General features: G+C 42.7%; 35 protein-coding genes, 1 tRNA gene and 2 pseudogenes (1 of these 38 cut by a window edge). 12 read left to right on the top strand and 26 right to left on the bottom strand.

What is annotated here, in order from left to right:
• Window positions 1-208: 208 nt before the first annotated feature.
• Window positions 209-4108: a translocation/assembly module TamB domain-containing protein gene (locus MJ764_RS03900; protein ID WP_239324810.1), complete on the bottom strand. Its 3900-nt coding sequence runs from the start codon at window positions 4106-4108 to the stop codon at window positions 209-211.
• Window positions 4108-5991: an autotransporter assembly complex protein TamA gene (locus tag MJ764_RS03895; RefSeq protein ID WP_239324808.1), complete on the bottom strand. Its 1884-nt coding sequence runs from the start codon at window positions 5989-5991 to the stop codon at window positions 4108-4110. The genes MJ764_RS03900 and MJ764_RS03895 overlap by 1 nt, the downstream gene beginning before the upstream one ends.
• 311 nt (window positions 5992-6302) lie before the next feature.
• Here MJ764_RS03895 and kdsA point away from each other — a divergent pair, with 311 nt between their 5' ends.
• Window positions 6303-7142 (top strand): 3-deoxy-8-phosphooctulonate synthase, encoded by an 840-nt coding sequence (gene kdsA, locus MJ764_RS03890; protein WP_239324925.1) that lies wholly within the window; start codon window positions 6303-6305, stop codon window positions 7140-7142.
• Between the two features lie 80 nt (window positions 7143-7222).
• Here kdsA and MJ764_RS03885 read toward each other — a convergent pair whose 3' ends face one another.
• Entirely contained in the window at window positions 7223-7789 is a 567-nt protein-coding gene (locus MJ764_RS03885; protein ID WP_100091035.1) for an adenine phosphoribosyltransferase, read from the bottom strand.
• A 195-nt stretch (window positions 7790-7984) separates the two neighbouring features.
• Between MJ764_RS03885 and MJ764_RS03880 the strand changes: the two genes are divergently transcribed.
• Window positions 7985-10195 carry a RelA/SpoT family protein gene (locus tag MJ764_RS03880; RefSeq protein WP_420853920.1) on the top strand — a complete coding sequence of 737 codons (2211 nt, stop codon included), beginning with the start codon at window positions 7985-7987 and terminating at the stop codon, window positions 10193-10195.
• A 545-nt stretch (window positions 10196-10740) separates the two neighbouring features.
• Here MJ764_RS03880 and MJ764_RS03875 read toward each other — a convergent pair.
• The 3 genes from MJ764_RS03875 to MJ764_RS03865 all read right to left on the bottom strand — a co-directional run bounded on the left by MJ764_RS03875 (window position 10741) and on the right by MJ764_RS03865 (window position 13708).
• The gene (locus MJ764_RS03875) at window positions 10741-11235 is read right to left on the bottom strand and encodes a hypothetical protein (protein WP_239324806.1); all 495 of its coding nucleotides are present in this window, start codon (window positions 11233-11235) and stop codon (window positions 10741-10743) included.
• 63 nt (window positions 11236-11298) lie between these two features.
• Window positions 11299-13161, bottom strand: coding sequence for an excinuclease ABC subunit UvrC (gene uvrC, locus MJ764_RS03870; RefSeq protein ID WP_239324804.1), 1863 nt, complete (start codon window positions 13159-13161; stop codon window positions 11299-11301).
• Between the two features lie 100 nt (window positions 13162-13261).
• Window positions 13262-13708, bottom strand: a complete 447-nt coding sequence (locus tag MJ764_RS03865; RefSeq protein WP_239324802.1) for a DUF4124 domain-containing protein — start codon at window positions 13706-13708, stop codon at window positions 13262-13264.
• A 192-nt stretch (window positions 13709-13900) separates the two neighbouring features.
• Here MJ764_RS03865 and guaB point away from each other — a divergent pair, with 192 nt between their 5' ends.
• From guaB to carB, 4 genes are all read left to right on the top strand, one after another.
• The gene (guaB, locus tag MJ764_RS03860) at window positions 13901-15361 is read left to right on the top strand and encodes an IMP dehydrogenase (protein ID WP_239324800.1); all 1461 of its coding nucleotides are present in this window, start codon (window positions 13901-13903) and stop codon (window positions 15359-15361) included.
• 313 nt (window positions 15362-15674) lie between these two features.
• Window positions 15675-16808, top strand: a complete 1134-nt coding sequence (gene carA, locus MJ764_RS03855) for a glutamine-hydrolyzing carbamoyl-phosphate synthase small subunit (RefSeq protein WP_239324798.1) — start codon at window positions 15675-15677, stop codon at window positions 16806-16808.
• 57 nt (window positions 16809-16865) lie between these two features.
• Window positions 16866-17543 (top strand): leucine efflux protein LeuE, encoded by a 678-nt coding sequence (leuE, locus tag MJ764_RS03850; RefSeq protein ID WP_239324796.1) that lies wholly within the window; start codon window positions 16866-16868, stop codon window positions 17541-17543.
• A gap of 73 nt (window positions 17544-17616) precedes the next feature.
• A complete protein-coding gene (carB, locus tag MJ764_RS03845; protein ID WP_239324794.1) occupies window positions 17617-20841 on the top strand; it encodes a carbamoyl-phosphate synthase large subunit in 3225 nt (1074 codons plus the stop codon).
• A gap of 825 nt (window positions 20842-21666) precedes the next feature.
• Here the strand turns inward: carB and MJ764_RS03840 are convergent.
• From MJ764_RS03840 to MJ764_RS03805, 8 genes are all read right to left on the bottom strand, one after another.
• The gene (locus MJ764_RS03840) at window positions 21667-25521 is read right to left on the bottom strand and encodes a calcium-binding protein (protein WP_239324785.1); all 3855 of its coding nucleotides are present in this window, start codon (window positions 25519-25521) and stop codon (window positions 21667-21669) included.
• 12 nt (window positions 25522-25533) lie between these two features.
• Window positions 25534-26352, bottom strand: a complete 819-nt coding sequence (locus MJ764_RS03835; RefSeq protein WP_239324783.1) for a hypothetical protein — start codon at window positions 26350-26352, stop codon at window positions 25534-25536.
• 294 nt (window positions 26353-26646) lie between these two features.
• Entirely contained in the window at window positions 26647-27465 is an 819-nt protein-coding gene (locus tag MJ764_RS03830; RefSeq protein ID WP_239324781.1) for a hypothetical protein, read from the bottom strand.
• Window positions 27466-27759: 294 nt separating this feature from the next.
• Window positions 27760-28482, bottom strand: coding sequence for a hypothetical protein (locus tag MJ764_RS03825; RefSeq protein ID WP_239324779.1), 723 nt, complete (start codon window positions 28480-28482; stop codon window positions 27760-27762).
• A 391-nt stretch (window positions 28483-28873) separates the two neighbouring features.
• Entirely contained in the window at window positions 28874-29692 is an 819-nt protein-coding gene (locus tag MJ764_RS03820; RefSeq protein ID WP_239324777.1) for a hypothetical protein, read from the bottom strand.
• Window positions 29693-29986: 294 nt separating this feature from the next.
• Window positions 29987-30805, bottom strand: coding sequence for a hypothetical protein (locus MJ764_RS03815; protein WP_239324775.1), 819 nt, complete (start codon window positions 30803-30805; stop codon window positions 29987-29989).
• Between the two features lie 287 nt (window positions 30806-31092).
• A complete protein-coding gene (locus MJ764_RS03810) occupies window positions 31093-31911 on the bottom strand; it encodes a hypothetical protein (RefSeq protein ID WP_239324773.1) in 819 nt (272 codons plus the stop codon).
• 138 nt (window positions 31912-32049) lie between these two features.
• Complete coding sequence (locus tag MJ764_RS03805) at window positions 32050-32364, bottom strand: hypothetical protein (RefSeq protein ID WP_239324771.1); 315 nt, start codon at window positions 32362-32364, stop codon at window positions 32050-32052.
• Between the two features lie 227 nt (window positions 32365-32591).
• Here MJ764_RS03805 and MJ764_RS03800 point away from each other — a divergent pair, with 227 nt between their 5' ends.
• From MJ764_RS03800 to MJ764_RS03785, 4 genes are all read left to right on the top strand, one after another.
• Entirely contained in the window at window positions 32592-33344 is a 753-nt protein-coding gene (locus MJ764_RS03800; protein ID WP_239324923.1) for a Nif3-like dinuclear metal center hexameric protein, read from the top strand.
• Between the two features lie 160 nt (window positions 33345-33504).
• Entirely contained in the window at window positions 33505-34110 is a 606-nt protein-coding gene (locus MJ764_RS03795) for a glutathione S-transferase N-terminal domain-containing protein (protein WP_100091026.1), read from the top strand.
• Between the two features lie 25 nt (window positions 34111-34135).
• The gene (locus MJ764_RS03790; protein WP_239324764.1) at window positions 34136-34579 is read left to right on the top strand and encodes a ClpXP protease specificity-enhancing factor; all 444 of its coding nucleotides are present in this window, start codon (window positions 34136-34138) and stop codon (window positions 34577-34579) included.
• A 489-nt stretch (window positions 34580-35068) separates the two neighbouring features.
• A complete protein-coding gene (locus tag MJ764_RS03785; protein WP_239324763.1) occupies window positions 35069-35356 on the top strand; it encodes a hypothetical protein in 288 nt (95 codons plus the stop codon).
• Between the two features lie 98 nt (window positions 35357-35454).
• On the opposite strand, the gene MJ764_RS03780 is transcribed toward MJ764_RS03785, so the two are convergent.
• Window positions 35455-36078 carry a DUF2238 domain-containing protein gene (locus tag MJ764_RS03780; RefSeq protein WP_239324762.1) on the bottom strand — a complete coding sequence of 208 codons (624 nt, stop codon included), beginning with the start codon at window positions 36076-36078 and terminating at the stop codon, window positions 35455-35457.
• 455 nt (window positions 36079-36533) lie between these two features.
• Here MJ764_RS03780 and ahpC point away from each other — a divergent pair, with 455 nt between their 5' ends.
• Both ahpC and ahpF read left to right on the top strand, forming a co-directional pair.
• Window positions 36534-37100 carry an alkyl hydroperoxide reductase subunit C gene (gene ahpC, locus MJ764_RS03775; protein ID WP_239324761.1) on the top strand — a complete coding sequence of 189 codons (567 nt, stop codon included), beginning with the start codon at window positions 36534-36536 and terminating at the stop codon, window positions 37098-37100.
• Window positions 37101-37255: 155 nt separating this feature from the next.
• Window positions 37256-38824 carry an alkyl hydroperoxide reductase subunit F gene (gene ahpF / locus MJ764_RS03770; protein WP_239324760.1) on the top strand — a complete coding sequence of 523 codons (1569 nt, stop codon included), beginning with the start codon at window positions 37256-37258 and terminating at the stop codon, window positions 38822-38824.
• A 260-nt stretch (window positions 38825-39084) separates the two neighbouring features.
• Here the strand turns inward: ahpF and MJ764_RS03765 are convergent, their stop codons facing one another.
• From MJ764_RS03765 to dnaG, 11 genes and pseudogenes are all read right to left on the bottom strand, one after another.
• Window positions 39085-42831: an autotransporter outer membrane beta-barrel domain-containing protein gene (locus MJ764_RS03765; RefSeq protein WP_239324759.1), complete on the bottom strand. Its 3747-nt coding sequence runs from the start codon at window positions 42829-42831 to the stop codon at window positions 39085-39087.
• Between the two features lie 1504 nt (window positions 42832-44335).
• Window positions 44336-47986, bottom strand: coding sequence for an autotransporter outer membrane beta-barrel domain-containing protein (locus MJ764_RS03760; protein ID WP_239324758.1), 3651 nt, complete (start codon window positions 47984-47986; stop codon window positions 44336-44338).
• 312 nt (window positions 47987-48298) lie between these two features.
• The gene (locus MJ764_RS11585; protein ID WP_420853923.1) at window positions 48299-48511 is read right to left on the bottom strand and encodes an integrase core domain-containing protein; all 213 of its coding nucleotides are present in this window, start codon (window positions 48509-48511) and stop codon (window positions 48299-48301) included.
• A gap of 21 nt (window positions 48512-48532) precedes the next feature.
• Window positions 48533-48862: a DDE-type integrase/transposase/recombinase gene (locus MJ764_RS11505; RefSeq protein ID WP_338053816.1), complete on the bottom strand. Its 330-nt coding sequence runs from the start codon at window positions 48860-48862 to the stop codon at window positions 48533-48535.
• 251 nt (window positions 48863-49113) lie between these two features.
• Window positions 49114-49260, bottom strand: a pseudogene (locus MJ764_RS11580) (IS3 family transposase); the annotation flags it as partial.
• On the bottom strand, window positions 49233-49370 hold the full coding sequence (locus tag MJ764_RS11575) for a transposase (protein WP_420853919.1): 138 nt from the start codon (window positions 49368-49370) through the stop codon (window positions 49233-49235). The pseudogene MJ764_RS11580 and the gene MJ764_RS11575, both read right to left, overlap by 28 nt.
• Window positions 49371-50004: 634 nt before the next feature.
• Window positions 50005-52566 carry an autotransporter family protein gene (locus MJ764_RS03750; protein WP_239324754.1) on the bottom strand — a complete coding sequence of 854 codons (2562 nt, stop codon included), beginning with the start codon at window positions 52564-52566 and terminating at the stop codon, window positions 50005-50007.
• A 459-nt stretch (window positions 52567-53025) separates the two neighbouring features.
• A pseudogene (locus tag MJ764_RS11570) lies at window positions 53026-53103 on the bottom strand (ESPR domain-containing protein); the annotation flags it as partial.
• A gap of 855 nt (window positions 53104-53958) precedes the next feature.
• Window positions 53959-54034, bottom strand: a tRNA-Ile gene (locus tag MJ764_RS03740).
• 101 nt (window positions 54035-54135) lie between these two features.
• Complete coding sequence (gene rpoD, locus MJ764_RS03735; protein ID WP_239324750.1) at window positions 54136-56097, bottom strand: RNA polymerase sigma factor RpoD; 1962 nt, start codon at window positions 56095-56097, stop codon at window positions 54136-54138.
• A gap of 59 nt (window positions 56098-56156) precedes the next feature.
• Window positions 56157-57671: the 3' portion of a DNA primase gene (gene dnaG, locus MJ764_RS03730; RefSeq protein WP_239324748.1), read on the bottom strand. The gene runs 270 nt beyond the window's last position; 1515 of the gene's 1785 nt are visible here — the last part of the coding sequence; its start codon lies beyond the right edge, outside the window; it ends in the stop codon at window positions 56157-56159.

Below are 57671 nucleotides of genomic sequence, written 5' to 3'. Positions count from 1 at the left end.
TGTACAAAAATAGATTCTGATATTTGTAATTTGCGCGGATGTTATAGAAAGTTAAGTAGCCAATGTGGGTATAGATTATTTATTTATCTTAATTTAATTCATCAGTCCCGAACAGATTAAGCCCGATATAAAGTTTTCAGAGTGCTTGTGCCTATGTTAAAAAAATATGCTGGTTCTACACTCTGAAAACTCTGGTTGGTGATGTAATTTAATCAAAACGGCGGGTATAACGGATTTCACCACCAGCTGATTCGGTACCTACATGTATGATGCTTTGCAGGGCGCGGCTGATCTGGTAGGTAATGCTAACTGTCTGGGTGGCACTTTCAATACCATACAGATAGCTGATATACAGGTTGTTGGTCAGATGTTTACCGATGGTAATGGCTTGTTCTGCCGGATTCATTTCGCCTGTCTGGCTGTTGCGGGTTTGCTGGCTGGTGATACCGACTTCGTCAAGCAGGCCGAGTTTGTCGTTCAGGCCACCGGCCAGCCAGGCGCTGGCGGCGGCAGCAATGGCTGCTTCGTCGCCGGCACTGCCGCTGCTGGGGCGGTTCAGTATCAGCCATGACAGTTTGTCTTTTTCGCTCATGGGTTCGTTGGCTATGAGGTTAATACGCGGGCTGTCGAGGCGACCCAGTGCTTCAACGCCGGCACCTACCTGTGAATAACGGCGTTTGGCACGAATTTTCAGGTTGGGATTATCCATCGGGCCGACAAAGGAGATGGTGCTGCCATGCTGAATGACCAGATACTGACCATAAGCTTTGTACTGGCCGCGAACTACGTTTACGGTACCGACAATCTGGATGGTGCTGCCGGGGTTGGCGGTGGCGGTAAGCTGACCGCCAAGCAGGACGTCTATGCCTTCGCCGCTGAAGCGGAAGGCGTTATTCATGTCTAAATCGAGGTTGAGACGGACGGGGGTAGCACGCTGCTGTTTGGCTGTTTTTTCGCGACCGAGTACGACAACGTCGTCGTCCAGTTGGGGCATACCAGATTTCTGCATGCCAAAGAGGCCTTTATCTACTTTGAGTTTGCCATTTAAAACGATGCCATGGGCAATGGTATAGAGTAGTTGGGCGTCACCGCTGAGGGTGAGGCGGCGGTTTATTTGGTCGAGGATGTTGTAATGGTCAAGGTGGGCGGTAACGTTGATATCAGGTGTGAGTTTGGTCATGTCAACAACGCCGTTAAGTTTGATGGTGCCATCGCGGCGGGCAAAGCTGAGGCTGTCAATTAGCCAGCGCCGTCCCTGAAAATGGCTTCTGAGGCTGCCGTTTTCGAGGATGGTACCGTTGGCCTGATCGCGGTAGTAAAGGTTGTCGCCGATGAGGTTGCCATTGAGCAGGGGTTCATTCAGGTGGCCGCTGATGGTGGCATCAGCATGCATATTGCCTTTAAGCTGCATGCCGATGGGCAGCAGGTTGCGGGTGGTGCTGAGGTCGGGGCTGTCGATTTTGATGTGTCCGCTGATGGGTGCGGTGCTGATTTTGCCGCTGTTAGGGGTAATAACCAGTACGGCATCGGTAGTGCCATAACGGGTAAGGCCGTTCAGGTGGTTATTGATATGGGTATTCTGAAACTGGGTATCCAGCCGTACGTTTTGTAAGCCAAGTTTTTGCTGGTGCTGGGGCAGGGTGATGTCGCCGCCCTGTTGATAGAGTTTCAGATAGCCTTGCATATTGTGGCTATAGCTGAAGTTCCAGTCGCCACCTATGACCAGATTCTGTTGGACGGGTAATTCGATGACGTTGTGCAGTTCGCGCAAGGCCAGATTGCTGGCAGTTCCCCGGGTAGTCAGGCCTTTGTTTTTGTCCCAGTTGAGAGTGTTCAGGTTAAGGTTGCCACCCAGTGCTGCCCAATGTGCATTCTGCATGTTTACGCGCTGGGTTCCGGCTTCGAGCTGGATGGGGCTGAGCAGCTTCAGATTGAGGACGCCGCTGATATCCAGAGCGTTAACCCGTCCACGCCACTGGTAGTTTTTATCCAGACCGCCATGAGCATTGATATTCAGGTGATAGGGCTTACCATCCAGAGACAGATTGCTGCTGCCCTGTAATTGATGCTGGCTGCCGCGGCCATTGATTTTGATGTCGGTGTTGTTGATTACGGTGGGTTTGCTGCCATCACTGCCGGCGATGTTGATGTGGTCGGCAATCATGTTTACCAGCAGGGGCTGATTGATGTCTGGAGAACCAATGATTTTGAAATCCAGTTGATTGATGTTGAGTAGCTGACCGATTTGCAGGTTGCGTGCTGCGCCGTTTAAATTGGCCGTGATTTTTTTCGGTTCGCCGGCAATAAAGCCTTTGGTGTTGAGCAGGCCTTTCATGCCAAAGCCGAATAGTCCCAGATTGGGTGCATTGATGTCGAGATTAAGCTTGTCGCTGGCTTTGCCGAAGCTGCCATTGGTGACAATCCGGTTCTGACCGGCAATAAGGTTGATGTTGGCCTGTTCCAGATGCTGGTTGCGGTAACGGATGGTGGCTTTGCCAGAAAGTGCTGCACCGGAAAGTATGCTGTTATGCCATAGCATGTCTGCCTGAATGGCTGGTTGTTGTGCCAGTTGACCGTTAATTTTAATGTGGCCGTTAATGCTGCCGTTGGGAAAGCTGGCATTGACTTTGGCTGGATTGAAGTTGTTGCTGTTGATGATAAGTTGTAAAGCTTTGTTCTGATACAGTGCCAGACTGCCTTTGGCTGTGAAGCTGCCACCGCCATTTGGTGTCAGGTTCAGTTTGTCGAGTATCAGGGTTTGCTGATGTTTCTGTTCATCGGTAATAATCTGGATGGCACCGTCGCTATTGCCTTTTTCGCTGGCCAGCAGCCATTGAGTGGTTAAACCATTAAAGTTGCCGAAAACGCGAATATGGCCATTGAGTGAGCCTGATAGCGGTGTGGTGAGCGCATCACCGGCGTAGATGCGTAACAATTCGCTGTTGATGTCGAGCTGTCTGGCTGTGCTGTCGATACTGCCACGGGTGATGATTTGTCCCTGTTGCAGCAGGCGTGTGGTTAGGGCAGGTAATATTAGTTTGCCATTACTGTCGATATTGATGTCACCGTCGATGCTGCGAATGGGTAGCCCAGTGATTTTGGCACCATTATAGGCACGGGGTTGTTCATTGCCGAGTTTGATATGACCCGTAAGCTGGTTTTTGCTGTCATTGACTGGCGCCAGATTCAGGTCCAGATTGAGATTGAGGTCGGCAAAGGGTAGGCTGTTGCTAAAAGCTGCCGGATTAAGATGGCGGCTTTGCAGGTTGATGCTGACGATTTTGTGGTTTAGTTGCAGAGCATAGGGTTTGAGGATGGCATGGGTACGAAAGTGGATATTGCCACCATCCAGACGGGCAAAGAGGTCGGGCTGTTGTAGGCTGCCCTTGATGAGGGCTGCACTTTCAACTGCGGTTTTATCAAGGGTGCCGTTGCCGTTAAGTCGTCCGCTCAGGGCAAACGGTGTCTGGGTAGCGATGCTTACTGTGCCCTGAAGGTTTTGCCACGGGGTATTCAGCTCATTGAGGACAAGCTGGTGTTTGCGATGATCATAAATATAGCTGGCCTGACTGGCGAGTATAATCGGCGTTTGATTTTTGCCAAGGGTAAAGCCGCCAAGCTGAAGCTTATCAATATTAATCTGTAGTGGCAGGCTGATGCTGTTGGGCAAGGTGGAAATAGGTTTGTGCTTGGATTGGGGTACGCTGTGATTGATATAGTTGATTTTACCTATGTCCAGTAGCTGTACATGGAGGCGTCGTTGCCATAGTTCGCGGTGGTTCCAGTTGAACTGAATTTTAGCAATAGATAAGTCAAAATCGCGATGGCTGACGCGAATGTCGTTGCCGGCAAAACCACGCCAGATGGTGCCTGTCAGCTTGTCCGTACTGATATGCACGCCAAACCATTTTGGGATGGTATGAACGCTGAAACGTAAACCTGATTCGGTACCAGCCAGCCAGCATAATATGGCGATGATCAGGATGAGTAAACCAAGCAGGGAATACAGGCTGGCTTTCAGCCGGTTTTTCCAGCGTGGTTTGCGTGGCGGTACGGGCGCAGTAGTGGTGGCTGATGATTCGCCTGAATTGAGTGTGGTTTCAGTCATTAGAATTTGGTTCCCAAACTGATAGACCAGCGCCATTTTTTATCATGATGGCCATAGGCAATGTCAAATGCAAATGGGGCGACAGGGCTAAACCAGCGTACGCCGAAACCGCTACCATGACGCCATTGCATATCACTGAAATTTTTTGAGACAGAACCGGCATCGTGAAACAGAGCCAGTGCAAAATCTTTATACACGGGAATCTGGTATTCAACGCTGGCTACAGCCAGTGTGCGGTCGGGTAAAACTGAGTTTTGTGAGCTGTTGATACCGATGCTGTCCATTTCATAGCCGCGTACGCTGTTGGCACCACCGGCGCGAAACATTAGGATAGAGGGTACATTCACTGTATCACCGGTATGTACATAGCCAATTTGGCTGCGCAATACCCAAGTGCCGTATTTTTTGTTTTCTGGCGTGAAATAGTAGCCGCCACTGGCAGTTACCCGCTGCATGGATGCTGATGACAGCAGTTTACCCATGGTGGTGCCGATTTTACCTTCCAGATAATAGCCATTGGCCGGACGCAGCTGAGTTTCGATATTCTGCCGTTTCCACGAGGCGGTAAGCATGGTGGCGTAGTTGTGCCCGAGGTCAGGGCCGTTTTCAATTTTGCTGCTTTCGGTAACATACTCAACGCCAACACGGGAGTCTATTCCGTCCCGGTCGCGTACTTTCCAGAAACCGCTGGATAAGGCGCGGCTTTGAAGGTGTTGTACGGTAGAGTAGGTATAGTTGAGATTGCTGGTCCAGTAGTGGCCGCGGTTATTACGTGGCTGGCTCAGGCCGATGCCGAAAGTGGTTTCGTAACGGTCGGTATCGAACAGGGTGGAGCCAACAAAGCCTTTATGAAAAACATTATAGTGGTCATAGCCACCGCGGAAACCCGGGCCGTTTTTGGTATCGTAGCGTAAACCAAAGGTGAGTTTCTGGCGCTGCATTTCGCTTACTTTTACCAGCACTGGCACATGGTCGTTTTCCATATGATCAAAGTCTGCGCTGACAACAGCATTGCCGTAATGACTATCCTGTTCCAGTGCCTGCTGATAGTCGAGCAATTTATCCAGATCATAGGGTGAACCCGGGCTGAAACTGGCCATGCCGGTAATGACGGTAACGGGATAACGCTCATTACCGCTAACTTGAATATCACCAAAATAGATGGGCTGTTTGCTGTCTACCGTGAGCGACAGTTCGGCCTGATTTCTTTGCGGGTCAATGGTAGCCCGGCTGGCACTGATGGTTGCCAGTGGGTATTTTTTGCGCACTATGGCGGTAAGTACGGATGATTTACTTGCCGACCAGTTGCTCTGGGTAAATGGGTCACCTACTGGCAGTACCCAGTTGTCAATGGCGCTTTTGTAGTAATTGGTCAAACTGTCATCAGCAGTAACATTACCAGTCAGGGAAATATCCACATTTTCAATGTGGGTACGGGGGCCAGTTTCGATATGGATAATGTAGCCATTGGCCTGTTTTTCCACATTTACTCTGGCATTGAAATAGCCTTCGGTTTCAAGCATGGTTTGTGTCTGTTCCGGTGCTTCTTCGGCCAGAAAGCTGAGTTGTTCGTCATCCAGGTCTTCAATTAGTTGTTGGGTAATCAGTGGCAAATGGTCATTAATCAGTTTGTGTAGAGTTGCATTATCTATATCAATGATGATGGGAACCCGCGGCGTTTTCGGTGGCTGGATTTTTTTTTCTTCACGATGTTCTCGGCCATGCAGCAGTCTGTGCAGCAATCCGGTTTTAGGTGGTGGAATATCGTCATCTATATCATCACTATCCGCTGGCAGGCTGGCTGCCCATACCAGCGAGGTAAGGGAAGACAGTAACGTGCTCAATAGCAACCAGTGCAAGCGTTTCTGCGTGAAGTATGCCAAGATTGATCCTGAATGGTTATAAAGTTGTTACTTTTAAAAGGATAAAATATATGTCAGGTGGGTGTAGCAAAGTTATTTTGTTATTGTAGCGCGAAAATAGTTGCTAAACCTATATCTGAAACGGTGCTATTTGCAGATTAGAGTAAAATATATTTGTAAATTTGTATTAAAAGGTTTGATATGGTTAATGGATATCAGAGTCATGCCGGTTTGGACGCTGGGCTGACTATTTTGTAGAATGCTGGTTTTGTGGTGATCTGGGCAGGGATGCCCATGAGCCGCAACCTTACTGAGGATTGATTGTGACCAAGATTATTCGTGTAGGCAATATTGAAGTAGCCAATCATTTGCCGTTGGTGCTGTTTGGTGGCCTGAATGTACTGGAAAATCTGGATTTGACTTTGCGTACCTGTGCACATTATGTAGAGGTAACACGTAAGCTGGGTATTCCGCTGGTGTTTAAGGCGTCATTTGATAAGGCCAACCGCTCTTCAATTCACTCATATCGTGGTGTGGGTCTGGAAGAGGGAATGAAGATTTTTACGGCGGTGAAGCAGGAATTTGATGTGCCGGTGATTACTGATGTTCATGAACCTTTTCAGGCTGCACCGGTGGCCGAGGTGGTTGATGTGTTGCAGTTACCTGCATTTTTAGCCCGCCAGACTGATCTGGTGGTGGCGCTGGCACAAACCGGTAAAGTGATTAATATCAAGAAACCGCAATTTTTAAGCCCGCACCAGATGAAAAATATTGTGGAAAAATTCTATGAAGCCGGCAATAAACAACTTATTCTGTGCGAACGTGGCAGTAGCTTTGGTTACGATAATCTGGTAGTTGATATGCTGGGCTTTGGCGTAATGAAAAAAGTTTGTGCTGATTTGCCGATTATTTTTGATGTAACCCATGCCTTGCAGCAACGTCAGGCAGACGCAGCCGCTTCAGGCGGGCGTCGCAGTCAGGTATTGGATTTGGCTTTGGCGGGTATGGCCACCAGACTGGCCGGTTTGTTTCTTGAAGCACATCCAGACCCAGACAAAGCCCGCTGCGATGGTCCCAGTGCTTTGCCATTAGCGATGCTCGAACCATTTCTGGCACAGGTTAAAGCAGTGGATGATTTAGTAAAAACTATGCCGGTACTGGATATTAACTGAATATATACTGGCACTAAAAAAGCAGGGTTTTCAAACCCTGCTTTTTTATCTGTCTGGCTGAAAATCAGGCAGACAAGGATTTATTGCTCAACTGAACCAGAATTCTGATACAGAGTAAAGAGGGGTACACCCTCGTCACGGATTTTTTTGCCACCGGGTAAATCGGTAAATTCGATAATGGCGGCGGCTTCCACTACTTCTGCACCCAGCTTGCGGATCAGTTTTACGCCTGCGGTCATGGTACCGCCAGTTGCTACCAGATCATCCACCAGCAGTACACGGGTACCGGATTTTACCGCATCAGTGTGCATTTCAATGGTGGCATGGCCATACTCAAGCTGATAACTTTCTGCAATGGTTGTAAAAGGCAGCTTGCCTTTTTTACGGATGGGCACGAAACCTACATTTAGCTGATACGCCAGCGCAGCACCGATAATAAAACCGCGCGCATCCAGACCAGCAACGACATCGATTTTCTGCCCCATATAACGGTAAACCATTAGATCTACCAGCAGACGAAAGTACTGCGGACTTTGCAATACCGGAGTAATATCGTGAAATAAAATGCCTTCCTGTGGCCAGTTCGGAATTTTGCGAATTTTTGCAGCCATCGCGTCAATACCTATGACTTCTGGGTGAGTCTGCATTATAAATCCTTTAAAAATAAAGACTATATGCGAAAGTTATAAACGCAGGACGAGCCAAGTTATTTGCATATAGTGTATGCGAAAGGTGCGCATAATAGCACTATTCGCGTTTTTCTACAGCCCATTATGAAGCAGAAAATGATGGCTTTTGGTACAATTGCCATCATAATTTACACAAATCAACAGGTTGATAACATGGTTAGCACGCCTGATCAAGTTCTTGCCACCAATTCTTGCTCCCCCTGTGTCTGGTTAGACGATTATATTGCCTCTTTATCGCCGGCCATGGGGACAATGTTGCGACATGCACAGATTTTGGTGAACAGTAGCTATCCGCAGGATGCGGTTACTTTTTGTGGCGAAAACCTGTATACCAATCTGATGATTGCCGCCAAAACAGTAGCAGATATGGATTTAATGCCTGATGCTGTAGCCGCTACCATGCTAAGCTGTCTGCCCAGTTATGTGGCTGATTGGAAAAACATTGTACAAGAACAATGTGGTGACAGTGTAATGCAGTTGGTGACTGGTTTGTATCAGGTACAGAAGCTTACCTATTTTGTTAGCATCAGCCCGCTGGCCACTCAGGAGGAGCGTTTACAGCAGGCAGAAGCAATGCGCCAGATGCTGCTGGCGATGGTGTCCGATATCCGGGTGGTACTAATCAAGCTGGCAATGCGTGCTCAAACCATGAATTATCTGAGCAAGGTTACCGATGAGGCATTGAAAAAAGCGGTTGCCAAGGAAACCATGACTGTATTTGCACCTCTGGCCAATCGTCTGGGCGTGTGGCAATTGAAATGGCAGCTTGAGGATTTAAGCTTTCGCTACCAGAATCCGGATGAATATAAAAGAATTGCGCGCCTGCTGGATGAAAAACGGACAGAGCGGCTGGATTATATTGAACATTTTGTTGAGACCCTCAAGCAGCAGTTAAGCCGGCTGAATATGCACTTTGAAGTAGCAGGACGGCCAAAGCATATTTATTCCATTTACCGCAAAATGGTAAAAAAGAAGCTGAATTTTGATGGTTTGTATGACATTCGTGCGGTACGCATTCTGGTGGATACTGTAGCAGACTGTTATGCCACGCTGGGGATTGTGCACAGCTTGTGGCAGCCTATTCCGGGCGAATTTGATGATTATATTGCTCATCCCAAACCCAATGACTATCAAAGTCTGCATACCGTAGTAGTGGGGCCGGATGACAAAGGAGTGGAAATCCAGATTCGTACCTTTGATATGCATCGGTATGCTGAATTCGGCGTGGCGGCGCACTGGCGCTATAAAGAAGGCGGCAAGAGCAATGAAGCCTACGAGCACAAAATTGCGTGGTTACGCCAGTTACTCGACTGGCGCGAAAATATTGCGGAAAGCGGTAATGACCGCGAAGATTTGTCGCGTGCTTTCCAGACTGAACTTTTTAACGATACCATTTACGTCCTGTCTCCGCATGGCAAAGTATTTTCCTTACCAGCAGGTGCCACGCCGATTGATTTTGCCTATGCTTTACACACCGATATCGGTAATCGCTGCCGTGGTGCCAAGGTGGACGGACAGATTGTGCCTTTATCCACGCCACTGGAAAATGGTCAGCGCGTAGAAATCATTACCGCACGCGAAGGTAAACCTTCAGTAAACTGGCTACATGATGGCTGGGTGAAAAGCAATAAAGCCATCAGCAAGATTCGTGCTTATATTCGTCAGCAGAATGGCGAGTCGATACGCGAGTCCGGTCGTACCGCACTGGAAAAACAGCTAGTGAAAATGCAGGTGCAGCCGAATACGCATAAACTGGCTGAGGCACTTGGGTTCAATAATGTAGACGACTTATATCTGGCCATGGGGCATGGAGAAGTTACCGGCCGCATGATTCAGAAAGCGGTGGATACCTTACTGGAAAAACCGGAAGTTCCAGTAACCGAAAACCATTTAGTCAAACGCAGTAAAATCAAAAACAATTTTGGCGGTGTGCTGGTGGATGGTGAATCCGGCCTGCTCACTACGCTAGCCAAATGCTGTAAACCAGCGTTTGGAGACAACATTATCGGGTTTGTAACGCGTGAACGGGGTATTTCCATTCATCGCAGCAATTGTTCCTCATTTCAGTATCTGGCGCATATTTCGCCAGACAAGGTATTGCCTGCTTCCTGGGCTGATGAATCAGCTAATCAGGTTTTTGCCATTGATATCGAAATCCGTGCTCAGGATCGCAGTGGCCTGTTACGCGATATTTCTGAAACACTGGCACGCAATCGCCTTAACGTTACCGCCGTGCAAACGTTATCGCGTGACCTCGAAGCGCAGCTGCGTTTTACAGTTGAAGTCCATCAGGTAAATGATTTACCACGGGTACTGAGTCAATTGAGCGATGTAAAAGGCGTATTAGCTGTGACGCGATTATAGGGTATGCTTTTTGTATGTCAGGCGAAGTATCAATTTGTCTCAGAGAAAAGCCATAAAAAGCCACGCATTGAAACGACACGTCCGTGGCAGCATACCTGAGAATATACTGAAACACGTTTGCCTGTTTATTCAAGGTTTATGTGGCTGGAAAATATTTGTCTGCCATGGCATACGGGATGGCTGTGCTTTCACAGCCCAGAGTACCAGTATAATTTTTCGGACAAAAGTGGCGCTGAAAAGCACAGAAATTGCAAAACCGTTTAATAGTCCTTACTGCTATTTACTATAGCTACCGAGAATATTGTACAGAGATTAAATCACACCCTGATATTTGCACATTTGTGGCGGCGGCCGGTAATTGCATAGCGGTGTAATTCATCATGCACACCGTACAGTAAGTGTAGAAGTAGTAGTTAATCCAGCCGGATATTACATTGCTGATACGGAATTATCAGTTTTATCAGTAAGAAAAAATTTATTTTCTGTTGCTTCAGTATTATCCGGCATTAACCCATTATAAATAAGTAGCAATCTCTATGCGTTGTTTAATAAGCGGTATTATTGTTAGCTGAACGCAAAAAAAGCAATTTTATGGTTTTGGCAACAAAAAGAATAAATAAGCTTATACAGCAACAAAGCAAAAAGAAGAGTATCCATATATAAACAGCTGTAAGCATTGATTCCGGATTGAAACCAATATCGAGTGAAACAAATAAATATCCACAGCCATAAAAATATAAGAAAAATACCAGTATGGATAATGTTAATTGAATAAACAATGCCTTAAAAGAAGGCGAATTGTTATCGTTAGAAAGTGAAAAGATGGATTTAAGGGTTTTATAGTTGACAATAATTAAATATACAAAAAAGGTAATTAGTCCGCATATACCCAAAAAAACACACGAACCACCCTGTTCACAATTATCAAAGTAATACCAGCCAACGATACCTAGTATAAATACAAAATAACTCACCAGTAAGATCAGTAATTCTTTAATTAGTTTTCTGGTACGCAGGTGGTTAACAATTTTTTCAAACATTTATTATTCTATGTAGAATTAAGTAGAACCTATTATATCTATGTATGTATGTATGTATGTATCTTAATGTAAAGCCGCATAGATTTTTTCAGCCAGAGCCAGACTAATGCCTTCAGTCTGGCTTAAATCATGCACGCTAGCGGCAACCACACCCCGTAACCCGCCAAAACGGGTCAATAATGCCTGCCGGCGTTTGCTGCCAATGCCCGGTATATCGTTCAGTGACGAAGTCACTCTGGCTTTGGCTCGTTTCTGGCGATGGCCGGTAATCGCAAAGCGGTGTGATTCATCACGTACTGTTTGCAGTAAATGTAAAGCCGGATTATGTGGTTCTACCCGGATATTACGCTGCTGATGCGGAATGATTAGCTCTTCCAGACCGGCTTTGCGTTCCGGGCCTTTGGCAATGCCGACGATTGGAATATGAATGCCCAACTCCTGCCATACATCCAGAGCCATATGTACCTGGCCTTTACCGCCATCAATCAGCACCAGATCCGGCCATGTGCCAATGCTTTCATCATTGTCAGCCAGACGGCCGTAGCGGCGGGTTAATACTTCACGCATGGCGGCATAATCATCGCCAGCTTTGGCTGTTGTAATATTGTAGCGGCGGTATTTGGCCGGCTGCATGGCTTCGTCTTCATATACCACGCAAGAAGCAATGGTAGCTTCGCCCTGAGTATGGCTGATATCAAAACACTCAATACGGTTCAGACTTTCAGTATCCATATCCAGTAGTTGTGCCAGTGCTTCAATACGGTGTTGCTGACTGTGCTGTTGCAGTCGGTGTTGTTCAATGGCCAGTTGTGCGTTGCGTTCTGCCATCTGTAACCAGATTCGCCGTTCCCCAACGGTATTATGCACAAACTGTATTTGTCTGCTGTTTTCGGCATTCAGCGCGTCGCACAGGCTTTTAGGCAACTGGAAATTGCTGATAATAATATCTGGTTTGCTTTTACCCAGATAATGCTGGGCAACAAAAGCTTCTCCATAATGATTAAGTTTTTCAGCAACACGATAGCGCGTATCCGGAAAAAAATTTTTATCTCCAACATGGCGGCCGCCACGAATACTTACCCAGTGAATACACACAATATCATTTTGTTCAGTGAGAGCAAGAATATCGATATCGCTGTGGCGTGCATGTTTACTGTCTATAAATTGCTGCGATTGCATCAGCCCCAGAGCCTGAATCTGGTCACGAATCTGTGCTGCGGTTTCAAAATTCAGCTGTTCAGCTGCCTGCTGCATTTTTGCATGTAATGAAGTCGTCAATTCACTGGTTTTGCCCTGTAGAAAACTTACTGCGGCTTTGACATTGCTCTGATAATCCTCAACACTGATATGGCCGACACAGGGGCCGGAACAACGTTTAATCTGGTACAGCAGACAGGCACGGTCGCGGTGTTCAAATACACTGTCTTCACATGTACGCAGTCTGAATACTTTTTGTAGTGTCTGAATACTGTTGCGTACCGCATAGCCATTGGGATAGGGACCGAAATACTGATTAGGCTTTTTCAGGGTGCCGCGGTAATAGGCCATCTGCGCAAAGCGGTGACCGCTGAGCATCAGATAGGGATAACTTTTATCATCGCGAAACAAAATATTGTATTTCGGTGAGAGTGCCTTGATAAGATTATTTTCCAGTATCAGCGCTTCTGTTTCCGAATGCGTTGCCGTGATTTCAATTCGTGCCACCTGTTTAACCATCAGTTGAATTCTGGGCGATAAATCGGTTTTCTGGAAATAGCTGCTAACCCGGCGTTTCAGATTCACTGCCTTGCCTACATATAACACTTTATCATTGGCATCCAGCATGCGATATACACCCGGCACTAAAGGCAGATTTTTAAGAAACAGGGCTAAATCAAACTTATTATTGCCTGCTGGGCTGGATGGAGTGGCGGCAGTATCGGTCATAGTAGTGGTTCATCAGGTTAACAACTGTACAGCCATAAAAAAAATCCATAAGCTGCATACACAACTTATGGATGATGAGTGAAATAGTCAAGAGTAAAAATTAATTACAATTAATGCGAACATCTTCATCGTAACGCTGAACCAGAGCATCGCGATTATTAGTACGCAAACTGTCAGCCATTTTCCGGTTTAGCTGTGCTGTTTTACAGGCAGTCTCACGGGCTTTCTTGTTTTGCGCCTCAATTTTCTTATTCTGCTCGTCTCTCAGCTTATTCTCTTCTTCAATCTTGCGGTTAAGCTGTGCCTGTTGTTCGGCCAGAGAGTCGGAATCTGCCTGAGCTTTAGGCTGCGGTGCCGCCAGCGGAGTGGAAACCTGTGTGCGTACATTGAAACGCTGGGTTTTGGCCGGAGTAAGTTGAGCAGGTACATCTGAATATTCAGTCACACCTCGCTTGTCACGCCAAGTGTATACATCCGCCGCACCTGCCATTATCGTGCTGCCGGTCAGTACCATTGCCAGTGAAATTTTCAGTATTTTGTGACGCATATTTACTTTTCCTTCGCGTTTGAAAATATATGTTTTGGCTATTATACGATAAAAAAAACTTCTGTTTACCAATTGGCAAGATTGTGTAAAAGTATATTTTGCCAGTGTGTCGTAAATTTGTTAAAATTGCTCGCCAATTCCCCTATCTAAGTTCTAACTTTCTCCTCGTCCTCTAAAAAAAGAAGCTCTAAAATGCGTATAGTCGAAAAAGCCTACACTTTTGACGACGTGCTACTTGTACCTGCTCACTCTGAAGTACTACCGCGCGACGTTATCCTGAAAACCCCGCTTACCCGCCATATTTATCTGAATTTACCGCTGGTTTCAGCCGCGATGGATACAGTTACTGAAGCCAAGCTGGCCATATCCATGGCTCAGGAGGGTGGCATTGGTATTATTCATAAAAACATGAGTGCTGAACGGCAGGCACGTGCCGTTGCCAATGTTAAGCGTTATGAAAGTGGTGTGGTCAAGGATCCAGTAACCATCACTCCGGATACACTGATTGGCGATTTGATTGGTCCCGGGCGTAAATATAAGGTATCCAGTTTGCCTGTACTGGAAAATGGCAAGGTAGTTGGGCTGGTAACCAACCGCGATTTACGCTTCGAACGCAATCTGCAACAAAAAGTAGCCAGTATCATGACACCGCGTGAGCGTCTGGTAACAGTAAGTGAAACCACCAGCATCGATGACGCGCGTGAACTGATGCATACACATAAAATCGAGCGAGTATTGGTGGTGAATGCCGAATGGGAACTGAAAGGTTTGATTACCGTCAAGGATATTCTGAAAAATACCGCATTTCCCAATGCCAATAAAGACAGCGAAGGCCGATTGCGCGTTGGGGCTGCGGTAGGTGTGGGACAGGATACAGATGAGCGCGTGGCAGCTCTGGTGCAAGCCGGTGTCGATGTACTGGTAGTGGATACAGCGCATGGACACAGTCAGGGCGTGCTTGAGCGTGTTCGCTGGGTGAAACAGCATTACCCGGATGTAGACGTGATTGGCGGTAATATTGCTACGGCAGCCGCAGCACGTGATCTGGTGGCTGCGGGTGCTGATGCCGTTAAAGTGGGTATTGGCCCGGGTTCCATCTGTACTACACGTATTGTCGCTGGTGTGGGTGTCCCGCAATTAACAGCAATTCATAATGTGGCTACAGCACTGGCAGGCACTGGCGTGCCGCTGATTGCTGATGGTGGTATCCGCTTTTCCGGCGATCTGGCCAAAGCACTGGCTGCTGGTGCTTCAGCCGTGATGCTGGGGGGCATGTTTGCCGGTACAGAAGAAGCGCCGGGCGAAATCGAGCTGTATCAGGGTCGTTCCTATAAATCCTATCGCGGAATGGGATCAATGGGTGCCATGAGCCAAGGTTCGTCCGATCGCTATTTTCAAGATAATGTAGCCAGCGCCGATAAATATGTACCAGAAGGCATTGAAGGGCGCGTACCTTACAAAGGGCCGATTAACCAGATTATTCATCAGCTAGTGGGTGGCTTACGTTCCAGCATGGGCTATCTTGGCTGCAAAACCATTCAGGATATGCATAGCAAGGCTGAATTTGTGGAAATTACCGCTGCTGGTATGAGCGAATCGCATGTACACGATGTGCAGATTACTAAAGAAGCGCCAAATTACCATGTTCGCTAAATTATTATTGTAAAATCTGATGCTAATGCACTGGGCAGTCTGCCGGCCGCCCAGTGCAATAATAAAAAATTTTCTTTTTTTATTATTCGGATCAACATTGCCAAAACCAAAAGAATTAGCTAGAATGCATTGCTTACATGGCAGTGTCAGATATATCTATCCCTGCCATTATCAAGCACGTAGCTCACGTCATTTTGCGTGAGATGGCGTGTTTTTTTTTGCCCGCAACTGGTAACAGGAAGCACGATTATTTACCCATAAAAAACAGACTGTCGCCATGGCAATGGTCTGCATAAATCTACAGGAATCATTCATGACTACAAACGCAATTCTGGTGTTGGCTGACGGTTCCGTATTTCATGGTGTCAGCATTGGTGTGGCTGGGCAGGCAGTTGGTGAAGTAGTCTTCAATACCAGCATGACTGGCTATCAGGAAATTCTTACCGACCCATCTTATACCCAGCAGATGGTTACCCTCACTTATCCGCATATCGGCAATACCGGCGTAAACAGCGAAGATACAGAAAGTAAACAAATTTATGCTGCCGGTTTGATTATTCGGGATTTACCTTTATTACACAGTAATTTCCGCGCTAAGGAAAGTCTGGCTCAATACCTGCAACGCCACAATACCGTGGCAATTGCCGATATTGACACGCGCCGTCTCACCCGCCTGCTGCGGGATAAAGGGGCACAGGCCGGCTGTATTCTGACAGGTGCTGATGCCAGTGCAGAGCAGGCACAGGCACTGGCACAAGCTTTTGGCAGTATGGCTGGTAAAGATCTGGCGCGGGAAGTAAGCTGTACCGCAAAATACCAATTTGCACAGGGTGAATGGCAACTAGGGCAGGGCTATGTTCAGCCACCAGCAGCCCAATATCATGTTGTCGCCTATGATTTCGGGGTAAAAACCAATATCCTGCGCATGCTCAGCGAGCGCGGCTGCCGCTTGACAGTTGTCCCTGCTACCACGCCGGCTACAGAAGTACTGGCAATGAATCCGGATGGCGTATTCCTGTCCAATGGCCCCGGCGACCCGGAGCCCTGTGATTATGCCATCGCTGCCGTACAGGAAATTCTCGCCCATAAACTGCCATTGTTTGGTATCTGTTTGGGACACCAGCTACTCGGTTTAGCGTTGGGTGCACAAACCCGTAAAATGCCTTTTGGTCATCATGGTGCTAATCATCCGGTACAGGATCTCGAAACTGGCCGGGTAGTGATTACCAGCCAGAATCATGGCTTTGAAGTAGATGCAGATAGCTTGCCACAAAATGTGCGCATTACCCATAAATCACTGTTTGATGGTTCATTACAGGGCATCAGCCTGACCACACAGCCAGCTTTTTCATTTCAGGGACACCCTGAAGCCAGCCCAGGACCACATGATGTATCCTATCTGTTTGACCGGTTTATCCAGCATATGCAGGCAGCGCGCCAGAATTGATGGCCATTTTTAACCAACCACCCCCTTTGAAAATAACAAAAATGGACAGGATTCCCCATGTTTGGTATTACTGATTTGGGAACATATATTATCGGTGCCATTGCCATCATTTTATTGCCCGGACCCAACTCCATGTACTGTCTGGCCATGGCGGGAAAATATGGTGCCAGAGCAGCCTATTGTGCTGTAGCTGGCATATTTCTGGGCGACAGCGTGTTGATGTTACTTTCCTCTTCTGGTGCAACATCAATTATAAAAACCATTCCTGTATTATTTTTATTACTGAAACTGGCTGGTGGATTATATCTGTTCTATCTGGGCTGGCAGTTACTGCGTTCAGCCGCCAGACAATGGAACAGTCGGCAGCAGGCAGCAGAAGCTTTCAGGCAATCACTGCGTGAACCTGATATAGCTGATAAACCACCTTCAGCACACCATTTATTTCAGCGTGCACTACTGTTAAGCCTGTTAAATCCCAAAGCCATACTGTTTTTTCTGGCGTTTTTTATCCAGTTTGTAGACCCGAATTATGCATATCCAGCATTCAGCTTTCTGTTGCTGGCTATTATTTTGCAAATTTGCAGCCTAACCTATCTGAGTGTACTGATATTCAGTGGTTTATCGCTGGTAAAGTGGTTTCGTCATTATCAGCGGCTGGCTGCCGGTGCAGTAGCCACAGTTGGGCTGATGTTTATAGCGTTTGCACTGAAATTATGGACAGCAAGTATCGACTGAATATTTAACCACCAGTAAAGAACTGCTGCCGAGCTACTAAATTAAACCAATAATCATTGATAAAGGTATCAACATGCCTAAGCGCACAGACTTAAAATCCATTCTTATTATTGGTGCCGGCCCCATCGTGATTGGTCAGGCTTGTGAGTTTGACTATTCCGGTGCTCAGGCATGCAAAGCATTGCGTGAAGAGGGCTACAAAGTCATTCTGGTTAATTCCAATCCGGCCACCATCATGACCGACCCAGACATGGCCGATGTTACCTACATTGAGCCGATTATGTGGCAAACGGTAGCAAAAATCATTGAAAAAGAACGTCCGGATGCGATTTTGCCAACCATGGGCGGGCAGACTGCACTCAACTGTGCTCTGGATCTGGCTCATAACGGCATCCTGAAAAAATATCAGGTTGAGCTGATTGGTGCATCGCAAGATGCCATTGATAAAGCTGAAGATCGTGGCCGCTTTAAAGAAGCCATGAACAAAATCGGTCTGCACACCCCAAAATCCTTTATCTGTCACAGCATGGATCAGGCACTGGAAGCACAGGCGCAGGTAGGATTTCCGGCATTGATTCGCCCATCATTTACCATGGGTGGCAGCGGTGGCGGGATTGCCTACAACAAAGATGAATTCATCACCATCTGTGAACGTGGTTTTGATGCCTCGCCTACACATGAATTACTTATCGAGCAGTCAGTACTGGGCTGGAAAGAATATGAAATGGAAGTAGTGCGCGACCGTGCCGACAACTGCATTATCATCTGTTCCATTGAAAACTTCGACCCTTGCGGCGTGCATACCGGCGATTCCATTACCGTAGCACCGGCGCAAACACTCACCGATAAAGAATACCAACTGATGCGCGATGCTTCACTGGCCGTATTGCGCGAAATCGGCGTCGATACCGGTGGTTCCAACGTACAGTTTGCAATTAATCCGCAAAATGGCGAAATGATCGTTATCGAAATGAATCCGCGTGTCAGCCGTTCTTCTGCTCTGGCTTCCAAAGCTACTGGTTTCCCGATTGCCAAAATTGCCGCCAAACTCGCAGTAGGCTATACCCTGATCGAATTACAGAACGACATTACCGGCGGCCGTACCCCAGCTTCCTTCGAACCATCAATTGATTATGTCGTCACCAAAGTGCCGCGTTTTGCCTTTGAAAAATTTCCCACTGCTGATGACCGCCTGACTACCCAGATGAAATCAGTTGGTGAAGTGATGGCCATCGGACGCACATTTCAGGAGTCCATCCATAAAGCCCTGCGTGGTCTGGAAGTTGGCCTGTGTGGCTTTGACAGTCGCAGCAGCGATCGTGCAGCTATTCAGCGCGAACTGGCCAACCCCGGGCCAGAACGCATCCTGTATGTGGCCGATGCCTTCCGTGCCGGATTCTCGCTGACCGAAATCCAGCAGATTAGTGCTATTGATCCATGGTTTCTGGCACAGATTGCCGACCTGGTGGCAGAAGAACAGCAGCTCATCAGTCACAACCTAAATGAAATAGACTATACCTGCATGCGCAGACTGAAACGCAAAGGCTTTGCCGATAAACGGCTGGCACAGCTACTGCGCAGTGATGAAACCAGCGTGCGCCACCATCGCCATACCCTCAAGCTGCATCCCGTATACAAACGCGTAGATACCTGTGCGGCCGAATTTGCTACCGATACCGCCTATCTTTACTCCACTTACGAAGAAGAGTGTGAGGCACAACCCAGCCAGCGCAAAAAAATCATGATTCTAGGCGGCGGGCCCAACCGTATCGGGCAGGGCATTGAGTTTGATTACTGCTGCGTACATGCCGCTTTAGCATTACGCGAATCCGGTTTCGAAACCATCATGGTTAACTGCAATCCAGAAACCGTATCCACCGACTATGATACTTCCGACCGGCTCTATTTCGAACCGCTCACATTGGAAGATGTACTCGAAATCTGCCATACCGAACAGCCAGATGGACTAATTGTTCACTATGGTGGCCAGACTCCCTTAAAACTGGCGAATGAACTGGTAGCCAATGGAATAAATATCATTGGTACATCTGCGGATGCCATTGATGCCGCAGAAGACCGCGAGCGCTTCCAGCAGATTCTGCATACATTAGACCTGCGCCAGCCGGAAAACCGCACCGCACGCACCGAGGCCGAAGCACTGCAACTGGCTGAAGAAGTAGGCTACCCGCTCGTAGTACGCCCATCTTATGTACTGGGTGGCCGTGCCATGCAGGTAGTGCATTCCGCTGCCGAATTACAAACCTACATGCGCGAAGCCGTGCAAGTATCCAACGACAGCCCGGTATTGCTGGATTACTTCCTCAGCCACGCCATCGAAGTAGACGTAGACTGCGTTTGTGACGGACAGCAGGTGGTCATTGGCGGCATCATGCAGCACGTAGAGCAGGCCGGCGTACATAGTGGTGATTCCGCCTGCTCAATACCCCCGTATTCGCTCAGTACCGCCATTCAGAACGAAATCCGCCGCCAGACTGCGGCCATGGCCAGAGAATTACAAGTTATCGGCCTGATGAACGTACAGTTTGCCGTACAGGATGACATAGTCTATGTACTTGAAGTCAACCCACGCGCTTCACGTACCGTACCATTTGTTTCCAAGGCCACCAGCGTACCACTGGCCAAAATCGGTGCACGGGTGATGGCGGGTATATCCCTATCACAGCAAGGCTATACCCACGAAGTGATTCCCGAATTTTTTGCCGTAAAAGAAGCCGTTTTCCCGTTTATCAAATTTCCCGGCGTTGATACCATTCTCGGACCGGAAATGCGCTCTACCGGCGAAGTAATGGGTGTAGGAGAAACCTTTGCCGAAGCATACCTGAAAGCCCAGCTTGGCGCAGGTGAGCGCATGCCCGCGGTTGGCAAAGTCTTTCTGGCCGTGCGTGATGAAGACAAACCTCATGTAGTACAGGTAGCCACCAACTTCCAATCACTTGGCTATGGCTTGTGTGCCACACGCGGTACCGCAGCATATCTGGCACAGCACGGCATCAACGTGCAGCTAGTCAATAAAGTCACCGAAGGCCGCCCGCATATTGTAGACGCAATCAAAAATGGCGAAATTGCCCTAGTAGTGAACACAGTCAGCAGCGACGTGCAGTCAATAAAAGACAGCCACTCCATCCGCCGCAGCGCCTTAAATATGCGCGTACCCCTGTATACCACCATTGCTGGTGCTCTGGCCATGAGCGAAGGCGTAAGCCAGTTGTCCCATACCGAAGTGTACAGCATCCAGAGCCTACACCAGCGTATAGAACCCGTAACAATTCAAGACTAATTTGTTTAAATAGCATAAGGCAACTAACAGCATTCATCGCTGTTAGTTGCCTTTTATATATAAAATAAACATTTCACTCAATTACAGCATATTCACATAACAAACATTGAATACTAATAAATGATTAATAATATAGTGTTAAAGTAATTTACCGATTAATTCAGTGCCAATACTGACTAAATTTAGCCACCTAATACGCCTGTCAGTTGAATACCATTTAGTAGTATCAGCCATATTCGAGATTACATACTAAATATAAATAAAAGCATAAATAACAAAAAATGATACTGGCAATTGACGTTTACTATATAGAAAATCAGGCAAAAAACGTAGATATTTTGTTCCAACACCGGACTAATACAAAATCAAGATATCCATACCGTCACTACCGATTATCAAAATAATATTACCCCTTACCAGTCTGGTCAGTTTTACCAACGCGAATTATCCATATATCATGGTGATATTAGCTAAAATTGATTTATCAACCATTTCAGCCATTATTATCGACGGATATGCACATCTGGCAGAAAGAAAAATCGGCTTACGTGGCACGCTTTAAATAAAATCATTCCTGGCTATTTAATAAAAATTACTCGTGGCCAAAGCAAACAGCCATTACATATTACTGCAATCGGCATACCATTAGAAAATGCGGCGGCAAACATTAAATTAATGGCGGGAAAATATCGCCTGCCTGATTTACTCAGCTTTCTCGATCAGCAAACCAAACTATTCAAAGCTGAAAAAGCGAGGCAAAAATAACACCATACATACAAAAAAGCCTGCAAAACTAATTGCAGGCTTGGGATCCAAAATCAATAATTAACTGCCCCAGTAGGCCGTTATCACATTCTGTTGCTGTGACAATACCACTTGTTCCGGAGCTGCCAAAGTATCAGCAACATTAGAACCCATATTCGCCATAGCCGTAATCAAATATTGCACCTGTGTCGCAGCCTGTGCATTATCAGTATGTACCGAATTATGATATCCAGCCAGCCTGTTATCAAATAAATAATTCATTCCACTTAAATGATACAGATTATCATCATTGGCCAGATAACTATCAGCACAACGGGCATAATTCATGCTAAATAAATCACCAGCATCATCATTATAAAGCTGCATCCCAACCATGCGATCCGCAATTGCAATTTTACCGTTTTCAGCAGAGGCCTTAACCTTATTCAGCCCAAGCTCAGCCGCCGTCATCGTTTTATCGGCAAACTCAAAAGCCTGAATTTGGTGCGCTTTACCCACAAAGAAATTTTTCACCACAATAGAATCCGTATCCTGATATCCGCAGATAACCAGATCACAGCCTTCTTTGCGATAAATCACCTCATCTGCCAGCACATCCGTGAATCTGATGGTATTCACATCCCTATTGCAAGGATTGCATTCCAGAATAGTATCTTGGCCATGTCCTTTACTGAAAACATAGATGTCATTACCAGAACCACCTTCCAGATAATCATTCCCCACACCACCTACAAGGATATCATTGCCTGTACCACCATATAAGCGGTCATCACCACTACCACCATCTAGATAATCATTACCTGAGCCGCCTACCAGATTATCACTACCAGCAGCGCCAAACAGCTTATCATTACCTTTACCGCCGTCTAGATAAGTATCCTCAGAGCCATAAGCATATAACTCATCATCACCGTTCGTGCCGATTTGAGTAAGCTTACGGATATCTGCAACATCCAATTGGCTGCCATCAGCAAACTTAATCAAGTCAATCTGATTAACGCCAGAATCACGGAAGAAATTAATAATTTTCAGCGAATCATCCGAACGCTTCGAAACAATATAAAGATCCTGCCCCTTGCGAGAATAAGTAAAATCTTTTTTTACCCAATTATTAAAGAGTACAGTATTAACGTCTTTACCGGTAGGATTGAATTCAAGCAGCTCATCATGGCCGAAATTCTTATCAAACACAAACACATCCGAACCTATACCTCCTTCAAGGTAATCATCGCCCGTGCCGCCGATAATAGTATCATCACCATCACCGCCATAAAGAATATCGTTGCCAGCGCCGCCGATTAACACATCATTGCCGGCACCACCATCCAGATTGTCATCACCATCACCACCATCCAGAAAATCATTACCGCCCTGACCCTTAAGCACATCATTACCGCCCAGACCAATTAAAGAATCATCAGATTCATAGCCAATCAGAATATCATTACCTTCCGTCGGCTTTAACAACAACGCCTTGATCGCCTCAACATCAAGCTGCGAACCATCAGCAAATTCCACCACATCAATCTGGTCGCCGCCGTGGCCATCGCCAGTAAAGAAATTAACTACCGTAATCTGATCAGTAGTACCCCTGATTTTCAATAGCAGATGACTACCATCGCGGGTAAAAAGCACCTCATCCTGCACAATACCATCGGTAAAACGAATCTTATCAACCTTATTTACCCCGGTATCATGATTGCGAATAATATCCCGGCCAAAGCCACGCGCAAACTCATACACATCCGATCCGGCGCCACCGTCCAGCTCATCATTGCCGATACCACCAATAAGCACATCATCCCCGGCACCACCGTACAGAATATCGCGGCCGCCACCAAGCAGATTAGTGCCAATCAGAATATCATTGCCATCACTGCCAGACTGCACACTCAGCTTATCTTGTACCGTTTTACCCAGCAGCTCACACCACTGACCAAATACATCATGTGCTTTAGCGTAGTCAACATACTCATTAAAAAGCTTCACCCCATCCGGCCAGAAACCCGTATAGTGATAAGCCAGAAATTCCCCCAGATCCACAAACGCCTTTTGCGGATTGTGCTGGAAAACCTGATTAAAAGTAGCAGCAATCCCCGAAAAATCCAGCGAAACATCATCTTTTTCCAGTTTAAAGGTTAGCTTTTCCAGATAAGGTTTCAGCCGCGTTTGGAACAACAGACTCTCATACAGACTATTGCGAATCCCGTTATAAGTCTTATCAATCGTATCCAGAAGCTGCTGCCGCTGCTTTGGCGTACCCGCATAAAATAATCTTGAGGTTTCACCAGTAAACGCATTCAGAACATTCAGCTTACCGCTATAAGTCTTAAATTTTTCTGCCCATACCGGATCATCAATAAAAGTAAGCTTACTTTCTTCTGATGGCCTGATAGCAGAACCGCCGGCACTGGCAGAACCGCTATTAACCCAGCTTGTGCCCAAAGCATAGTCAGCCTTTTCATCAAACTGCGGGTCGGATTTCGCCCATTCCAGCAACAGCTTGTCCAGCAAAGCCAGTTGCTCAGAGCGCGTTTCCGCTTGCGCATAGGATTGCAAAACAGCAGCTAAATCTTGAGAAAGCGCTGCTGCATCGCGTAAATCGCGTACCCGCCCCGTACCTTTCAGATTTGGCGCCAGCTTTTGCTCCTCAGTCAGTTTTACTTCCTCAGCATACTCACTGAAAACCGGCTTATGCTCAAAATTCACATCACCCATAGTACGGGTTTGCCCGTCAGTGGTTTCATAGCTGCCGATTTGAGCCAGCGTATTGCCATTGTTTAAACTGGTATTACTGTTTTTATTTTCCAGATTTAACGCCTTCACACCTACCTGCTCCAGCGTAAACAGCTCATTGCTCTGGCAGATACCATCCTGATTCAAATCACGCCATACGCGCAACTGATCAAAGTGCGCATCCTGCGCATCTACCCGGCCATCGCCATTACTGTCAAACTCGCGCAATGCCGCATAGCCATTGGCCGCCTTACTGCCGTCCGCCAGCAACGTACTGTCACCAAAGAGCTCCGTACCATCATTAATAACCCCATCGCCATTACGGTCTACTGCCAGCAGCCCGTCATCAGCCTTTACCCAGCCAGTAGCCGTACGGATGCCATCACCATCATGGTCAAATAGCGCACCACTTAATTTTCTCGAGCCAGTCGTTTCAATTCCATCACCATCCAGATCCAGTATCAGCGGGTCATAGACATAATATTTACCGTCGCGGTTTAGATCAAGCCAGTCTCTCAGATGCTCACAAATCCAGCCGCCAAAATTAAATGGATCTTGAAGCTTCCTTTCAAACCCAGCAGCCAGATTATCCAAAGCTCTTGCAAGGTCAAGCGGATTGAGCAAATCTATATTATATAAATTATGCCAGTCCAGTGCCGAACCCGGCCAGTCTTTGGGAGACAGGCTATCTGGATCAAAACGGGTAAAGCCCTGTGCATCCGATTTTAAAATACCATCTAAAGAAACTTTGCCAGACTGGATTATATTTTGTAGTAATGAATATGCCATATCATTAGAAAATTTGTTATATTTATTGTTATCATATCTGCCCAGCCGGGAGCGTAAAATTAGATCAGTGGCTGCGCGCAGCGCTTTATCCATCACATTGCCGCCAAGTCCGCCGGCCTGTCCGCGGCTATTGGTGCCCACTGCCACATTCAGCCACAGATTTAACCCATTGGCATCTGGATTACCTGCTGGAATGGTGGATTTTAAATAATCATAGGCTTTGGAATAATCTGCATCTTCGCCATGAGCAAGTTTATTCTGGATATCATTTACCATTGATTGTAATTCGGCTATTTGCTCATCAGTTAAATCATAGGAATTCTTTTCTAGCATATAGTCTTGTAAGGATAAATATCCTTGAAAACCTTCACCTTTAATAAAGCAATTCATACCTACTCCTTTCTACTCAATGACCTTGCTGTGTTGATGAATATAATCCAGAATGCGGTTATTGTTTTCAATAAAGCCTTGGAGAATTTCCGGATGATCCAGCAGGCTTTCATTATGTTTATAGATATCAATCAGAGCATCGGCAAAATACCATTGATTAGGCAATGGTTTATGCTTACCATGCAGATATCTTGAGGAATACACGGTATAAGCAACACTGAATTCTTTATCTAGTACAGAATAAATATCAGTCTGGTGAGGGTAGGAGTCACTTGCATCTTTTGCATCAAAAGGCCAGAATTCAATCCTGATATCTTGCTGATTTGTATCAGACTGATCAGCAAATATAGCCAGTTTTCCACTAATACCTGCATTGTATAGAGCCCGATTATTCCGTTCTTCTTTTAATGAAAACTGAAACCAAAGCCGTTTTAACCAGAAATTTCCATATTCCAATTTCTTAGTTTTTATCTTAGGATACAGCGGTGCTATACTTAAGCCAGCTACTGGTTTAGAAAAATCTGGGCATTGATGCAGTGCTTCTTCGTCATTGGGAAAGCCGGAGAAAGTGGGTAAGGGAAATATAATTGATGCGCCAATTTGCTCCACTTTTCCATTAATAATTTCATTTTTTATGCTAAAACCAAACTGACAGCGTGGCAAGGTAATCGCCAGTTTTTTATTTGAAACCTTGGAAGGAATCAAAACCGTAATTTCAGTGGTATCTTTCATTGCTAATTCATCCTGTAATTGCTTGTTTTTTTCTTCTTCACTGCGCCCATCAATACAGCCGGTTAAGCACAGAATCAAAATACACAACCATCGTTTCATCTTGCTACCTTTGCAAATTAAATTTCAGCGGATTAAATAGCCCCTCTGTGTTTTAATAGCATAAATTAACAGTGTTTAATCGTAATATAGCGTTAATTTTTAAATGCTGCAAGTGTATGATATGTTGATTTATATAAATAAATTTGATATATATCAATAGAGAATAATTGTTTAAAATTGATTATTGGCTGTCGCAATTGAGTAGCGATTTTCTCAAGAAATCTGCTAAAAATTAGCAATATTATTTTAATTAACCACACTGTCATTTTAAAGACAGATGATAAGCGTTGCTGGCTAATTAACTACCTTACTATGTTGGTGAATATAATCCAGAATGCGGTTATTGTTTTCGATAAAGCCTTGGAGAATTTCCGGATGATCGAGCAGGCTTTCATTATGTTTATAAATATCAATTAAAGCATCAGCAAAATACCACTGATTTGGCAAGGGTTTATGCTTCCCATGCAGATATCTTGAGGAATACACGGTATATCCTAAGCCAAACTCCTTATCCAATACGGAATGAATATCAGTCTGGTGAGGGTAAGAATCGCTTTCATCCTTTGCATCAAAAGGCCAGAATTCAATGCTGATATCTTGCTGATTTTTATCAGATTGATTAGCGAATATAGCTAGTTTTCCTGCAATACCCGCGTTATATAAAGCCTGATTATTACTTTTTTCCTTTAATGAAAATTGAAACCATAGTTGTTTTAACCAATAATTTCCATACATCAATTCTGTTTTTCCTATTTCAGGGAATAGTGGTCGTATACCTATACCGGAAATTGGCTTGGAAAAATCTGGGCATTGATGCAGTGCTTCTTCATCATTGGGAAAACCGGAGAAAGTAGGTAGTTGATACATAATGCTAACCGCTTTCTCTTCAACTTTTCCATCAATAACTTTATTTTTTAAGTTAGGCCCAAAAAAGCAGCGTGGCAGAGTAATCGCCAGTTTTTTGTTTGAAACCTTAGATGGAATCAAAACCGTAATTTCAGTGGTATCTTTCATTGCTAATTTATCCTGTAATTGCTTGTTTTTTTCTTCTTCACTGCGCCCATCAATACAGCCAGCTAAGCACAGAATCAAAATACACAACCATCGTTTCATCTTGCTACCTTTGCAAATTAAATTTCAGCGGATTAAATAGCTCCTCTGTGCTTTAATAGCATAAATTAACAGTGTTTAACCTTAATATAGCGTTAATTTTTAAATGCTGCAAGTATATGATGTATTGATTTATATAAATAAATTTGATCGATACCAATAGAAGATAATTGTTTAAATTTGATTATTGGCTGCCACAATTGAATAGTTATTTTCTGGATAACTCTGTCCAGAATGAGCAATATTATTTTAATTAACCACACTGTCGTTTTAAAGATAGATGATAAGCGTTGCTGGCTAATTAACTACCTTACTATGTTGATGAATATAATCCAGAATACGATTATTATTTTCAATAAAGCCTTGGAGAATTTCCGGATGATCCAGCAGGCTTTCATTATGTTTATAAATATCAATTAAAGCATCAGCAAAATACCACTGATTTGGCAATGGTTTATTTTTGCCATGTAGGAATTTGGACGTATAAACGATATAACCAAAGCCAAATTCCTTCTCCAGTACAGAATGCACATCAATCTGGTCGGGGAAAGGACTGTCTGCATTACCTGCATCATAAGGCCAGAAATCAATCGATATATCTGCTTTATTTTCTTTGGACTGATTAGCAAATATGGCAAGTTTTCCACCAATACCACTGTTATATAAAGCCTGATTGTTTCTTTTTTCTTTCAATGAATATTGAAAGCTTAGGTGTTTTAACCAATGATTTCCATATAATAGCTCAGTTGTTCCTCTTTTTTTAGGAAACAATGGCCTTATACCAATTCCAGATATTGGTCTGGACGGATCAGGGCAGTGCTTTAGTGCTTCTGCATCACTGGGAAAATCAGAAAAAGTAGGTAATGGATACAAAATAGTCACAGCCTTTTCTTCAACTTTTCCATCAACAATTTTATTTTTCAAGTTAGGCCCAAAAAAGCAGCGTGGCAAAGTAATCGCCAGTTTTTTACTTGAAACCAGTGACGGAATCAGAACCGTAATCTCAGTAGTATCTGTCATTATCAGTTTATCCTGTAATTGTTGTTGCTTCTCCTGCTCGCTGCGCCCATCAATACAGCCGGTTAAGCACAGAATCAAAATACACAGCCATCGTTTCATCTTGCTACCTATTGCTAATAGAATTTGAACAAATTAAATTGCTGATTGCTTTAATAGCATAAATTAACAGTGTTTAACTGTAATATAGAGTTAATTTTTAAATGCTGCAAGTATATGATGTGTTGATTTATATAAATAAATTTTATATATATCAATAGGAGATAATTGTTTAAAATTGATTATTGGCTGTCACAATTGAATAGTTATTTTCTGGATAATTATGTATAGAATTAGCAATATTATTTTAATTAACCACACTGTCGTTTTAAAGATAGATGATAAGCGTTGCTGGTTAATTAACGACTTTACTGTGTTGATGAATATAATCCAGAATACGATTATTATTTTCAATAAAGCCTTGGACAATTTCCGGATGATCCAGCAGGCTTTCATTATGTTTATAAATATCAATTAAAGCATCGGCAAAATACCACTGATTTGGCAATGGTTTATTTTTGCCATGTAAGAATTTGGATGTATAAATTACATAACCAAAGCCAAATTCCTTCTCCAGTACAGAATGCACATCAATCTGGTCGGGGAAAGGACTGTCTGCATTACCTGCATCATAAGGCCAGAAATCAATCGATATATCTGCTTTATTTTCCTTAGACTGATTAGCAAATATAGCCAGTTTTCCTCCAATACCACTGTAATACAACGCTAGATTATTTTTTTCTTCTTTTAGTGCGTATGCAAATCTTTGATGTATTAACCAATGATTCCCATAATCTAGTTCATTTGTGCCTATTTTAGGAAACAATGGTCTTACACCAATTCCAGATATTGGTCTGGAAAAATCAGGACACTGTTGAATGGCTGCTGCATTATTGGGAAAACCGGAAAATGTAGGTAATGGAAATAGAATAGTAACGGCTTTTACTTCAATTTTTCCATCAACAATTTTATTTTGCAGTTCAGTTCTAAAAAAACAGCGTGGCAAAGTAATCGCCAGTTTTTTGCTTGAAACCAGTGACGGAATCAGAACTGTAATTTCAGTAGTATCTGTCATTATCAGTTTATCCTGTAATTGTTGTTGCTTCTCCTGCTCGCTGCGGCCATCAATGCAGCCGGTTAAGCAGAAAATCAAAATACACAGCCATCGTTTCATTTTGCTACCTTTGCAGATTAAATTTCAGCGGATTAAATAGCCCCTTCTGTGCTTTAATAGCATAAATTAACAGTGTTTAACCGTAATATAGTGTTAATTTAAAATGCTGCAAATATATGATATGTTGATTTATATAAGTAAATTTGATATATATCAATAGAAGATAATTGTTTAAAATTGATTATTGGCTGTCACAATTGAATAGTTATTTTCTGGATAATTATGTATAGAATTAGCAATATTATTTTAATTAACCACACTGTCGTTTTAAAGATAGATGATAAGCGTTGCTGGCTAATTAACTACCTTACTATGTTGATGAATATAATCCAGAATACGATTATTATTTTCAATAAAGCCTTGGAGAATTTCCGGATGATCCAGCAGGCTTTCATTATGTTTATAAATATCAATTAAAGCATCAGCAAAATACCATTGATTTGGCGATGGCTTATGCTTGCCGTGCAGATATCTTGAGGAATACACTGTATAAGCTAAGGCAAATTCCTTATCCAGTACGGAATGAATATCAGTTTGATGAGGATAAGAATCGCTTTCATCCTTTGCATCAAAAGGCCAGAATTCAATGCTGATATCTTGCTGATTTTTATCAGATTGATCAGAAAATATAGCTAGTTTCCCCGCAATACCAGCACGGTACAGTTCCTGATTATTTCGTTTTTCTTTTACTGAAAATCGGTAATATTGTTGTTTTAACCAGTAATTGCCATATTCCAATTCGCTTTTGCTTGTTTTGGGAAATAATGGTCGTATACCTATACCGGAAATTGGCTTGGAAAAATCTGGGCATCGATGAAGCGCCTCTTCATCATTGGGAAAGCCGGAGAAAGTAGGTAGTTGATACATAATGCTAACCGCTTTCTCTTCAACTTTTCCATCAACAAGTTTATTTTTCAAGTTAGGCCCAAAAAAGCAGCGTGGTAAAGTAATCGCCAGTTTTTTGCTTGAAACCTTAGATGGAATCAAAACCGTAATTTCAGTGGTATCTTTCATTGCTAATTTATCCTGTAATTGTTTGTTTTTTTCTTCTTCACTGCGCCCATCAATACAGCCGGTTAAGCACAGAATCAAAATACACAACCATCGTTTCATTTTGCTACCTTTGCAGATTAAATTTCAGCGGATTAAATAGTCCCTCTGTGCTTTAATAGCATAAATTAACAGTGTTTAAATGTAATATAACGTTAATTTTCATCCGCTGCAAGTATATGATGTGTTGATTTATATAAATAATTTGATAAATATCAATAGAAAGTAATTACCTAAAATTGATTATTGGCTGTCGCAATTGAGTAGCGATTTTCTCAAGAAATCTGCTAAAAATTAGCAATATTATTCTAAACAAGCATAATATTATTAAAGCGGTATGTAACTGCTCCTTAGTTAACGACCTTACTGTGTTGATGAATATAATCCAGAATGCAGTTATTGTTTTCGATAAAGCCTTGGACAATTTCCGGATGATCCAGCAGGCTTTCATTATGTTTATAAATATCAATTAAAGCATCAGCAAAATACCACTGATTTGGCAATGGTTTATGCTTCCCATGTAGATATCTTGAGGAATACACCGTATAAGCAACGCTAAATTCTTTATCTAATACAGAATAAATATCAGTCTGGTGAGGGTAGGAGTCACTTTCATCCTTTGCATCAAAAGGCCAGAATTCAATGCTGATATCTTGCTGATTTTTATCAGATTGATTAGCAAAAATGGTTAGCTTTCCGGCAATACCAACACGATACAGTGTCTGATTATTTTTCTGTTCTTTTACTGCATATTGATAACTTTGCTGTTTGAACCAGTAATTGCTATATTCCAATTCGGTTCTTTTAGGGTTAGTATACAGCGGTGCTATACTTAAGCCAGCTACTGGTCTGGAAAAATCAGGGCATTGATGAAGTGCATCTTCGTCATTGGGAAAGCCGGAGAAAGTGGGTAAAGGAAATATAATTGATGCTCCTATTTGCTCCACTTTTCCATCAATAATTTCATTTTTGATACTAAAGCCAAACTGGCAGCGTGGTAGAGTAATCGCCAGTTTTTTATTTGAAACTATAGATGGAATCAAAACCGTAATTTCAGTGGTATCTTTCATTGCTAATTTATCCTGTAATTGTTTGTTTTTTTCTTCTTCACTGCGCCCATCAATGCAGCTGGTTAAGCACAGAATCAAAATACACAACCATCGTTTCATCTTGCTACCTTTGCAAATTAAATTTCAGCGGATTAAATATTCCTCTCCGCGCTTTAATGGCATAAATTAACACTTTTTAACTATAATATAGCGTTAATTTTTAACTATGGCAAGCATATGATGTATTGATTTATATGGCTAAATTAATACATGAAAATAGTAATCTAGTTGTTTAAATATATTATTGGCTATTTTAATTAAATGGCTATGTTTTAGATTAATGTGCTTAAAACTTGCTATTTTATTCATGACTATAACATTGTTGGTGAATGAGTTTTGAATATTTAATTGTGAGTTAATTACTTTATTATGCTGATGAATATAATCCAGAATACGGTTATTGTTTTCGATAAAGCCTTGAACAATTTCCAGATGATCCAGCAGGCTTTTATTATGTTTATAAATATCAATCAGTGCATCGGCAAAATAGCCATGTTCAACTGCTTTATGCATGTAATGCAAAAATCTTGAAGTATAAAAGGGTATAGACAATACTAAACTGTATATCTGGAGCTTAATGAGTGTTGATTTGGTAAGGTAAAGGGCTATCTGTAATATACATAACAGGCTGCATAGTAAAGCATGAATATAAAATATGCCGGTTTGGATCAGGCTAATGCTATTATCAGAAAAATATAAATGGTATGTTTAATCTGATCAAGCATGATTAAAGGAAAATGATGGCCAAGAGAAAAGAAATTCTAGATTGGTGTGCTCAGCAGCTTGCTATAGCCCAGTTTCGTGATTTTAGCCCGAATGGATTGCAGGTAGAGGGCAGGGATGAGGTTAATAGTATTGTTTGTGCGGTAACGGCCAGTCAGGCTGCTATTGATTTTGCTGTAGCGCAGCAGGCTGATATGTTGCTGGTACATCATGGTATGTTCTGGAAAAATGAAGTCGCAGCGATTACTGGCTGGAAAAAACGCCGTATTCAGACATTGTTAGGTAATGACATCAATCTGGTTGGCTACCATCTGCCACTGGATGCGCATCAGCAATGGGGCAATAATGTGCAGCTGGCACGGCGTTTGGGTTGGCAGATTGATGGTTGTGGCGGGGAGCAGAATCTGGTGCAGTATGGTACATTGGCGCATCCGCAATCTGCGCTTGAGCTGGCAGGGCAACTTGAGCTTAGTCTTGGCCGGGTGCCGATGCTTTTATGTGCCGATGCGCAGCAGCCGGTACGTAGGCTGGCATGGTGCACTGGTGGTGGTCAGGGCTTTTTTCAGTATGCGATTGATGCCGGCGTGGATGCGTTTATTACGGGTGAGGTTTCTGAACCACAATATCATCTGGCACAGGAATGCGGGGTGGTGTTTATTGCTGCAGGGCATCATGCCACGGAGCGCTACGGTATACAGGCACTTGCTTTTGCTGTGGCCGAGCAGTTTGGCATCAGGCAACAGTTTTTTGATGAACTCAATCCGGCTTAAGCCGTCATTGTATGAATAATTATTATAATTATCAGGAAAAATTTTTAATAAACATAAGTTTAAGCTATTTTTCTGGTAAAAATAGAGTCATTTGTCTATAATTGGGTAATTTAGACACTACACTGTATTGATATTATACAGTAATCTTGGGAAATTGATTATGATGACATTATATGCGGGTATGACTTGCCCGTTTAGTCAGCGTTGCAGCTTTGTCCTGTATGAAAAAGGCATGGATTTTGAAATCAAGGATGTAGACGTTTACAACAAGCCAGAAGACTTGGCTATAATGAATCCATATAATCAGGTGCCTGTACTGGTTGAACGTGACCTGATTCTATATGAATCCAATATTATTAACGAGTATATTGATGAACGTTTTCCTCATCCGCAGTTGATGCCGGCTGACCCGATTATGCGTGGCCGTGGCCGTCTGGTACTGTATCGTCTGGAAAAGGAATTGTTCAGTCATGTTCTGGTGCTGGAAAATCCTGAATCCAGTAATAAGGATATGAATAAAGCCCGCGAAGCGATTACTCAAGGCTTAACTATGCTGGCACCGGCATTCAGTAAAAATAAATACATCATTGGTGATGATTTCTCTATGATTGATGTGGCTCTGGCTCCGCTCTTATGGCGTTTGGACCACTATGATATTAAGCTGCCGAAATCAACTGCACCTTTGCTGAAATATGCTGAACGTATTTTCCAGCGTGAGGCGTTTATTGATGCATTAACGCCTGCAGAAAAGGCAATGCGCCGTTAAACAATCTTGATAAGGGGAGAAGGCAATGAGCAAGCTAAGTACCAAACCGTATATTTTGCGTGCATTATATCAATGGGCGCTGGACAGTGGTTATACGCCGCACATTGTTGCGTGGGTAAATGATAAAACCTGCGTGCCCCGTCAGTATGTACGTGATAATGAGATTGTACTCAATATCGGAGCGGCTGCCGCGCACAATCTGAATATTGATAATGAGTGGGTTAATTTTGCTGCCCGTTTTAATGGTGTATCTCATGATATCTGGATTCCGGTTGGCCATGTCATCACTCTTTTTGCCCGAGAAACCGGTGAGGGCATGGGTTTTGAGGTGGAGCCGCTTATTGATGATGATGCGCCGCCGATAACTGAAGCCGATAAAGCAGCAGAATCTGAGAATGCCGCAGAGAGTAAATCCGTGGAATATAAGGGTAAATCTGGTGGCAAAAAGGGACTGAAAATTGTCAAATAGCTGATTTTTCTCGGGTAGGTTTTATTCCTGAGGCGCGGGGAAATTATATAAAAAGGGCTGAAATCTGCTGATTTTAGTCCTTTTTTATATGTGATTTGGTCGTTATGGCTAATAGCTGTTTTACGGGGTTTCTGTAAAGTGGGTTGCAAGTGATTATGGCTGTGGGAGGCATTGTTTAAGCTAAATTTTATTTATAAGATTAATTATAGGGTGTGTTTCTGATGGCTAAGTATCAATTTTATCTATATGCATTTTAATGTAAAATTACTATAAGGGAGTTAATGTTTATACAGGCAGATATTTTATGCTGGTGTATGTGTATATCAGACGGGTATGCACTCTTAAGATATTTTTTAAGCTATTTTTAATCGTATTTATGCTAAAAATAGTGCTTCATTCTGAATGATGATATAAGTTAAAATAGTGCTGTTAAGCTATTAATCATTACAATAATATTTGTTATCTTTACATTTGCTGGAGTTTGAATATATGAACCAAACTACTGAATCTGCAACAGCCGGTAATGAATTAAGGGTGCAGCTAGCACAGAAGGAACAAAAATTTAAAAGGGTAAAATTCTATTTCAATGTTATTTTTGTCTTGTGTTTTCTGGTATTTGCCTTAGGTTTGCTGTGGATGAATGTAATGGCAATTGCCAGTTCATTTATCACGGCCATGATGTTTGGTATGGCCTATCTGGGGGTGATTATGATATTTGAAGAAGATATCAATGAAATAAAAATTAAGCTGGAAAAAACAGTATCTGTATCGGTATGATTTGCCGGTATATTTGGAGAAAGCAGCTTTTGTACCAAGCTGCTTTTGTAGATTGATGTATCAATTTTGCTGTGGCTGACAGAGGGTAATCAGATTCACTATTTGTTCTGGTGCGCGCTGTTTTCTGTGGCTGCCTGTTGTAAGTGCTGTTTGCTGCGATACAGATAAGCTAGCATGCTGCTACAGCCAATCAGGCACCACAGCATGTCTTGCTGTGTGTCCCACACATCGCCCTGTGTTCCAAGAAAAGTAAGTGCTTGCTGATTACTGATTTCGGCTACCAGCCATTCAAACAGCTCATAGATGGCACTAATGGCCATACAGATACAGCCGCTTAAAAAAACTACCCAGCCGCGGCGGCGCACAATCTGTAAGCGCCAGAGTAATTCGCTGGCGATGATGGCCGGTGAGAAACCCTGAAAAAAATGCCCGAGTTTGTCGTAATTATTGCGTGACCAGTCAAATAAGCTGCGCAGGTAATTGAAAACCGGTTCTTCAGCATAAGTGTAATGTCCGCCAATAAGCAGTACGATTGCATGAATTAATACTACCCAGTACAGCAGGTTACTGAAGCGAAAACGTGTATATGTGTATGTCAGTATCGCTACGCCCATTATTGCGGGAAAAACTTCCAGACACCAGGTTGGATAGTCATGTGGCCGATAAGCAGACCAAAGTAATACTATTATAAAAATTATCAATTGCAGAATATGGGTTTTCATGGGATACCTCTGCTGCAAGTGCTCGGTAGCAGTGTCGGGTTGATATGGATAAAAGGAAAACAATCTCTGCTGGTTTTAATAAACAGTATCAATAAAAATAATGTGTAATCGGTTTTTGGATTAAGTCTGTATGTTAGTCTGAATAAATTGTTCAGGCAAATTAGGCTGGATGGCTGGAAAAGGGCTTTTTTAATTTTGCTATTACTAAGCTATCTCTGTATTTGTAGCGGTATGTCTGCTTATGTGAGGTTGTCGTTGCCGGCACTAAAATGTTATTTAGCGGCTTTTTTGCGGGAATATTAGCTATTTGTTTAAAGTGAATTTATAAACATTTGTTTTTTGTGTTAAATAAAAACTATGGGTTGTATAAAATCATTTGATTATATTTATGATGTGAACTTGTGTACTATACATGCATTACTTAATTCAACCTGTTACATTCAAGGAGATACTTCATGGTTGCCAACGTTAATACTGAAATCAAACCATTCAATACTACTGCTTTTCATGATGGTAAATTTGTAGACATCAGCGATGCTGACGTTAAAGGTAAATGGTCTGTATTCTTTTTCTATCCAGCCGACTTCACTTTTGTTTGTCCTACTGAATTAGGTGATCTGGCTGACCACTACGAAGAATTGCAAAAGCTGGGTGTGGAAGTTTACTCTGTATCTACAGATACCCATTTCACTCATAAAGCTTGGCACGATGCTTCAGAAACCATTGCTAAAATCAAATATTTTATGCTGGGTGACCGCAATGCCACGCTGGCTACCAATTTTGGTGTGCTGCGTGAAGGTCAGGGCTCTGCTGACCGTGCTACCTTTTTGGTTGACCCGCAAGGCATTATCCAGAGCGTGGAAGTAACAGCCGAAGGTATCGGCCGTGAAGCTGCTGATCTGGTACGTAAAGTTAAAGCTGCACAATATGTGGCCTCTCATCCGGGTGAAGTTTGCCCAGCTAAATGGAAAGAAGGCGACAAAACTCTGGCTCCTTCTCTTGAGCTGGTTGGTAAAATCTAATAACACTTAAACACACACATCACTATTTTTGCTGTTAAATAACAGCCATTCAGCCCGGATACCGGCTGCGGTATCCGGGCTTTTTAGTAAGATAAAAATACAGGCTATCAAAAATAGAATATCGATTGTTAATATTAATGTAACGGAGCTGTAATATGTTAGACGACACCCTGAAAAGCCAATTAAAAGCTTATTTGGAATATGTAACCAGACCGGTTGAAATCATTGCTACGCTTAACGATAGTGCAGGTGCTCGCGACATGTTGGCACTGTTACAGGAAGTGGAAGCGCTGAGTGATAAAGTTAGCCTGCGGACTGATGGCCAGTCTGAGCGTAAACCTTCTTTTGAAATTACCAATCCTGGTATGCATACTGGTCTGGTTTTTGCCGGTAATCCGATGGGGCATGAATTCAGCTCACTGGTGCTGGCTTTACTACAGGCGGGTGGCCACCCCTCCAAAGAGGCGGAATCTTTACAGCAACAGATAAAGAATCTGCAAGGTAGTTTTCATTTTGAAACCTATTATTCTATTACCTGTCATAATTGCCCGGATGTGATTCAGGCATTAAATCTGATGGCTATTCTTAATCCGAATATTAGCCATACTGCTATTGATGGTGCTCTGTTTCAGGACGAAGTTGAAGCAAAACAGATTATGGGCGTACCGGCAGTGTTTCTGAATGGCGAGCCTTTTGGTCAGGGACGGATGGAGTTGGCTGAAATTGTAGCAAAACTGGACAGCAATGCTGCTAATGATGCCGTTGAGGCGCTGAATGCAAAAGAACCTTTTGATGTACTGGTTGTAGGTGGAGGGCCCGCCGGTGCAGCAGCAGCGGTGTATGCCGCGCGTAAAGGAATCCGTACCGGTATTATAGCCGAACGCTTTGGCGGGCAGGTACTGGATACGATGGATATTGAAAATTACATTTCAGTTTTGCGTACCGATGGCCCGCGTTTTGCCCGTGATCTGGAAAGTCATGTGCGCAGTTATGATGTGGATATTATGAATCTGCAAAAAGTCAGCGCGCTGATTCCAGCTACCAGCAAAGGTGGATTGATTGAGGTGCATACAGAAAGCGGTGCTGTTGTGAAATCGCGTAGTGTGATTCTGTCTACCGGTGCGCGCTGGCGTTCGATGAATGTGCCTGGCGAGCAGGAATATCGCACTAAAGGGGTGACTTATTGCCCGCATTGTGATGGCCCATTATTCAAAGGTAAGGATGTGGCTGTGATTGGCGGGGGCAATTCCGGAGTGGAAGCAGCTATTGATCTGGCCGGCTTGGTTAAAAGTGTTACCTTGTTGGAATTTTCCGATAAATTGCGTGCAGATGAGGTATTGCAGCACAAGCTGCACAGCTTGCCAAATGTAAAGGTTATTCGCAATGCTCAAACGACGGAAGTTACCGGTGCTGATGGCAAGGTCAGTGGCCTGAATTATCTGGATCGGTTAAGTAGTGCAGAACAGCATCTGGCACTGGAAGGAATATTTGTGCAGATTGGTCTGTTACCTAATACCGGCTTTTTGCAGGGCACAGTTGAGTTAACTGAACCAATGCATGAAATTGTGATTGATGCCCATGGTAAAACCAATGTCCCAGGTGTATTTGCTGCCGGTGACTGCACCAATGTACCATACAAGCAGATTATTATTGCCGCAGGTGAGGGTGCTAAAGCAGCATTAAGTGCTTTTGATTATCTGATTCGTACCAGCGCACCTCAATAAGCTTGTTTTAATAACTAGCCCCACAAAGTTTTTGGCTTTGTGGGGCTTTTCATTTCAAGGGTTTGTGGCTGTATTGCTTTAGCGTGATTGTTGCCTGAATATATCTATTTACCTGCATACCTGCATAGAAGCTTAAGCCAGCTTTCCAAAGGTAATCTTAGTTAATTATATAAATAAAAACAGGGCAAAACTGTTTACGGTTTTGCCCTGTTGGGAGACATAGCAGTAGCTGTATCACACAGCCACTGCTATGAGTATGGTTATAACCAAGTGTATTTATAGCCCAGTGTGCCTTTGAAACCTTTGTGTTTATCACTGCCAAAGTTTTTCTCATAACGCACATCGCCATAGAAATGGCTTTGACGGGTTATCGGTAGCTGGATACCTACACCCACTTCCCCCCAGGTTTTGGCATATTCTTCTTTCAGGCTGTCGCGGCCGATATCAACAGATTTCGGATTGATAAAGTTATGCCAGATATTGGTAATACCATAGAAGGATGCAGGCGGTAAACTATCAGTTGTAGCACCATTGTAGCCAAAACGCATACCCACACGGCCGCGCAGGGCAGATGGATTATGCTGATCAATGTGGCGAATTCCGTCATTGAAATTGTCCAGAGACAGATACTGGTATACTAATTGAGCCTGTGGTTCGACAAACCAGTTATTTCCATAAACGGTGAAAGATTTACCGGCTTCGGCTGACACTGCGGCGCTCCAGCCGTTCTGATGTACGGATTCATTGGTACGGGCATTGTATTTATTGCGCAGATAGGTTACCTGACCAACCAAATCAACATAGCCGCCATTATTGCCATAGAATGTGCCATAACCGCCAACGCTTACTGCATCAGTACGGCCTTTACCGGTGTAATGGTCGTCAACAATATAGCCATTTTCAGCGCGATACTGATCGCGGAAGTCATTTTCATTGTGCCCATAGGCCACATAGCCACCAATATGCCGGCGAGTTCCGGTTTTATTGTTTTCATCCAGAATAAAATCGTGGCCAATCTGGAGTACGGATTGATTACCGGCTGTATCCAGACGTTGTTTGCCATTCTTATCCAGATGTTTCACCACAATTCTACCCCATGTCTGCTGCTGTTTATCGTCAAGGGCAGTATTGTTGGCGCCAGTAATGTTGTAAGTCTGATTTTCAGCGCGCCGCTCATATAGTGTGCCAATAGTGGTAAAGCCCAGCTCCATATCTGCTGTAGGCATCTGTACGTAGGCAGATACCGGCTCCGCATAAATCGGTACTTCTTTAGGTGGAGTAGGTTTAGCTGGATCAGTAGGTATTTTAGCTGTTAATGTCCATGCATAATCAGTGCCAGTTCTGCCGTATAAGCTCTGATCTGTTTTCCTGAGCTGAGCTTCACCAGCATTCTTAGTTAGAGACTTACCTGTAAAACCTTGTCCATCGATTTCCCCTTCTACGTGAATAACAGCTTTTGGATGAGTAATATCTATCTCTTTTTGCGTTATGTCTCCGTAGATAATATTTCCTTGGGTCTTTACTGTTGTGAGGCCGGTTACCTTACCTTTAATATTAACGCGGTCAGTATAACCGGTGCCATTTTTACTGATGGAATCATCATTCCAGAGCGTATTAACAACTATCTTGCCGCCACCGGTATAGTCACCTTGTATCGTGATGGTATGGTATTTATTTTCATCATTGATATCAGCTAAAGATATTTTTGAAAATTCAATAGTGCCGGTGTTAATCATCTGTGATAATGTGGAATCTCCGGTATTTATCCATATGCCCTGATTATCCAGATTTATTTTTCCGTTTGCACCGGAATTGTTGGTAGTACCAGTGAAGATTCCTGTATTTGTGGCGGCAATAGAACCTAAGTCAGCATTATTGATAAGATCGCCTTCGAAATTATCATTATTGGTAAATGAAATTTTTCCAGTGCCGTGTATCTCATTGATAATATTTGTATTGTGTAAGGTTTTATTATTGCGTACCGTAATTTCACCGTCACCAGAATTGATAATTTCAGTGTTATCACCGATGCCTGAATTTATTAAGGTAACTTGACCAGACCCCATATTGGCAATTTTACTTTTAAGTAAGCCTTCATTGTTTATGTGTATAGAAGAATCACTATCACCGAGGTTGGCAATATTGCCGGTAGTTGTACCTTGATTAGCCAATATAATCTTACCAGCTTGTGTATTGCTTATCGTACTTTCAAGCGTTTTATCTGCATCATTGGTTACTTCTATTCTAGAAGAGGCTGAATCACTATCATTAATAATATTGCCGGTGCTTGTACCACTATTTTTTAGGGTAATTGCACCAGCACCTGAGTTGGTAATAGTGCCGGTAGTTTTACCGTTATTAGTCAATTCAACCGTACCAGCTTTTATATTACTTATCGTACTTTCAAGCGTTTTACCTGCATCATTGGTTACTTCTATTCTAGAAGAAGTTGAATCACTATTATTAATAATATTGCCGGTGCTTGTACCGCTATTGTTTAGGGTAATTGCACCAGCACCTGAATTGGTAATAGTGCCGGTAGTTTTACCGTTATTAGTCAATTCAACCGTACCAGCTTTTATATTGCTTATCGTACTTTCAAGCGTCTTACCTGCATCATTGGTTACTTCTATTCTAGAAGAGTCTGAATCACTATTATTAATAATATTGCCGGTGCTTGTACCGCTATTGTTTAGGGTAATTGCACCAGCACCTGAGTTGGTAATAGTGCCGGTAGTTTTACCGTTATTAGTCAATTCAACCGTACCAGCTTTTATATTGCTTATCGTACTGCCGAGCGTTGTATCAGCATGATTGGTTACTTCTATTTTAGAAGAGAGTGAATCACTGTTATTAATAATATCGCCGGTTCTTTCACCGCTATTTTCTAAAGTAATTGTACCAGCACCTGTATTGCTAATTTGACCATTAAGTGTTGCTCCATTATTGTTGGCCACACTTATAAGAGAACCTTGCGTGCCTGAGTTGATAATATCGCCGGTGCTTTTACCGCTATTTTTTAGGGTAATTGCACCAGCACCTGAGTTGGTAATAGCACCGGTAGTTTCACCGTTATTTTTTAGGGTAATTGCACCAGTACCTTCGTTGGTAATAGTGCCGGTAGTTTCACCGCTATTGTTTAGGGTAATTGCACCAGCACCTGAGTTGGTAATAGCACCGGTAGTTTCACCGTTATTAGTCAATTCAACCGTACCAGCTTTTATATTGCTTATCGTACTTTTAAGCGTTTTACCTGCATCATTGGTTACTTCTATTCTAGAAGAGGTTGAATCACTATTATTAATAATATTGCCGGTGCTTGTACCGCTATTTTTTAGGGTAATTGCACCAGCACCTTCATTCTGGATAGTGCCTTTTAGTCCAGATGTATTATCAATTATGAAAGTGCCTTGCCCTTTATTAATAATATCGCCGTCTATGGTTCTCTCGTGATCATTGCTATTATTGGGTAGAGAACCCTGCTTATTATTATTAATAGTGATATTACCAGTACTATCCTGTGTACTTGTAATAGCGCCAGATATTTTCTGTGAGTTACTAATTGTAATATCACCCGCTCCTTCATTAGTAATATTACCTTCTATTATTCCATGCTTGTTTTTAATATTCAGAATACCTGCTTTCTCACCGCTAGGTGTATCTGTACTCGTAATGTTGCCTTCTATTGTATAGTGCCCATCAATATTGATGTCAAAATTACTAGAATCATTTTGAATTATCTTACCTGTTGAGGTATGCATACCTTTATAATTAACTTCAGAGTAGACACCTTGAGAGTCATGAAAATGATTCTGCTCTCTGGTTGAGGATGTCGTAATAGTAGAAGTCGAACCAGGAGCAGCAATAACACTGGTGCTAGCTAACGCCAGAGCCACGGCTGCCACTATTTTCAAACCATTACTTTTGCATTTTCCTCGTGCCAGTTCTGAGCAGGCTACCCATGTCTGGGTGGATTCACTCCATTTGGATTTATAGATAGTATTCATTAATTTTCCTTTATCTGTGTAAATATTGAAAAATAAATTTTCAAATATTAATTAAATATTTACTCTATTTAAATTAAGATATATTTTTATTAATAAAGTAATAAATTTATTTAAATGCTATTTTTAATAAAAGTATAATTTTTTTAATAAAAGTATGGTTGCGCTAATCTGGTTGAAAGAGATGAAAAAAAGCCAATATTTTTATATCGAGAATTATGGCTTATGCTATGTGGGTGGTGAGGAGTAATAAAATTATAGCTGTGTTTAAAAGACTTTTAGTATAATACAGATAAGGTGTCATTGAAGAAATTATATAAGTATTAATAAAGGTTTTTGTTATTTGTAGGTGAGTTATTCAGGCTAAATTATATTTAGCTCCTGTACTGGCGGTATCTTTAAGCTATGAATAAAAAAAACAAAATTTATAAATAAGTGTGTTAATTTTGCAACTATAAAGATAAAAAAAGTATTTTATTTTAAAAATTGTTTGGTTATTGCCAATATTTAACAAGTTTATTGATGTGTTATGAAATAAATAGAGATTTATTTGAGAGGTATTTAGATCGTTTTTTTATACAGATATCATATATACAAAATGTATATGTTATTTATGTTTTATATAAAGACTCAAGACATTGTGATTATCGATCCTAACCTAAATAGCATGGCTTAAACCATCTTACTGGATTTGTTCGTTTTGTGTATCTATGATGTTAAATTATGTTTTTCCAAAAATTTTTAAATATGAGAATTGTTTTTAAGTAATTAAATGTATGAATTCTGGCCTAATGCGATAAAAACTGAATCAAAAGGCCTTAATGGCCAGATTAAATTTGAGCTAGTACAGCTAAATATTAAAATAACTACTTTCCAATGATAAAATTAATTTTTCTATAATACGTCTATCAATGCTGAAAAATCAATATTTTACATGTATTTGGCATTTATATGTGTAAAAGGAACTTTTTTGTCTTGGTCAATAATGTTAGTTGCAGGTAGTAGTGGTCGGTAAGTTTTATCGCTATTCAAGCTTGGTTGGCTAGCACTTAAATTCTTACATCACTGTCTCACAAATTTTGATAATGTGAACACTAAACTGTAAATACTTCATTTTTGATACACAAATCAAATAGTAAATTGCGCTGCTTGTTTTAGTGTTTTATATTCAATTGGTGTCATATTATTGAATGTTTCATGACTATTTTACTGGGATAGTAGCTTCAGCTTCTTTTAGTAGGTATACGATTGGGCACTTCTACATTTTCCAGTAATATGGCTGCTGCGCCCGGCGCAGCGGAATATTTGAGAAAATCGTTTCTGTGAATGATGATTTTTTAAAATAAAAAACTGCTTAAACCTTTATCTGTATGGAAAGTTAAGCCAGCTTTCCAGAAAGTAATCTCAGCTAATTATATAAATAAAAACAGGGCAAAACTGTTTACGGTTTTGCCCTGTTGGGAGACATAGCAGTGGCTGTATCACACAGCCACTGCTATGAGTGTGGTTATAACCAAGTGTATTTATAGCCCAGTGTGCCTTTGAAACCTTTGCGTTTATCACTGCCAAAGTTTTTCTCATAACGCACATCGCCATAGAAATGGCTTTGACGGGTTATCGGTAGCTGGATACCTACACCCACTTCACCCCAGGTTTTGGCATATTCTTCTTTCAGGCTGTCGCGGCCGATATCAACAGATTTCGGATTGACAAAGTCATGCCAGATATTGGTAATACCATAGAAGGATGCAGATGGTAAAGTATCAGTTGTAGCACCATTGTAGCCAAAACGCATACCCACACGGCCGCGTAGGGCAGATGGATTATGCTGGTCGACGTGGCGAATTCCGTCATTGAAATTATCCAGAGACAGATATTGGTATACCAATTGAGCCTGTGGTTCAACAAACCAGTTATTTCCATAAACGGTGAAAGATTTACCGGCTTCGGCTGACACAGCGGCACCCCAGCCGTTCTGATGTACGGATTCATTGGTACGGGCATTGTATTTATTGCGCAGATAGGTTACCTGACCAACCAAATCAACATAGCCGCCATTATTGCCATAGAATGTGCCATAACCGCCAACGCTTACTGCATCAGTACGGCCTTTACCGGTGTAATGGTCGTCAACAACATAGCCATTCTCGGCGCGATACTGATCGCGGAAGTCATTTTCATTGTGCCCATAAGCCACATAGCCACCAATATGCCGGCGGGTTCCGGTTTTATTGTTTTCATCCAGAATAAAATCGTGGCCAATCTGGAGTACGGATTGATTACCGGCTGTATCCAGACGTTGTTTGCCATTCTTATCCAGATGTTTCACCACAATTCTACCCCATGTCTGCTGTTGGCTATTGCCAAGAGTAGTATTGTTGGCACCACTGATATTGTAAGTCTGATTTTTACTGCGCCGCTCATGTAAGGTACCAATAGTGGTAAAGCCCAGTTCCATATCCACTGTAGGCATCTGTACGTAGGCAGATACCGGTTCCGCATAAATCAGTACTTCTTTAGGCGAAGTAGGTTTGATAGGTTTAGCCGGATCAGTTGGTTTAGCCGGATCAGTTGGTTCAGCCGGATCAGTTGGTTTAGCCGGATCGGTTGGTTCAGCCGGATCAGTTGGTTTAGCCGGATCAGTTGGTTTAGCCGGATCGGTTGGTTCAGCCGGATCAGTTGGTTTAGCCGGATCAGTTGGTTTAGCCGGATCAGTTGGTTTAGCCGGATCAGTTGGTTCAGCCGGATCAGTTGGTTTAGCCGGATCAGTTGGTTTATTCGGATCAGTTGGTTTATTCGGATCAGTAGGTTTATTCGGATCAGTAGGTTTATTCGGATCAGTAGGTTTATTCGGATCAGTTGGTTTATTCGGATCGGTTGGTTTAGCCGGATCAGTAGGTTTAGTCGGATTAATAGGGTCAGGTTGAACTGGTTTGCTTGTGCTAGCTGTTAATGTCCATGCATACTCAGTTACAATTTTGCCGTCTTTTAGAACTTTTTGTCCCTGAAGCTGGGCTGTAGTGGCACTCTGGTATAAGGGTTGATCACCTTTAAAATCGCTTATGCCGCTGTTCTGGTCGTGCACAATAATTACAGGGGTAGAGCGTATTTCGCCCATTGCCGGCTTAGTAATATCGCCAAGAATACCGTTTTGGGTTGTTACTGTTGTCTGCCCACCAGATACATGACCGTTAATAATAAGCTGGTCACTATAAGAGTTTTCGATATCTTTGTTCCATAGCGTATTTACTATTAGCGTTCCGCCACCGATATAGTCCTCTACTGTGATTTTATGGTAATTATTTTTATCCTTGGCTTCAGCAAGTGATAATTTTTTAAATTCATATGTTTTGTCTTGTGTATTAGTCAGCTTTTTGAGTGTGGAGTCTCCAGTGCTTATCCATAGGCCATCATTAATCAGATTTATTTCTCCACCGGATTTATCATTGATAGTACCAGTGAATGTGCCATGATTAGTTAATTCTATCTGTCCACCTTCAGTTTTGATATCACCAGTTAATTTGCCCTGATTAGTCAGATCTATCTGCCCACCTTCAGTTTTGATATCACCAGTTAATTCGCCCTGATTAGTCAGATTTATCTGCCCACCTTTAGTCTCGACATTACCAGTGAATTTGGCATTATTGGCGTTGATTGCTGTAATTGAACCAATGGAATTCGTATTGATAAGGTCGCCCTTAAAGCTACCAGAATTGTTGAATGAAATTTCGCCAGTACCGTCATTCTTGATATTTTTCTGTAAATTTTTATTATTGATTACAGTAATAGAACCATTAGCAGAGTTAGTAATATTCTTATTAGCGCTGATACCATTATTTGTTAAAGTAATAGTTCCAGCACCAGCATTGGTGATATTGCCGCTAAGCAAGCCAGACTCAGAATTATTGATATTGATAGAACCGTTGCCACCATTATTAATACTACCTAAAAGTCGCCCTGTATTCTTAACCTCAAGAGTACCATCTTGTTTGTTGTTTATAACAGAAGCAGTAGTAGAGTTTAATATACCATCATTATTAATGGATAACGTGCCTTTCCCGTTATGGACAACAGTATCAACTACACTGGCTATGTGCGCAGTTGATGTATTATTAAAAATTACTTTATCCTTATTTGTTAGCTTGTTATCTGTTTCTATAACTGTATTTTCTCCATTATTTACAGTCAGTTCGCCTCCAATAGTTAATGTACTATTTGCTGATAAGTGAAAACCTACTGCGGTTAAATCTGTAACTTTTGTATCAGCTTTTTTAACCTGAATATTAGTGTTTCCTTGAGTTATATAGCTGGCATTCTCAATATTAACAACTGAACTCTTTTCTGAACTTGTAGCAAAGTCTATATAAGTATCACCGCCTATTTTTATCGTTCCGTTATGAAGTTCAATTGCAGCAAGCCCAGATTCACCAGCTTTTGCGTTTATTATAAGATTTCCATCGATACTCATATTTGAATTTTTATTATTCTTAGAATCATGTTGAGCAATCGCTACGCCTTTTTTATTTTGTAATATGGTTAGGTTGTCATGCACGTTAATAATGCCGCCCTTGTTGATGATCCCTGAGGATTGAGATCCATCAATTTCAATATTCTTGTGAACAGTAATTTTACTGTCCTCATTATTAATACCTACTTTGGCACCTTCTGATTTGTCGGCAATAATTATGTCGCCGACATCTAATGTAGAATCACCCTTATTTGAAATAATGGTGGCATTAGCTCCATTGTTCCCAATGTCCAATTGCCCACTAATTACTGCGTGTGCTTTATTATTAAGATGTAGAGCACCACTTTCTTCCGTTGTTCCATCACTTGTAATCGGTAAATCATCAGTGGTAAACTCTTCATTATCTAAATAAATTACCCTTTTTGCGTTTCCTCCTTTCGAAGACCCAACTCCCTCAAGACAAGGTGCCAATACACTTGCATTTTGGGTGGTAAAGGTTTCTTTATCCTGTTTAGCACCACGTGTAGTACATTCAATATTTTTGGCATATGAATTTATACTAGTCAAAGCCAGAGCAATCGCTACTACGATTTTGCTACAGTTGTTCTTAGTTTTGCCACGTGCTAGCTCCGAGCAGGCCACCCATGTCTGGGTAGATTCACTCCATTTGGATTTATAAATGTTATTCATTGGTTTCCTTGATTGTGTAAATGTTTACAAAAATAAATTTTCAGCTTTTAATTAAAAATTTACTCTATTTGTATTGTGTCTGTGATTTCTTAATAAAATAGATAAAATGCTGAATAAATTAATTATATAAGAAAATTTATACCAGATACAAACAAAGTTATCTTAATGCTATTAATATGTTAGAGATTTAACAAAGTCAGTTTGTATACAAAAATGAAAAAAGCCAATATTTCTGTAAGGGTGAATATAATTTATGCTGTAAATGTAAATACCCCATAATCAGTACAAAATTGATGTAGCAAATTATGCTGTTTATTTTAGGGTTTTATATTCAATTGGTGTCATATTATTTAGTGCTTTGTGAGGTATTTCGGTGTTATAAGTTATTAGCCATTCTTCAGTTACCTTACTTGCCTGTTGCCGATTATTAAAAAGATATAAATCCAGTACCTCTGTACGATCGATACGATTAAATCGTTTAATATAGTCATTTGGATACGGGCAGCCGGGGTTGATGTACGCTATAGCTATACCACGTGATTTTGCCTAGTTAGTAAACGTGTTTCCGGTAAATTCCGGTTCATTATTCATCTGTATTTCTGGTGGATAACCCTGATATTCAGCCAGTTTATTCAGATAATGGGTAATCCTGCCAGCCGGTAAACTGACCGCAATATTAATGCCTAATGCCTCACGATTAAAGTCATCTAGCACATTGAAAATTCTAAAACGCTGTTGATTGCGATTGCTGTCACCCATAAAATTCATTGACCAGCATTCATCTGGCTTATTCGGTACTGATAGCTTTGCTGGGCTTCGTGAAGGAGTATATTTTTTACGCTTTACTCTGAAATTAAGCTTTAATTCACAGTACACCCGATAAACAGGTTTATGATTTTATTTATCGCCAAACTTGCTGATGCGATTAAAACATTTGGAAAAGCCCCAGTGTAAATGCCTGTCAGTGATAGCGCTTAGTAGCGACATAATCACTGAATTATCTTGTAACTTGGGTTGATAATAGTAAGCACAGCGGCTTAAGCCAACAATGGCGCAGCTTATGGTAATTGTAACGGAATGACTTTCTTGCAATTGCACTGCCCAAGCTTTACATGCCTTGGTAGGCACTAGCGCTTTTTTATGATTTCCTCCTGAAACTGAGATTTTAAACTCAGCTCGGCAAACATTTGCTTAGGCTTACGGTTTTCAGTTTCCAGTTCCTTTAAACGTTTAATATCAGCGGTTTCTATACCACCATATTTATCACGCCATTGATAAAAAGTCGAAAAGTCGAGTTGCTGATGTCATATTTACGGCAAAGTTCTTTGACCGAGATACCCGCTTGAGCTTCTTTTAAAATGGATACGATTTGTTGTTCAGTCATTTTTGCATGTTTAAATCCTCTGTGGGTTAATGAAGAGAATTTTCTACTTCGAGGCTGTTCTATTTTAGGGGATAGTTACACTAGCATTGTCGCTATTGAGTAGGCGCAATCAGTCTTGTATTGAGCGTTGCAAAGCAGGGTATCCCAAAACCAGTGGATGGCTGCATCATCATATTTAGCCGATAAGCAAGCGCAAATTTTTATTCTGCACTATTGGTGGAATATCATCTTAGTTTTCAGGTAAAGGCTGGCTGCTACTGTCTGTATTTTCGGGCAGAAGTTGGCCAGTTTCATAGCTACCTGCTGCATTGTCTGTTTCTCAGCTCTCTATCACTGGTTTGCGCTGCTAACATAGCTGTTAGGGGGAGATAGGGTAGATGTGGCTATATATTCCACAGTAGTGTGGCTGCTGCACTCGGCGCAGCGGAATATTTGAGAAAATCGTTTTTGTGAATGATGATTTTTTAAAATAACAAACTGCTTAAACTTATATTTGTATGGAAGTTTAAGCTGGCTTTTGAGAAAGTAATCTCAGCCAATTATATAAATAAAAACAGGGCAAAACTGTTTACGGTTTTGCCCTGTTGGGAGACATAGCAGTAGCTGTATCACACAGCCACTGCTATGAGTGTGGTTATAACCAAGTATATTTATAGCCCAGTGTGCCTTTGAAACCTTTGCGTTTATCACTGCCAAAGTTTTTCTCATAACGCACATCGCCATAGAAATGGCTTTGACGGGTTATCGGTAGCTGGATACCTACACCCACTTCACCCCAGGTTTTGGCATATTCTTCTTTCAGGCTGTCGCGGCCGATATCAACAGATTTCGGATTGACAAAGTCATGCCAGATATTGGCAATGCCATAGAAAGATGAAGGCGGTAAATTATCAGTTGGAGTACCATTGTAGCCAAAACGCATACCCACACGGCCGCGCAGGGCAGATGGATTATGCTGATCAATGTGGCGAATTCCGTCATTGAAATTGTCCAGAGACAGATACTGGTACACCAATTGAGCCTGTGGTTCGACAAACCAGTTATTTCCATAAACGGTGAAAGATTTACCGGCCTCGGCTGACACTGCGGCGCCCCAGCCGTTCTGATGTACGGATTCATTGGTACGGGCATTGTATTTATTGCGCAGATAGGTTACCTGACCAACCAAATCAACATAGCCGCCATTATTGCCATAGAATGTGCCATAACCGCCAACGCTTACTGCATCAGTACGGCCTTTACCGGTGTAATGGTCGTCAACAATATAGCCATTTTCAGCGCGATACTGATCGCGGAAGTCATTTTCATTGTGCCCATAGGCCACATAGCCACCAATATGCCGGCGGGTTCCGGCTTGATCGTTTTCATCCAGAATAAAATCGTGGCCAATCTGGAGTACAGATTGATTACCGGCTGTATCCAGACGTCGTTTGCCATTCTTATCCAGATGTTTCACCAGAACTCTACCCCATGTCTGCTGCTGTTTATCGCCAAGGGCAGTATTGTTGGCGCCAGTGATGTTGTAAGTCTGATTTTCACCGCGCCGCTCATGTAAGGTACCAATGGTGGTAAAGCCCAGTTCCATATCCACTGTAGGCATCTGTACGTAGGCAGATACCGGCTCTGCATAAATCGGTACTTCTTTAGGTGGAGTAGGTTTGATAGGTTTAGCCGGATCAGTAGATTCTGTAGCCTTTAATGTCCATGCATAATCAGTGCTACCGTCGTGATCTATTTTCTTGAGATTGGCTTTACCGGCATTCTTAGTTGGAGAATCACCTGTAAAACCTTGTCCATCGATTTCCCCTTCTACGTGAATAACAGCTTTTGGATGAGTAATATCTATCTCTTTTTGTGTTATGTCTCCGTAGATAATATTTCCTTGGGTCTCTACTGTTGTGAGGCCGGTTACCTTACCTTTAATATTAACGCGGTCGGTATAACCGGTGCCATTTTTACTGATGGAATCATCATTCCAGAGCGTATTAACAACTATCTTGCCGCCACCGGTATAGTCACCTTGTACCGTGATGGTATGGTATTTATTTTCATCATTGATATCAGCTAAAGATATTTTTGGAAACTCAATAGTGCCGGTGTTAATCATCCGTGATAAGGTGGAATCTCCGGTATTTATCCATGTGCCCTGATTAGTCAGATCTATTTTTTCGTTTGCACTGGGATTGTTGGTAGTACCAGTGAAAGTACCGTTATTGTTAAAGGTAATATTGCTATTAGTATTCTTGGCATTGTTGGCAGTACCAGTGAAAGTACCATTATTTTCAAAGACAATGCGGCCATTACCATTATTAGTAATCTCACCTGTAATCGTACCTGTATTTTTGACAATGATATCACCAGCTGCATGGTTATTTATATTACTGGCAATCTTCCCTAGTTCTTTATTGTTGATATCAATCTTACCTTTTCCATAGTTGTCTACCTTACCCGAGAGGATACCTGTATTTTTTACGGTAAGAGTACTAGTAGATTCGTTCGTTTCTTTGCTTTTTAAGACTGAACCGGCTGTTGATTCTAATCTACCTTCATTATCAATTTCTAATGTACCATTTGAATTGTGAACAACGATATCTGCACTATCAGTGATGATTTTACCGTTTGCTTTATTATGGAAAACGGCTTCTTCTCTAGCAAGTAGTCTTCCGTCAGTTGCAATAATGATGTTTTTCCCTGAATTTACTGTTACTTTGCCATTATTAATAAAATGTCCATCGTCTCCTAAAATTATCCCTATAATGTCATTATAATTCTCGTCAAGCTCATTTTTAATTTCGATATTTGCTCCTCCATTAGCTGTATACTTACCATTTGAGACAGAAATTGCTGAAACATAACGATCTGGACTTCTGTTATTGTTAACCTCATTAGTATCTTTTATCATCAAAATAGTTGTTTTCTTTCCGACGGATAAGTCTCCAGATAGAATACGGATGGCCTCATTGTTACCAACTATTTTATTGGTGGTAATATTGAGATCGCCCGTCGTCTCTATGGATGTGTCTGTGTTCTCATCTTCTCCTTGCGAAATAGCGTAATTTGTATTTGATGTGGTTATGTTAATATTGGCTGCTGTAATTCGACCGTCATTTGAGATAGCTATCTGCCCCCCATTTATAGGATCGGTCGCTGTAATGGTAATGTTGCCGCCTACATTAATGATACTATTAGAATTCACAATTCCGTTGCCAGCATTCGGTGCTGTTTCTTGAATCTTTATATCGCCGTTAACTTCTAACGAAGAATGGTTGCTAGCTTTAATCGCAGTTGTATTGTTTCCGATGGTCTTTGCTGTCAACTTCTGGATCTTTGCTTTAGAGTTTTTAAGTGAAAGAGCATTCTTGTTGCCATCACCTGAAGAGTTATTAGTAATTTCTACATCCTTGGCTGTTAGTGATGAATTATTAGTTAACGCTATTGTTTTATCTTCACCACTGTTTAATTTAACTTCGTCTCTTTCTATACTTATCGTTGCATTGTTTGCAGAAATCGAGTTATATGTAAATCCTGTTAATTTACACTCCTCAGAATTTGAAGCGTTAATATCTGAATCTGAAGAATTACAAGCAGCGTACGAGCTGATACTGGTTAAGGCTAATGCAATCGCTACAACAATTTTGCTACAGTTGTTCTTAATTTTGCCACGTGCCAGCTCCGAGCAGGCTACCCATGTCTGGGTGGATTCACTCCATTTAGATTTGTAAATTCTATTCATCAGTAATCCTTAATCATGTAAATGTTGAAAAGTAAATTTTAATTTTTAATTAAAATCTACACTGTTTGATTTCAATATGTCATTTATTGATAAAATAAATAAAATTATGTATATATGGATTATAGAAGATAAGTCATATCATATCCAAATAAAGTTAACTTTATGCTATTTGTGTGCTGAAGCTGTAACAGAGCTGCTTTTGCTTACCAACAAAAAAGGTAATATTTTGATGATGGTTAACATGGTTTATGCATATGGGTGGTGAGTGGAAATAAAGCTATAGCTATGTCCGATAAATTAGTCCTTTAGTTTAATATGGCTCAGATATTATTAAAGGAATTATAAGGGTTAATGAAAGTTTTTGTTATTTATAGGTAATAATATTATATGTTATTCGGATAAGGTTAGATTTAAAGCCTGTAGTGGCGGTATATTTACGTTAAGATTAAAAAAAATAAAAATTATGTATAATTGTGTTAATTTTGCAGCTATGAAGATATAGCAGATATTTTATTTGGACTATTATCTGTTTATCTGTGGGATGAATGGATATATTTTGGAAAGGTATTTAGTGCGCTTTTGGGAGTAAGTGTATCAAGACATAGTGTACTGATAAATATATGTATTGTTGGTATGTTATGTAAAGATCAGATCACGTTGTTTATGAGTCTAAAATCTTCCAAGAGTGGGTACTAGTCCGAAAGGCAAACTATTATCAGAATTTTGTCGTTTGAGCTGTCTGTGTAACTGTTTTATTTATTTTGCAGATTGATGGACTGTGAAGTGATAAAAAAAGCCGCTTGATAGCGGTTTTGATGATAATTCTGCCTGATGCAAAATTTGGTGGGGTTTTTTTGGTGGGTCCAGTGGGGTTCGAACCCACGACCAAGGGATTATGAGTCCCCTGCTCTAACCCCTGAGCTACAGACCCGTGAAGCGCGTATTGTAGCCAAGATGGATTGCTATTGCAAGGTTTTACATAAAAAATCATCCGCTGTGCGCGGATGATTTTGGTTTTAAAAGATAAAAAGTTTACTGTTTGTTTTCATCGCTGTCGAGGAAGCTTTTCAGCCGGTCGGAGCGGGTAGGGTGGCGCAGTTTACGCAGGGCTTTGGCCTCAATCTGGCGAATACGCTCACGGGTCACGTCAAACTGTTTACCGACTTCTTCGAGGGTGTGGTCGGTATTCATGTCGATGCCAAAGCGCATACGCAGTACTTTGGCTTCGCGCGGGGTGAGGCTTTCGAGTACATCTTTGGTTACTTCACGCAGGCTGGAGTACATGGCTGCATCTGCTGGTGCTACGTTGTTTGCGTCTTCGATAAAGTCGCCCAGATGTGAATCATCATCATCGCCAATCGGTGTTTCCATGGAAATGGGTTCTTTGGCGATTTTCATGATTTTGCGGATTTTGTCTTCCGGCATTTCCATCAGCTCAGCCAGTTTGGCGGAATCGGCTTCTTCGCCGTTTTCCTGTAAGTACTGGCGGGAAATGCGATTCATTTTGTTGATGGTTTCAATCATGTGTACCGGAATGCGGATGGTACGCGCCTGATCTGCGATTGAGCGGGTGATGGCCTGACGAATCCACCATGTAGCATAAGTGGAAAATTTGTAGCCACGCCGGTATTCGAATTTGTCTACGGCTTTCATCAGGCCGATGTTGCCTTCCTGAATTAGGTCGAGAAATTGCAGGCCGCGATTGGTGTATTTTTTGGCAATGGAGATAACCAGTCGCAGGTTGGCCTGAATCATTTCCTGCTTGGCCGCGGCTGTTTCTTGCTCGCTTTTGACCATGTTTTTGTTAATCTGTTTGAGTTCGTCCAGTGAAATCTGGGCGGTTTGTTCGAGGTTGGCCAGTTCGGTTTGCTTTTCGATGATGGCATACTGGAAGCGGCGCAGGGCTTCGTTCCAAACACGGTTCAGGGACAGTTCTTCATCTACCCAGCCCAGATCGGTGGTACGGTTGGCGAAGCTTTTGATAAAGTAGTCGCGTTCCATGTGTACTCGGTTGAGGGCGATATCGCGGATGTCGCGTTCGAGTTGCCGTACCTGACTAACGCGCATGCGCAGGTTGTCGCACAGGCTTTCTATCTGACGGGTAGCAAAGCGCACTTGCAATAGCTGTTCGGCAATTTCTTGTTGCAGTTTGAGGTAGTCGGCATGCTGGCTGCCTTTTTCCTGTAAGGCGGCAACCATGGCTTCGTAGCGGCTTTGAATACCGTCGAAATGTTCGAGGGTTTTCTGGCGCAGTTCTTCGAGATTGGCGGATGCGGCCAGTGCTGCGTTTTCTTCGTCGCTTTCTTCGGAGTCGTCATCAACTTCTACGCTGTCGTCGCTGTCGTCAACAACTTCGGCATCGTCGCTTTTGCTGTCTAGTCCTATACCGAGTTCGTCCAGTAGTTCTTCATGTGGGTCGACGATGGCTTCGACTACTTCATCTACTTTGATTTCGTCTTTGCGTACGGCATCGATGAGGGTCAGTATTTCTGCAACTGAACCGGGGCAGGCGGAAATGGCCTGAATCATGTTGCGCAGGGCATTTTCGATTTTTTTGGCGATGATGATTTCATCTTCGCGGGTTAGCAGGTCTACTTGTCCCATTTCGCGCATGTACATGCGTACAGGGTCGGTAGTGCGGCCGAATTCGTTGTCTGCATTGGACAGTGCAGCTTCTGCTTCGGCTACTGCATCATCGTCGGTCATGTTGGCGGTGTTGTCGCCCATCAACAGGCTTTCGGCATCAGGTGCTTCTTCGGTGACTTGAATGCCGAGGCCGGAAATCATGGAAACGATGTTGTCGATCTGATCTGCATCTGACATTTCGTCGGGCAGGGCATCGTTGATTTCGGCGTAGGTGATGTACCCACGTTCTTTGCCTTGAATAATTAGCTGGCGCAAGCGGGCGCGCTGTTCTTCTGCGGTTAATGGACGTGCGTCATCTTGCTCTTGACTGGTATCGATGGTGGTCTTTTTCGGTGTTGAGTTTGCCATGGTTTACTCGATGTTTTTGCAGCGGCTTTGTCGCTGCAAGCGGTTGTAGTGGTGTCATTCTATGCTGACGGTATTTTGGGCGGGCTTAAGAGCAGCAGTAGTAACTGTTTTTCGTCGGCACTTAGTTTTCCATGCTGGAGTTTGCGCTTCAACGCATCAATCTGCTGTGTCTTAAGGTTGTCCAGTAATTTTTGCATGCCCTGTTTGAACGTGGTGCAGTCATCTTCATTTCCTGGCTGCATAACATCCGGTGAATCCAGATAGTCATGGATAATCTGCCGGATGATGGGTTCAAATTCTGTGTTACGCATCAGTTCCAGCACGGCACCACTGTTCAGTGGTGTAACGGAGGCTTGTATGCGTTCGGCCAGCGCGGCGAGGCATGCATAGTCGCCGTGCAGGTCGAGATATTCTGGTAGTTCTATATATACGGCCCATTGTGGATTTATCAATAGTGCACGTATCTGCTTTTGTGCCAGTGACATGACTGGGGGCTGCCGGAATGTATTCTGAGGTAAGCGGTAATTTTTCTGTTGTATAGCCGGTTGTCTGGGTTGCTGCTGTCCCAGTAGTTGAGCCAGGTTATGTTCGTCTATGCCTACTTTCTGGCTAAGTTCCTGACGGAGCAGGAAAGACAGTGCTGGGGCTTTGATTTGTGCCAATAAGGGGCTGGCTGTTTTAATCAGTTCAGCTTTGCCTTCTTGTGTGTTGAGATCGATGCTTTCAGTCAGGGTTTGCCAGAAGTAGGCTGATAATGGCAGGCTTTGGTTAAGTAAGGCGTCTTCAAAGGTTTTTAAACCATGGCTGCGTACGTAGCTGTCTGGGTCATGTTCGGCCGGTAAAAACAGGAAGTGTAAAATTTTGTCATCTTTTAGCTGCGGTAAGGCATTTTCCAATGCGCGCCAGGCGGCTTTTTTGCCGGCAGTATCGCCATCAAAGCAGAAATAGATGTGATCACTTTGGCGCATTAATAGACGTACATGTTCGGCTGTGGTGGCTGTGCCCAGTGCAGCTACGGCATAGCCCAGACCAAACTGTGCCAGTGCGACTACGTCCATATAACCTTCTACTACCAGTACTCGTTGGGCTTCTTTGATTGCAGCTCGTGCTTCATACAGGCCATACAGGTTTCGGCCTTTGTCAAATAAGGGGGTTTCTGGTGAGTTGAGGTATTTAGGTTCGCCGGTTTCAATGATGCGGGCACCAAATCCGATTATCTGGCCACGGGTGCTGCGGATGGGAAACATGATGCGATCGCGAAAGCGGTCGTAATGGCGGTCATCTTTGGTTATGACCATGCCGCTGTTTACTAGTGCATTGCTTGGATAGGGTTGGAAGACTTTGGCTAGTGCCTGCCAGTCATCCGGGGCATAGCCGAGGCCGTAATGGATGATGATTTCGTCACTGAGGCCGCGTTGCTGTAAATAATTTTGGGCACGCAATGAGGTTTTTAGTTGCTGCTGATAGTATGTGGCGGCTGCGGCGGTGGTTTGTTCAAGGGTTTGCTGTTGCTGTTTGTGTGCTTTTTGTGCCTGTGGATTACTGTGGCCGGCCTGCTTTGGGACGGTCGTGCC

The organism is Snodgrassella gandavensis (assembly GCF_914768025.1).
Taxonomy (GTDB): Bacteria; Pseudomonadota; Gammaproteobacteria; order Burkholderiales; family Neisseriaceae; genus Snodgrassella; species Snodgrassella gandavensis.
The sequence above is the reverse complement of the archived record's forward strand: the minus strand, read 5'-3'. Positions and strand labels throughout refer to the sequence as shown.

Excerpts from the sequence above, each read along its gene's own strand:
- MJ764_RS03900 (WP_239324810.1), bottom strand. The coding sequence starts at position 4,108 with ATGACTGAAACCACACTCAATTCAGGCGAATCATCAGCCACCACTACT.
- MJ764_RS03885 (WP_100091035.1), bottom strand. The coding sequence starts at position 7,789 with ATGCAGACTCACCCAGAAGTCATAGGTATTGACGCGATGGCTGCAAAA.
- MJ764_RS03880 (WP_420853920.1), top strand. The coding sequence starts at position 7,985 with ATGGTTAGCACGCCTGATCAAGTTCTTGCCACCAATTCTTGCTCCCCC.
- MJ764_RS03875 (WP_239324806.1), bottom strand. The coding sequence starts at position 11,235 with ATGTTTGAAAAAATTGTTAACCACCTGCGTACCAGAAAACTAATTAAA.
- uvrC (WP_239324804.1), bottom strand. The coding sequence starts at position 13,161 with ATGACCGATACTGCCGCCACTCCATCCAGCCCAGCAGGCAATAATAAG.
- MJ764_RS03865 (WP_239324802.1), bottom strand. The coding sequence starts at position 13,708 with ATGCGTCACAAAATACTGAAAATTTCACTGGCAATGGTACTGACCGGC.
- guaB (WP_239324800.1), top strand. The coding sequence starts at position 13,901 with ATGCGTATAGTCGAAAAAGCCTACACTTTTGACGACGTGCTACTTGTA.
- carA (WP_239324798.1), top strand. The coding sequence starts at position 15,675 with ATGACTACAAACGCAATTCTGGTGTTGGCTGACGGTTCCGTATTTCAT.
- leuE (WP_239324796.1), top strand. The coding sequence starts at position 16,866 with ATGTTTGGTATTACTGATTTGGGAACATATATTATCGGTGCCATTGCC.
- carB (WP_239324794.1), top strand. The coding sequence starts at position 17,617 with ATGCCTAAGCGCACAGACTTAAAATCCATTCTTATTATTGGTGCCGGC.
- MJ764_RS03840 (WP_239324785.1), bottom strand. The coding sequence starts at position 25,521 with ATGAATTGCTTTATTAAAGGTGAAGGTTTTCAAGGATATTTATCCTTA.
- MJ764_RS03835 (WP_239324783.1), bottom strand. The coding sequence starts at position 26,352 with ATGAAACGATGGTTGTGTATTTTGATTCTGTGCTTAACCGGCTGTATT.
- MJ764_RS03830 (WP_239324781.1), bottom strand. The coding sequence starts at position 27,465 with ATGAAACGATGGTTGTGTATTTTGATTCTGTGCTTAGCTGGCTGTATT.
- MJ764_RS03825 (WP_239324779.1), bottom strand. The coding sequence starts at position 28,482 with ATGACAGATACTACTGAGATTACGGTTCTGATTCCGTCACTGGTTTCA.
- MJ764_RS03820 (WP_239324777.1), bottom strand. The coding sequence starts at position 29,692 with ATGAAACGATGGCTGTGTATTTTGATTTTCTGCTTAACCGGCTGCATT.
- MJ764_RS03815 (WP_239324775.1), bottom strand. The coding sequence starts at position 30,805 with ATGAAACGATGGTTGTGTATTTTGATTCTGTGCTTAACCGGCTGTATT.
- MJ764_RS03810 (WP_239324773.1), bottom strand. The coding sequence starts at position 31,911 with ATGAAACGATGGTTGTGTATTTTGATTCTGTGCTTAACCAGCTGCATT.
- MJ764_RS03805 (WP_239324771.1), bottom strand. The coding sequence starts at position 32,364 with ATGCATAAAGCAGTTGAACATGGCTATTTTGCCGATGCACTGATTGAT.
- MJ764_RS03800 (WP_239324923.1), top strand. The coding sequence starts at position 32,592 with ATGGCCAAGAGAAAAGAAATTCTAGATTGGTGTGCTCAGCAGCTTGCT.
- MJ764_RS03795 (WP_100091026.1), top strand. The coding sequence starts at position 33,505 with ATGATGACATTATATGCGGGTATGACTTGCCCGTTTAGTCAGCGTTGC.
- MJ764_RS03790 (WP_239324764.1), top strand. The coding sequence starts at position 34,136 with ATGAGCAAGCTAAGTACCAAACCGTATATTTTGCGTGCATTATATCAA.
- MJ764_RS03785 (WP_239324763.1), top strand. The coding sequence starts at position 35,069 with ATGAACCAAACTACTGAATCTGCAACAGCCGGTAATGAATTAAGGGTG.
- MJ764_RS03780 (WP_239324762.1), bottom strand. The coding sequence starts at position 36,078 with ATGAAAACCCATATTCTGCAATTGATAATTTTTATAATAGTATTACTT.
- ahpC (WP_239324761.1), top strand. The coding sequence starts at position 36,534 with ATGGTTGCCAACGTTAATACTGAAATCAAACCATTCAATACTACTGCT.
- ahpF (WP_239324760.1), top strand. The coding sequence starts at position 37,256 with ATGTTAGACGACACCCTGAAAAGCCAATTAAAAGCTTATTTGGAATAT.
- MJ764_RS03765 (WP_239324759.1), bottom strand. The coding sequence starts at position 42,831 with ATGAATACTATCTATAAATCCAAATGGAGTGAATCCACCCAGACATGG.
- MJ764_RS03760 (WP_239324758.1), bottom strand. The coding sequence starts at position 47,986 with ATGAATAACATTTATAAATCCAAATGGAGTGAATCTACCCAGACATGG.
- MJ764_RS11575 (WP_420853919.1), bottom strand. The coding sequence starts at position 49,370 with ATGACTGAACAACAAATCGTATCCATTTTAAAAGAAGCTCAAGCGGGT.
- rpoD (WP_239324750.1), bottom strand. The coding sequence starts at position 56,097 with ATGGCAAACTCAACACCGAAAAAGACCACCATCGATACCAGTCAAGAG.